The following is a 57,671-nucleotide window of genomic DNA, read 5'->3' as shown; positions in this document are numbered from 1 at the left end:
GGCCACTGGCTCAGAGAGCAGCGCGAGCAGCGCGGATGGACCGGCCGGCACCTCGCGTCGCTGGTGGGCATCACGCCCACCCAGATCAGCAACTACGAGCGAGGCAAGGACGGCATCGACGACGAACGGGCCGAAGGCATCGCCCGCGCGCTGAACATGAACATCATCGACGTACGTCGTGGGCTTGGTCTCTGGCTACCGGAAGGCACCGAGGCGACCCCACGGCCGTCGGTCGCCCCAGAGGACGCGATCCGGGCGGACGAGACTCTGACCGCCGATCAGCGGGAGCTGCTGCTGTCCATGATCGCGACACTCAGATCCCAACGGCCGGTCCGGGTAGGAGGAGCGCCAACCCCTCCATCCGCGCCGGCCACTGAACAGCCGGCCGTCCCCCTCTTCGCGCGGCCGGACTTCGACCCGGACACCTGGCACCCGGCTATGCGCGACCCGGATGGTCCTCCGCTGGAGGATTGGGAGTGATCTCCCGGTCCGTCAGCATCTTGGCGGCGGCGGTACCACAGTCGGCGTAACCGGCGGCGTAACCCCGGCGCCACGGCGACCGTGCCCGGTCCTGGGCAGCGCGCTGAGCTGCCCGAACCTTCTCGTCGAGGCCGCCGAGTGCCGGATCGGCACGCTGCCTCCGCCAGTCGGTGTCACCCGCAGCGTCCCCGTCCCCGCCTTTTTGCGTAGCCACTTAACCCCCCTTTACCTGCGTTCGTTCCGGTGTGTTGCCGCCCGGATACGGAACACCATCGGGGAGCAATCAGGATGGGGTTCCGGTAGAAAGGTCCACCTGTTGTCGGCAATCTGACCATCCGGAGAGACTTCTCCATTACGCTGCGCACCCGACGACTACGGAGCGCATAAATAGCGTCACGTAAGACTCATAAGGGAGCAATCCGGACAGACGGCGGACACTCGCCCAGTTAACACGCCCCGCAACTGTTAACTGACTTAGCGTCCGGGGTGTGTCCCCTGATCAGCGCGACGATTTCGACATCGTCGACACGGCCGACCTGATGCAGATGCTCGGCGTCGGCCGCTCTCGGGCGGACACCATCACCCGCTTCAAAGGCTTCCCCGACCCGGTCATCGACCGGCCCCGCTACCGGGCCTGGCGCCGATCCGACGTCGAGCGCTGGCTCGACACCAACCGCCCCGGATGGCGCGGCAACACCTGACCGGTCAGCGGCGCGCGGCAGCGAGCCGAGCAGGCAGCACCCGATACGCGGTCACCTCGTGCTGCTCGGCCCACCGCCGGGCCGCCGTCTCCGACCCGAACGGGCTCACCAGCTGGACCGGCACGCCCAGGCCGTCGAGCACCAGCAGACCGACCAGCAGCGGCCGGCGATCCATGGCGCCAGCGACACGCTGCCGGGCCGCATCCAAGTACAGGTGCGCGCTCATGACGGCCGGGTGAACGTCAGCAGCAGCACCCCGTCGACGACCGACGCGCCGGTGAGGACCGCAGCGATCCGGGTGTGGATGGAGAGCTTGTCGACGAACCGTCCGGCGGACACACCAAGGTCGGCCATCACGTCAACAGTCCCGTCTACGTGGCTTTCGCGGATGCGGAACCCGGGCTCGTCGGGCCGAACTGCGTGCGGGATGCCCGCGTAGGGGGCCTGGTCGTCCGCGGCCTGGGATGATGGGGTCATCGGTCGGTCCTCTCGCCAGGGTCGGCCACAGAGCCCCATCGGCGGACAGGCCGGTGGGGCTCACTCGTACCCGGCACCGTAGCGGGTCTGTGACCGAAACGAAAGATGCTCCGGCAAGTCTCTGCGGTCCCCCCAAGGATGCAGTGCCTGTGAGCAGCACCGACGGTCCTCCGCCCGAGCCCGGCGAACTGCTCGACATCGCCGACATCCGGGAGATCCTCGCGGTGAGCAAGACCCGGGCGTATGTGATCAGCCGGGATCGGAACTTCCCTGACCCGTGGATCGATCACCCACGGGTCCGCCTCTGGCGCCGGCGTGACGTCGAGGCATGGCTCGACGCGCACCGGCCGGACTGGCGAGCCAGCCCGCCGACCTGAGCTACGCGGCCTCGCCGCTCGAGTGGGGCTGAGCGAAGTCATGGGCCAGACACCACGACACGAGCTGATCAACATGCTCCGGGTTCGCGGCGCTATCGGGACTGAGCGGAGGCGCGTTGCTGGTTGCGAGCGCGGATCCGCCTGACAGATTCAGGCCCATCTGCGAGAGCTCCTCGTTCTCGGACTCCATGGCAGCGGTCAACGCCCGAAGCCAGCCCCCGAACATCGCGCCCCAGAGGTGGAACCGTTCCTGCTTGTCCCCGCTCCAGCCCGGAGCGTCCCGGCCGGCGACAACGGAGTCGGTGAGCGTGCACGCCTCCCCCGCCTTGATGTCCAGAACGGGCGTCGGGCTGGGTGTCGTCGATGGCGTCTGGCGGATAGCTGCCGTGCGCGAAGTCGCCGCCGCGGCCGGCTCGCCTTCCCCGCCGACCTGGGTTCCGCACCCCGCAGCCCCGACCGCGACCAGAAGTGCCAGCGATGCCCACCGTGTCCTCATAAAGCCCCCCTTGTGAGGGGGCCACGCTAGCGAACCGTCACACCACAGGCGACGGCAGGCAGGTCACCGCCACTGAATGTCAAGCCGCCGCGGATCCCACCGGCCACCACCCCGCATCGTCGCCGGCAACACCACCACCCGCTCGATATACGCCCGCGCCGTCGCCCGCTTCTGCGGATGCAACATGTCCGCCCAGCGCTTCCCCTGCGTCACCAGGTCCACATCCGGGCGCCGCTCCCCCAGCAGCTTCTCCGCGGCCTCCAGGCGGGCCGCAGGACCCTTCCGCGACCTGTCCCGCTCCTCCTTCGTAATCCGATCCTCGCCGTAGTCCTCGGCGATCTCAGCCAGCTTCGCCAGCGCCGCGTCCCTCGCCGCCTGCGCCGCCCGCAGCTGCATCTCCCGATCCTCACCCGGCCGCACCGCATCCGGATCGTCCAACACCTGCTCAAGCCGCTCCCCGACATGCTTATCCGCCCGCGGCGCCGAGATCGCGACCTTCCCGCACCCCCAATACGGCTCCCGCGCCCCACACTGATACGTCGGCCGGCCCTTCAACCCACCCGACATGATCCGCATCCGCTTCTCACACGAACAGACAACCAGCGCCGACAGCAGATACTCCCGCTTCGCATTCGGCGCCGCCCGCGACAACTCGGCCAGCATCCGCCCCGCCTCCGCCCACTGCGCCCGCGACACGATCGGCTCCCACGTCCCCGTCGCCGCCACCGTCCCGTGATGCATCCGCAACCCGGCATACACGCCACCCGACACGATGTCCTTGACGTGCTGCTTCGTCCAATTCGCACCCGTCGTCGTCGGCACACCCGTCATGTGCAACATCGCCGCAATCGCCGCCATCCCCTCACCGGCCAAGAACCGGCGGAAGATATCCCGGACAATCACCGCCTCCGCCAGGTCCACAACCAGGATCGCCGGGGCCGCGATCATCACCTCAGGATCATCCGGGTCGGGCATCTTCCGCCCGGTGATCTTCTGATAGCCGAACGGTCTCGGCCCACCCGCATGCGGATGCCCCGCCTCCGCGATCGCCCGGTGCGCCCGCGAGCTCTTGTCGCTGATCTCGTCCGAGTAGCGGCATGCCGCCGCCACCTCGCCGCGCAAGTAATGCCGGTCCGCGTAGTTACTTAGGTCACGCGGGGGGCCGTTCGTCGCCGCGATGATCAACCCGTGGCGCTCGCCCTTCGCGATCAACTCCTCAAGATCCCACGGCTGCCGCATCATCCGATCAATCCGCCACAGCCAGATCTTCCGACAGACCCCCGCCTCAACCCGCCGCACCGTCTCCTCCCAGTCCGGCCGCTTCACATTCCGCTTCCACGCCGACAGGCTGTCGTCCTTCCCCATCCGCACCACGCTGTCACCAGCAGCCTTCGCCGCCTCCCGGATGTCCCGGGCCTGCCTCGAGCAGTTCTCACGACGCCCATCCCGGTTCAGGCTGAGCCGCGTATACCCGTCCGCATCCATGACCCAGAACCCTACCGTCCCGATCACATGTCGTGGTACGGTTCGCCCCGGAGAGGCTCTCGATGTCCACTCGGCCAGTCTGCCGGGCGCGGCGGGCGGGGAGGAGACATCCAGCCGCCTTCCGGCGATGTCGCGTGGAACCACACCCGTCCGAGGCGCGCGACGGCATACCCTTCGGCCTACACCTGCCGTCGGCACGCGTCGGGCGCGACCGGACTCATGGGGATCCAGGGATCCGGTGGCGGGTTCGGCGGCGCGGCCGGCGCCAAGGCCCGCGGGCGGTGTGTGCCGCCAGCCGGCCGCGGCGTCCCTACACCTTTCGAGGAGTTCCACCGATGCCCATCGCCAGCCCAGACGTCTACGCCGAGATGCTCAGCCGGGCGAAGTCGAACGCCTACGCCTACCCCGCCATCAACGTGACCTCGTCGCAGACCCTCAATGCCGCGCTCCGGGGTTTCGCGGAAGCCGGCAGCGACGGAATCGTCCAGGTGTCGACCGGCGGCGCCGAGTTCCTCTCGGGAACGACCATCAAGAACATGGTGCTGGGCGCGGAAGCGCTCGCCGAATACGCGCACCACGTCGCCAAGGCATACCCGGTGAACATCGCGCTGCACACGGACCACTGCCCCGCCGACAAGCTGGACACCTACATCCGCCCGCTGATCGCCATCTCGAAGGAGCGTGTGGCGCAGGGCCGCGACCCGCTTTTCCAGTCCCACATGTGGGACGGTTCGGCGGTCGAGCTCGAGGAGAACCTCAAGATTGCCGACGAGTTGCTCGCCGACTGTCGCGCGGCGCGCATCGTGCTGGAAGTCGAAATCGGTGTCGTCGGTGGTGAGGAGGACGGCGTCGTAGGCGCCATCGACGAGAAGCTCTACACCACCCCCGGCGACATGTTCCGCACCGCCGAGGTTCTCGGCACCGGAGAAAAGGGCAGCTACATGCTGGCCGCGACGTTCGGCAACGTGCACGGCGTCTACAAGCCGGGGAACGTCAAGCTCCGACCCTCGATCCTGCGCGAGGGTCAGCAGTACGTGGCCGAGAAGCTCGGCCTGGCCGCCGACGCGAAGCCGTTCAACCTGGTCTTCCACGGCGGCAGTGGTTCGGACCTCTCCGAGATCCGCGAAACGCTCGACTACGGCGTCATCAAGATGAACGTGGACACCGACACCCAGTACGCGTTCACCCGGCCGATCGTCGACCACATGCTCCGCAACTACGACGGTGTCCTCAAGGTGGACGGTGAGGTCGGGGTCAAGAAGGCCTACGACCCGCGCACCTACGGCAAGGCCGCCGAAACCGCCATGGCCGCCCGGGTCGCCCAGGCCTGTGACGACCTGCGTTCCGCCGGCCGGTCGATCGGGGTCTGACCGGCCCCGTCCGGTTCACGGCCCGACGGTCACCTGATCCGCTCCTCTCCCTCCCGGGGACGTCTGTCCCCGGGAGTACTCCTATGCCCGGCGGAGTCCATGTGTCCCGGGCTGTGGCCCTCGGCCGCGCGCGGCACTGTTCTCCCCATGGCTCCGCTCCATGGCTCCGCTCTCCTTATGTCCCGACGCCGTGTCTCCTCATTGCTCTTCGGGCGGCCGCCGGCCGCGGCCGCGGACGGCGGCACCGGAACCCCCTGAGCGCCGCGCGCCCGGGGGACCACATTCCCGGAAACAATGAGGCACCCGTCGGGACACGCACCGTTACCCGGGACGGGGCGCCTCGCCCGGTGCCGCCCGGGAGGCCCGATGCCGCCCGATGCCGCCCGGGACGCTCAGTGCCATCCGGACACCCAATGAAACCTGGGACGCATAGTGCCCAAATAGGCACACAAAGCTATCGTGGACGCGCGGTGCCCAGCGGAGCACACGGCGCCAACTCGGAACAGAGTGTGCACCCGCTCACATCCATGCGGAAGCGCACCCATCGAAGTGGATGTGAGGCGTCGCCCGCCCGGCGAGGCCTCATGAAGATCGTGCGGGTGGTCGGCGCGACATCGGCGCCCATACCAACCCAGGGCACTCCGAAGCCCACAGCCCACCACAGGCCCCTCACGGGTTGCGGATCGGGTAAAGCCTGCTGAGACCACGCGCACGACCCATCGGAGTTCGCACCGGACGCAGTGTTCGCGTGGGCTCCTATGTGTCTCAGCGGCCCCGATGCGTCCTACCCGACACATGCCGACACATGCCGCCGCGCGCCGAACGCTGCTGCCGCGGCGACCCGAGCGCCCCCCGTGGCGTCCCGAGCGCACCCGTTCGTGCGCCCCGGCGATACCTCTCCCGGCCCGTCCCGAGACGCACACCCGTGGCCGAACCGCGCGCCACCCCGCCCGCGGGGCCGCGGGACAGCTCGGATTCCCGCCCGAACGGGGCTACTTCGGGGCACGCACAGAGGCACCAGACAGCCCACGCGATCGCCCGATCACGGGCGAGAGACACACACGGACCCATCTCAACCAAGATCGATCCGAGGGGCGAACGGGACGTACCGACCCGACCCCGAGGGGGGCCACCACCCCGCAAGCAGTCACAGAAGTACCCCAACAAGTTAACTCATAGTTACAGTTACGTTTCTCACACATCACGGCATGCGGGCATACATCAGCACGAAGATATGAATTTTCTAGCCGCTTGATGACGGCCTGGCCGGCCGCGGGTAGCCTTCTCTCATATTCGGCTCGATTGCCGACAGCACGCCCAATGGTAACGATCTTTCACCAGTGTGATCTGTCGGTACGAACCACCCTCCACGACGCGGTCGCCAAGTTAATGAGCGCGCATGCGCGCGCGATACCAGCACCACGATCAAACCTCAAGCAGCCACCGGGCGGTGTGCTCTTTTTCACCTGAGGCATTCAGTGCTTGTCATTCGACCTGACGGCGTGGTTATGGTCTTCGCCGTGCCCGGAGACAGGCCGGGCACCCGACGGGTGGCACGCCGAATCCCTGCCCCCATCCGTTGGAAACAGAAACCCGATGGCAGGAGCGGGGGAACCAATACCCGGTCGCCGATTCTGGGGACCTTGGGGTGAAGCCGCTAACGCCGACGACACGAGGAGGAATCTTGTCCTCCGTTGCCGAAGGCACAGGATTTCCGGAGTTCCTGACTTGGCGGCCGGGCTTTTTCCCTGCCCGAACCCGACAGCTCACCTCGCAGGCGTGGGGAAGGAAAACTCACGCATGTCCGACGCACGTACCAGTGGCCGACAACGCCGCAGCAGTACCCGCAGCCGGGCCCGCACTCTCGTCTCCGTCCCCGTCATCGCCGCGGCGGTCGGCGGAACACTCGCCCTGAGCCAGCCGGCCAACGCCGCCACGACCTGGGAAGGTCTGCGGCAATGCGAGTCCGGCGGTAACTACACGACGAACACCGGTAACGGCTACTATGGCGCTTACCAGTTCTCGCCAGGCACCTGGCGCAGCCTCGGCTACTCGGGGCTGCCACACACGGCTCCGCCCGCCGTGCAGGACGCAGCGGCACTGCAACTCGCACTCCGTTCCGGGTTCGGCCAGTGGCCGGTCTGCGGGAGCGGAATGGGCTCCGAGCAGCTCCTGCCCGGCGCGTCGTCATCAGGCGCCGGGGTCCAGGCGTCCAGAGCGGCCGAGCGCACCTCGCTGGTCGCCCAGCCCGCAGCCGCGGGCGTCCCAAACCTGACGCGGACATACACCGCGTCGATGGTCAACCAGGTCAGCGACGAAGTCCGCTCCTGGCAGGCCAAGATGACCTCCCTCGGCTACCCCCTCACGGTCGACGGCAGCTACGGACCACGGTCCGCGGCCGCGGCGCGTGACTTCCAGGCCGCACGCGGCCTCGTGGTGGACGGCGTCCTGGGTCCGCAGACCTGGGCGGCCACCTTCGGCTGACGCCTGCCGACCGGCGCACTCGGTCACCAGCCGGACCGTCTGACGGCCACCGCCGCACGCGGCGACCGCTCCCCCGCTGGCCTGAACCGACCCACCGCACCCTCCTGACGGCCGCCCCCACGCCGCCGCCCGGTCGCGGTGGCCCCCACGCACCGGTCGAGCCCCCTTCGCAAGGCGTCCTTCCCCCGGATGAGGCCTCCCACCCGCGCCCGTCGCGGTGAGCCATCCCTCCAAGGACTCAGGCCCTCGAACCGGACGCCGGCGAATCATCCGTGTTCCAACTCCGCCCAGCCGGTGTGTCCCCGGACATCCCGCCCGCGGCTGACCACGTGCTGTCGCAACCGCGATTCCCCCACCAGCACGAGCTCGGCACTCTGCGTCGCCCCGGTTCGTCGGCAGCGAAGACCCGCCGGCGCCAGGACCGTACGACCCGCCCGCACGGGGCAGACCCCGCCGTGCGGGCGGGGGCGGTGCGCGGATCGCCCCAACGATCCGCGCGGCACGGGAGGCGGTACGGACTCAGGCGGCAAGCCTGCGTCGAAGTCCCGATGCCGGGGGCCGTGTTCTCATCCGTGATCCACCCGATGATCGGACGAACCCTCCGGCAGCCAAGTCGCCGCGGCGCGCGACCCGCCGCCGACTCGGCTAGGTCGAGCCCGCCGCATGATCTCCTCCGGCCCAGGCCGCAGGAGGAGCCGTCCACGCCGGTGATCCCGGCAGGTGGGCGTGTCCCGCACAGGCCGGGACACGCCCACCGCGGACGGCCAGCCCGATCCCGTCGCCCGTGCAGGTCCTCCCTCCGCCCCGCCCCGTGCCCCCGGGCCCACAACTCATCAATCTCCATCTAGTCACGTTAGATATACAGAACGTAATTATCTAGGAAAAAACTACAAACGAACGACAAACGTACTTTTAGAGGAGCCGTCGAGACGCGACGGCACGCGGCCCGACCCACCCCGGCGGACAGCCGTCCGCGGCCTGGCGGTAACGTCATCTGGATCAGTGCTTCTCGTCACGATCGGCTACGTCACACGTCAATCAGCCCATTCGGGTAGCTCCGATGTGGTCCTTTCGCATCCCCCACTAGCCGCCCGAATTTGCGCCGTCTAGCTAGATCTCGCTACAGTTCCGCCCACTCGCCTCCCCGGGCGAGGCCATGCGGACGGACGCCGAGTCCTGCCCCCGTCCCCATGGCCGGAACGAGCACGGACAACATCGGGCAGGAGCGGGGGACCCACCATCCGGACGCCCCCCGGCGTCCTAGGGGTTAAGCCGGCGAAACATGCGGCCGGGAGCACACCGATCCGCGAGGACGGGCTCCGGGCCAGCGGCGCCGACCGGGCAACTTCCAGCCCGAACCCGACAGCTCACCCCGTAGGCGACGGGAAGGACTCTGATGCGATCGCATGATCGTGTTCCCGCCCGTTCCAATGGCCGTGGCGGAAGGCACCGAGCGACCCAGGGACCGTCCACCGCGACTCGGGTCCTGCGCACCACCGGCGCCGTGACGGCGCTGGTCGGCACCGGGCTCGCGGTGACCGCCGCTCCCGCGGGAGCGGCGACTGCCGACGACTTCGCGAAGCTCCGCAAGTGCGAGTCGGGCGGCAACTACGCCATCAACACCGGCAACGGCTTCTACGGTGCCTACCAGTTCGACCAGCGCACCTGGACGGGCCTGGGCTACCCCGGCCGACCCGACCAGGCTCCTCCCGCGATGCAGGACGAGGCCGCGTACAAGCTGTACGACAGCCGCGGCTGGTCACCATGGCCCGGCTGCACCAGCAAGCTCGGCCTCACGAGGAACGGCCCGGCGCCGGCGTCGTCCGGTGCCGGCGGCGACGTGATCGCCCAGGCCCTGACGCCGGCCGAGCCGCCCATGACGCTCGAGCGCGCTCGGGCTGAGGTCGGCGGCCAGTTCGGCGGCGAGGCGCTGAACGTCGGTATGGGCGACGACGTGCGCGCGGACGCCTTCATATGGCAGGCGGAGATGCGCGACCGCCGGTTCGTCCTGACCGTCGACGGCAAGTTCGGCCCGGAATCGCAGGGCATCGCCGCGCTCTACTCGTACCTCACCCGAGTGAGTGACGGTCAGCCCGGCGTGGTCGGCCAGAACCTGTGGAACGTCACCGTCAACGGCTGAGACACCATCAGCGCCGCCGGACACACAGCACCACCGGACCACCCGCCGGGCATCCCGGCAGCGCCGGGCTTCACCTGACACCACCGTCGACGGCCGACGTCGGCGGCGTCAGCGGACGTTGCCGACAGCTGACAGCGTCGACAGCTGTCCGCACGCCCTGAGACGGCCGGCAGCGCCCTCACACCGTCGACAGCACCCCCAGTGGCTGACAGCGCCGTCAGCCGGCTGGCGGCACGACCGACGGCCGGCACCCGCATCCGCTCCCAGCGGCTGACAGCGCCGTCAGCGGCTGGCGGCTGCCACGGCTCGGCACTGACGACCTGCGGTGCCACGGCGGGACGTCGCGCGGCGTCCATGCCAAGGCGCCTCGGGGCCTGGATGTCGCCGGGCCGGGCGTCGTGCGCGCCCGCCCACCCGCAGCGAGACCAGGCCGGGCGTGGGGCCGGGCCGGGCGGGACCGCGGTGCCCAGCGGAGCACAGCCCCTGACATCGCCGTCGCCACCCGCCAGGACGGCGGACGGCGCCGGACCTGCGGCGGCCACGCGTACCTCCGGATGACGGGCGCCGGGTCCTCATGACCGTCTGGCAGGTCGGGCTATGCCTCGTTGGCACGAGGTTCCACGAGGGCGCCGTGGTCCCGGGCTGGTCCCGATCTCGCCTCCGCGCCCGTGCCGTGGTCCGCCCGGCCCTCGATTGCCGTCAAGCAGAAATCTAAAAACCAACAGACAGACTACGGAAGAAATCAACCGACACAGGAGAAGTAGGGCCGGCGGCGGCACGATGCCGGTCGCGACACCGGCGGGGCGCCGACGCGATGCCGGCGGGGCCCGCGGCCGTCCGTGGCCGTTCAGTGGCCGTCCGTGGCCGTTCAGTGGCCGTCCGCGGGCGGCTCGACCCCGGAACGGCTCCGGCGTCGGGCAGGATGAGGTCATGACGACACCGCCCGCGAACCAGAACCTCCTGTCGGGCCCGCCGCCCACGCTGCTGCCCTCCGACGCGGCGGCCGCGGACGCGCTGCGGGCCGGCGACACGCCGGACACGGTCGCCGCCCGGTTCCCGGCCATCAGCCTCGGCTGGGCGGTCCTCGCCGAGGACGCGCTGCGCGCCGGGCGCCCGGTGGAGGCGTACGCCTACGCGCGGACCGGGTACCACCGGGGCCTGGACCAGCTCCGCCGGTCCGGCTGGAAGGGGCACGGGCCGGTCCCGTGGTCCCACGAGCCGAACCGCGGCTTCCTGCGCGCGCTGGCCGCGCTCTCCCGCGCCGCGGCGGAGATCAACGATGCCGAGGAGGCGGCCCGGTGCCGGCAGTTCCTCACGGACAGCGACCCGGCCGCGGCCGCGGAACTCGGTCTCGCATAGCCGCCATCCGGCCACGGAACGCCGCCGCCGGCCCGCGGGGTCTGGCGGACGGACCACGACGGGCCCATATCCCTAGTAACCTCGCCCGGTGCCCGCACTAGTCCTCATCGGCGCCCAGTGGGGCGACGAGGGAAAAGGAAAGGCGACCGACCTCCTGGGCGGCGCCGTCGACTACGTCGTCCGTTACCAGGGTGGCAACAACGCCGGACACACGGTGGTGATCGGTGCGGAGAGTTACGCCCTGCACCTGATTCCGTCCGGTGTGCTCCGCACCGACTGCGTTCCGGTGATCGGTAACGGCGTCGTGATCGACCCCGGTGTGCTGCTCTCGGAGATGGACGGCCTACAGGCCCGCGGAGTCGACGTCTCCCGTCTGCTCATCAGCGCGGACGCCCATCTGATCATGCCGCACCACCGTGCCCTGGACAGGGTCACCGAGCGGTACCTGGGCAAGGCCCGGATCGGCACGACGGGCCGGGGCATCGGCCCTGCGTACGGGGACAAGGTCGCCCGCACCGGCATCCGGGTGCAGGACCTGCTCGACCCCGGCATCTTCCGGCAGAAGCTGGAGCTGGCGCTGCGGGAGAAGAACCAGGTCCTGACCAAGGTCTACAACCGGCGGCGCATCGAGGTCGACGAGGTCGTCGAGGAGTACGCCGCCTACGCCGAGCGGCTGACCCCGCACATCGCCGACACCGGCCTGCTCCTCGACACCGCCCTGCGCGAGGGCAAAGTCGTCCTCCTCGAGGGCTCCCAGGGCACCCTCCTGGACGTCGACCACGGCACGTATCCGTTTGTGACCTCCTCGAACCCGACCGCCGGCTACGCCGCGACCGGCGCCGGCATCGGCCCCACCCGCATCAACCGGGTGATCGGGATCATCAAGGCGTACACGACCCGGGTCGGCGCCGGCCCGTTCCCGACCGAGCTCGACGACAAGGTCGGCGAGGAGCTGCGCCGCATCGGCGGAGAATTCGGGGTCACCACCGGCCGGGCCCGGCGCACCGGCTGGTTCGACGCGGTCATCGCCCGCTACGCAGTCCGGGTGAACGGCCTCACCGACCTTTTCCTCACCAAACTCGACGTACTTTCCGGCTTCGACACGGTGCCAGTCTGCGTGGGCTACGAGATCAACGGTCAGCGCACCGATGAGATGCCGATGACGCAGACGGAATTCCACCACGCGAAACCGATCTACGTCGAGTTGCCTGGGTGGCACGAGGACATCTCGGGTGTCACCCGGTTCGCCGATCTCCCCGAGGCCGCCCAGGCGTATGTGGCGACACTCGAGGAGATGGCGGGCGCCCCGGTGTCGGCGGTCGGGGTGGGCCCCGGCCGCGCCCAGACCCTGGTGATCAACGAACTGATCTGACCCGGGCACGGCCCACACAGCCGTCCACCCTGCCGTGCCCGGTCCCGAGCCGTGACCGGTCCCCCGTGCGGTGAACAGTCGCGCGGTGATCGGGTCGGGCCGGAGTTGCGCTACGGAGCGTTACGGTCGACGCTTGGCCGGTCACAGTAGGCGACGACCGGGGGTGGTGGCGATGGCGGGATACCCGTCGCAGGCCTCCTGGGACGACGAGCACGCCGACGGCGCCGACGGCGCGGGCTCCGAGATCACGAACGAGACACTCGCCACCGCGCGACCCTCGACCGAACTCGAGCCGGCGACGGCACCACGCCAGCCAGGCCCGGCACGCTGGTCACCCACCGTCCATCCTGACCATCCGCTACGCCACGGCATCGACCCCGCGACGTGGCCGGTCGGTTTCTCCCCCACCGGCGAGGCGCTGCCGGAGACCCTGACCGACGTTCTCCTTCGCGGCAGTCACGCCATCCGCAGCTCGAAGCGCGCCGAGGCCCAGCGCCTCGAGCGGGCGGCGGCGATCGCCGAGCACGTCCAGGCCCAGATCGACGACTTCCTGGGCTTCTGCGCGGCCGAGCGCCTCACCCCGCCGGTCATCGTCCGCACGAACGGCCGCCGCGCCGAACGATCCCACGACGATGTCCCCGACTGGAACGGCACGCCACGACTCCGGACGTCGACCATGGACCGCGCCGCCACACGGGCCGCCGCACGGGCCGGGGAGGACGACTCCAGACAGGACCGCCGCCGTGACGAGGACGACGCGGACCCCGACACCGCCAGTCCGCCGCCCACCGGCCGGCACGGACGTCGGTCGGGGACCACACCGGCACGCCGCCGGCTCCTTCGCCGCGAGCGGCTGCACGCCTGGCCACTCCTCTACTGGCGCTGCGAGAGTTTCCCGGCCCCGGGACGCTCCCTGCACCTGTTCGTCGAACCGGACGGACGCACCTTCGAGGGCCGCGACGCCCCCGCGCCGCTGACGGTGCTCGGCCGTGAGGTGCAGGTGTGGCCCGTCGACGCCCCGTCGATAGTCGAGGGCATGGCCGAGGTGGACGCCCGCCGTTGCGCACTTCACCTGGTGCACGGAATGGCTCACATGCTCTGGCAGGCCGGCGTGGGCCTGTAGCCCCTCCACCTTCTCAATCTATTAGCCACATCTAATTCCATCTCCACCACCGGCGCCGTTTCCGGCGCGCACAGAGAAGTGTGGCGATTGAGTGAGTCCATGCACTCATTCAGTCGCCACACTTCGTCGAAACGGGTAAAAGGACGTCGACAGCGCCGACGCGCGCCCCCGAAGCCCCGCGGCCCGAGCCGGGCGCCGGGCGGGGGCCCGGACCATGCGACACGGCGGTGGTCGGTGGAGGCGGCACGGGTCCTGTCGTGGTCTCTTCTTGCTGATGAGCAAGCGGACATTGCTGGCACCAGTCGATCCCCGGGACACTCGGGACGGCATCGCCGACAGGGCCACAAGACAAAGGATGATCAACGTGCGCGCTAACCTGGACCCCGTGACTTCCGCGGCCGCCACCCCGGCCTCCCCCGACCGGTGAAGGTCCTCGTCGTCGGATCCGGCGGGCGCGAGCACGCACTGTGCCGCGCGCTGGCCCGGGATCCCAATGTCGGCTCGCTCGTGTGCGCCCCGGGCAACGCGGGGACGGCGGAGCTGGCCGAGCCGCGTCCACTGCGGGTCGACGATCCGGATGCTGTCGCCGCCCTCGCCGAGTCGGTGCGCGCCGATCTGACGGTGATCGGCCCCGAGGTCCCGCTGGTCGCCGGCGCGGCCGACGAGATCAGGGCCCGTGGGCTGCGGGCGTTCGGCCCGTCCGCCGCGGCCGCGCGGCTGGAGGGCAGCAAGGCGTTCGCGAAGGAGATCATGCGAGCGGCGGGCGTCCCCACGGCCGATTCGCGGGACCACACCGAGATCTCCTCGGCGCTGGCCGATCTGGATACTTTCGGCCCGCCGTACGTCGTGAAGTACGACGGTCTCGCCGCGGGCAAGGGCGTCACCGTGACCACCGACCGGGACGCGGCCGTCGACGCCGTCCGGGCGAGCCTGCGTGGCCCGGACGACCGGGTGGTGCTCGAGGAGTACCTCGACGGGCCCGAGGTCTCGCTGTTCGCGATCGTCACCGAGTCCGGCTCGGTGGTGCCGCTGCTGCCCGCCCAGGACCACAAGCGGGTCGGCGACGGCGACACCGGCCCGAACACCGGCGGGATGGGGGCCTACACCCCGCTGCCGTGGGCGCCGCGGAACCTGACCGCCGAGGTGGTCCGCACGGTGATCCGGCCGACAGTGGACGAGATGGCCCGCCGGGGAACCCCGTTCACCGGTCTGTTGTACGCCGGGCTGGCGCTGACGTCCCGTGGCATTCGTGTGGTCGAGTTCAACGTTCGGTTCGGTGACCCCGAGGTACAGGCGATCCTGGCACTGCTCAACACGCCGCTGACCGACGTGCTCTCCGGGCGGCGGCCGCCGGTGTGGCGGTCGGGGGCCGCGATCACCGTGGTCGTCGCCGCCGCCGGCTACCCGGCGAACCCGCGGCTCGGTGATCCCATCCGTGGTCTGGCCGCGGCCGACGCGCTGGCGGGGGTGGACGTGCTCCACGCCGGGACCCGCCGGGACGAACAGGGGCAGGTGGTCGCGTCGGGTGGCAGGGTGCTGTCCGTCACGGCCATCGGCTCGAACCTCGAGTCCGCGCGAGGATCGGCATACGAGGCCATCAGCCGCATCTCGCTGGACGGTGCCCACTACCGCACCGACATCGGGGACCCGTCCCGGATGCGCGGCGCGGTGGGCGTCCACCGCGCCGGTTCCGGGGTGGGCGACCTTCACCAGTCGCAGGACCAGCAGGACAAGAAGGAGTGAGCGTGTCGCAGGGCAAGTCGTCACAGGGCAACGGGGCAAGGGGCGGCTCGACGGATCCGCGGGTGGCGATCGTCTACGGCTCCCCGTCGGACACCCAGACCATGAGCAAGGCCGGCGCCACCCTGGAGCGCTTCGGGGTCGCCTACGAGGAGGTCTCCCTCTCGGCGCACCGCGCCCCGCGCACGCTCGCGGAGTACGTAGGGAAGCTGCGCGCGCGGGAGATCCAGGTGGTGATCGCCGGCGCCGGGCTCGCCGCCGCGCTGCCGGGTGCCGTCGCGGCCCTGACGACCCTGCCGGTCATCGGCGTGCCGATCTCCGGTGGCGCGCTGGACGGCATGGACTCCATGCTCGCCATCGCGCAGATGCCGCCCGGCGTGCCGGTGGCCACCGTCGGGCTGAACAACTCGACGAACGCCGCGATCCTCGCGATCCAGATCCTGGCGCTGGCCGACCCGGATCTCGGCCTGAAGCTCGCGACGTTCAAGGACGAGTTCGAGCAGGCCGCGGCCGACTCTCTCGCTGACGTCGCGGCGGCGGCGACCGCGGCGGCACGCGCATGATCGGTCGCTACACACTGCCCGACATGGGTCGGGTGTGGTCCGAGGCGAACAAGTACGAGCTGTGGTGCAAGGTCGAGGTCCTGGTCCTGGAGGCGCACGCGGCGGCCGGGCGCGTTCCGGCCGACGCGGTGGGCCCGGTGCGTGCCGCGGCGGCCCCGACGCCGGAGGCCGTCGCCGAGATCGAGGCCGTCACCCAGCACGACGTGATCGCCTTCCTGACCGCCTGGGCCGACCAGACCGAGCCGCGTTCCGCCGCGGCCTACGTGCACTTCGGCATGACCTCGTCGGACCTGCTCGACACCGCGCTCGCCTGCCAGCTCGTCGAGGCCACCGACCTGCTGCTCGCCCGTGCCGACCGGCTGGTCGCCGCGCTGCGCGACCTCGGGCTGGCGCACCGCGGGACCCTGCGGGTCGGCCGCACGCACGGCATCCACGGCGAGCCGACGGTGTTCGGCCACCGCGTCGCCGACCTGGCCTTCGGGATGGCCCGCTGCCGTGACCGGCTGCGCGCGGCGCGGGCGGACGTCGGCGTCGCGAAGATCTCGGGAGCGGTCGGCACATACTCGAACATCGACACCGACGTGGAGGGCTACGTCGCGGACAAGCTCGGCCTCACCCCGGCGCCGGTCGCGACACAGGTCGTCCTGCGGGACGGGATCGCCTCCTGGGTCGCGGCCCTCGCCGGCCTGGCGACGGTCTGCGAGGCGGTCGCCCTCGAGGTGCGGCACGGGCAGCGCACAGAGGTCCGGGAGCTGTCCGAGCCGTTCGGGTCGGGCCAGAAGGGCTCGTCCGCGATGCCGCACAAGAAGAACCCGATCATGTCGGAGCGCATCGCGGGGATCGCCCGGATCGTCCGGGCCCAGTACGTGCCCGTCCTCGAAGGTGTCCCGCTGTGGCACGAGCGGGACATCTCGCACTCCTCCACCGAGCGCATCGCCCTGCCGGACGCCGCCTGCGGCGTGGACTACCTGCTGCACCTCACCACCCGGCTCGTCGACGGCCTCGTCGTCGACCGGGAACGGATGCGGGCGAACCTCGACGCCACCGGCGGGCTCGTCTACACCTCGGCGGTGCTGTTGGAGCTGGTGGAAACCGGGCTGTCGCGCGAGGACGCCTACGCCGTCACCCAGGCGGCGGCGATGGAAACCTGGCAGACGGGCGTCCCCTTCCGCGAGACGCTGCGCAAGCACGCGGGCGACCGCGGCCTGCCGCTCGACGAGGCTCGCCTGGACGAGGTCAGCCGACCGGAACGCTACGTCGAGCGGCTCACCCCCGTCTTCGACCGGCTGGCCGCGCTGAGCTAGACGAAGCGGACGTACCGGGGCCGGACAGGACGGAAGGGCCTGACCCAACCCGGTCCGGCCTGGCCCAACCCGGTCCGGTCTGGCCCAACCCGGTCCGGTCTGGCCCGGTCCTGCCCAGCCCGGTCGGGTCGGGTCGCGGGCAACGGGTGAAAGCCGAGGTCAGGTGTCGGGCCGGACGGGGTCCGGCCGAGTCGCCTCGGGCTGGGTGTCAAGGGCGCCGCGCAGCTCGTCGAGCTCCTCGGGCGCGACGAGGCCGCCCTCAGCCGCATGGTCGAGCAGGCTGGCCGCGGTGTCACGTGATCCCGACGCCAGCAGGTCGACGAGCGTGCGGGCCGCACTCGTCGCCCGCAGGCCGTGCACCTGCTCCTGCTGCTCGGCGGACATCGCGTCGTACCACAGCACGACGCCCTTGTTCCGCCGCCGCGAGGAACCGGGTGGCAGGAGCAGGTGGATCGGCTCGTCGTCCGAGCACGGCGGCAGGGTCGGGAACTCGTGCAGGCGCGCTGCCGTCAGGCCGCAGAGGGTGGCGCACGGCAGGACGAGCAGCGCCGCCTGACAGCGCCCAAGATAAGTGTCGCAGGTGGGGACGACATATCCGCCCTGGACGGGATTAAGCCAGTCCTCGTTCTGGACCAACTGATGTAGGCGATGGTCGGTAAGGCCGGCACAACGCGCCTGTACGCGCGTGAGCGCACCCTTCTGGCGGCACGCGACCGCCAGGGCCCGAGCAAGCGCGGGGTCGTGGCGACTCATGCCTTCCACGGTGCCAGGAGCAAATCCAGCCGTGCGCCGATATCCAGCCCTCGATCGATGACCTGGCTGAAAATTCTTCGATAGCCAACCGTCGGGCGCACTAAAGATATAAGCACGAATACGATTTCCCAATATTTTTGTCTTCCGGGTTCAGAGGTAGGGATCCCGGGTAGGCGCCGGCGGGACGAAGGGCCGGGGGCAGCCCCGGAGGTCTCGACCCCGGGCCTCGTACACCCGGCGACCTCTGGGGCCCGGCTGCCCGGGGGCCCGGCTGCCTCTGTGCTCGGGGGCCGGGGAACCTCGGAACCCGGAGCCGGCAGCATCTGGACCTGGGGGCCAGGGGCCCGGAGATCGGAGATCACGGGTCGACCCCGCACACCCCGGTAGCCTGCTCGCCCTTTGACATCCTTCTCACTCTTTCAGGCAGGGTTCCACCGGAAAAGCCACCCGAAACGGCGAGAAAGAAACGAAAAGGCGAGTAGCCGAGCGCCAGAATCGGTCCGGACCAGCCCGGACCGACCCGGACCGGACCCCAGCCACCCGCCCCCCACATCACACCTTCACGGATGCCCGAATACCGGCCGCGCCTGGCGGTTGCCGGCTACTTCTGGGCAATGGTCAGTGGATGGCGACCTCCAGGCCGATCAGAACGATGCCGAGTAGGGCGATTCCCGCGGTGTAGCCGGCGAGTCGCCAGCGGCGTAGGCCTCCCGCGCGCCCGGAGAACAGGCCCCACGCGCAGAGCAGCAGCAGCGAGGTCCACAGTGCCGCCTCCTGCGCGTCGCTGACGCTCGCGCCGGCCGCACGGGCGACTGCCAGCACGGCGAGCGGCAGGAACGAGGCCCGGACCATCGGCCAGTTCTCGACCAGCGCGCGCCGGGCGCCAGACCAGCCGAAGCCGGCGTCGGCGCCGGCGCCGGCGCCGGCTCGGCGATCGGCTACGCGCCCGATGCCGTCACCGGTGTCGCGCCGGACGCGGTGGCCGATGGCGTGGGCGTAGCCGTGTGCCAGCCAGAAGACGACCATTGTCGTGGCGACCGCGGCGATGATCTCGGCGGCCGAGTCCTGATCAGGGTCCTGGGCGGCGATCAGGCCGGCGGCCAGCACCGTCCCGTAGACGGCGTGCCGGGGATGACCGGTTGACGGGAAGAGGATGGCCCGGGCCGCGGCGCGGAAGGCGCCGTCGGCCGTTGAACCGCCCGCGGTGTCCCCGGCGCTCGCCACAAGGCGACATGCTGCCGGCGGCCGCCGGCATCCGCATCCCGACCAGGACCCCGGGCCGGTCGCCCCGGCCCGGGGTCCGCCGCCGGGCAACCGAGCGGGGGCATCACGAAGAGGCACGTTGAGCGGGCGTCCCGGGCAGGAGGCTACCGGTACGGTCGGACCATGCCGCTGACACATGAGGAGTTCGCCGGGCTGACGCATCTCGGCTCGGGGAAGGTGCGTGAGCTGTTCGCGGTCGGGGATGACGCGGTGCTGCTCGTGGCGAGCGACCGGATCTCAGCCTTCGACGTCGTGCTGCCCACGGAGATCCCCGACAAGGGCGCGGTGCTCACCGGGCTCAGCCTGTGGTGGTTCGACCAGCTCGGTGATCTCGTCCCGAGCCATGTGATCAGTTCGAGTGTGGACGAGTACCCGGCGGAGCTCGCGCCCTACGCCGAGCAGCTGCGCGGGCGTTCGATGCTGTGCCGCCGGCTGGACATGGTGCAGATCGAGTGTGTCGCCCGCGGCTACCTGACCGGCAGCGGGCTGAAGGACTACCAGCGCTCCGGCACCGTCAGCGGCCATCCGCTCCCCGCCGGCCTGGAGGATGGCAGCAGGCTGCCGAACCCGATCTACACGCCGTCGACGAAGGCGCCGATCGGGGAGCACGACGAGAACATCAGCCGGGACGACGCGGCCGGGCGGGTCGGCGCGGAGCTGGCGGCCGAGCTCGAGCGGCTCACCCTGCAGATCTTCGGGCGGGCCAGCGACCTGGCCGCCGAGCGCGGGATCCTGCTGGCCGACACCAAGTTCGAGTTCGGCCACGACACCGACGGCGTGCTGCGGCTCGCCGACGAGGTGCTCACCCCCGACTCGTCCCGGTTCTGGCCGGCGGACGCCTGGACTCCGGGCGGCACCCAGCCGTCCTATGACAAGCAGTTCATCCGCGACTACCTGGTCAGCACGGGGTGGGACCGCAACCCGCCGGCACCGGAGCTGCCCGACGACATCGTCGAGTCGACGCGCGCCCGCTATGTCGAGGCCTACGAGCGGCTGACCGGGATCTCGTTCAAGGATTACCTGTCCACCGCGTGACCATCCCGCCGGCCGGGGGTTAGCCCCACCTGGGGCCGCGAGCGAACCCCACCGGGCACCGGAGGATTTCGGCACCTCAAACCTGGTAGCTCTCCGCAGTGACCAGGAACGGCCGGAACGAGATCGTCGTTCCATGCGCACGAGACCTCCGACAGCATCGACGCCGCGCCGCTCACCCGCCCCGTCGGGGTCCGGCGCCTCGGACGGGCCGGCCGACCGCGGCCCACGCCATGCTCACCGGGCCGCGCCGACCGGCGCGTCCCCCGACGGCCCCACGCCCACACGCACGCACGCCACCCACCTGGCCGCCCGCGCGGCCCGGTGGAGCGTGCGGCACCGCCGCCTCGCCATCGGCGGCTGGATCCTCGGCGTCGTGCTCGTCACGCTGCTGGGGAGCCTGATCGGGACCAGCACCCTCGGTGACGACGATTACAGCGTCGGTGAGGACGGGCGGGCCCAGAGCACCCTGGACGCGCACGGGTTCACCTCCCCCGCCAACGAGAACGTGCTGATCCAGCGGCCGGCGCAGGCGGCCAGCCCCGAGGAGCTGCTCGCCGACCCCGAGCTGCGGGCCGCCCTCGCGGACGTCGCCGCGCGGCTCGACGGCACCGGTGAGGTGACCAACCTGCGGGCGCCGATCGCGCTGCCCGGGGTGGAGGCGAACCCCGGGCTGGTGTCCACCGACCGTCGTTCGGTCATGGTGACCTTCGAGATGCGCGGTGACGAGGACACCGCCACCGACCGGATCGACCCGGTGCTGGCCGCCGTCGCGGCCGCGGCCGACGAGCATCCGGGGCTGCTCGTCGAGGAGGTCGGCGAGGCGAGTGCCGACAAGGCGCTCGGCGACACGATCGGCAAGGACTTCAAGCGGGCCGAGCTGCTCGCCATCCCGCTCACCCTCGGCATTCTGCTGGCCGTCTTCGGCGCGGTCGTCGCCGCGCTGGTGCCGGTCGCGCTCGCGCTGACCGCGTTCGTCGGGGCGCTGGGTGTCGTCGCCTTCACCAGCCGGCTGCTGCCCACGGACGAGACCGCGACCTCGGTCATGCTGCTCATCGGCCTGGCGGTCGGCGTCGACTACGCCCTGTTCTACATCCGCCGCGAGCGTGAGGAGCGGGCCGCCGGGCACAGCCCGCAACGCGCGCTGGAGATCGCCGCGGACACTTCGGGTCACGCCGTTCTGGTGTCCGGGCTGACGGTCGCCGTCTCGATGGCGGGTCTGCTGCTGACCGGGCTGAGCGTGTTCAGCGGAATCGCCGGCGGCACGGTCATCGTGGTGCTGATCGCGGTGCTCGGCTCGCTCACAGTGCTGCCGGCGGTGCTGTCCTGGCTGGGTGACCGGGTCGAGCTCCTGCGGCTGCCCTGGCACCGCCGCGCCGCCACCCGCGCCGACGCCGCGGCGGTGGCCGCGACCGGAGTGAACACGGCGGGCACCACGACCCCCGCGGGCGCGGATCTGACCCGGCCCGGCCTGATGGGACGGCTGCTGCGCCGCCCCGGCATCGTCGCGGTGGTCACCGGCGGGCTGCTGATCCTGCTGGCGGTGCCCGCCCTGGGGCTGCGGACCGTCGAGCCGGGCATGGACGACATCCCCGACGATCTTCCGATCATGCAGACCTACGATCGGGTCCAGGCGGCCTTCCCGGGCGAGCAGACGGCCGCGGTCGTCGTGGTCTCGGCCGCCGACATGCGGGCGCCGCAGGCGGTGGGCGCCATCGACGCGCTGCGCGAGCGGGCGCTGGCCAGCGGCATGATGTACGAACCGATCACCACCGAGATCAGCGCGGACGGCCAGGTCGCCAAGATCTCGATCCCGATCGCGGGCGGGGGCACCGACGACGCTTCGCTGCGGGTGCTCGACACGCTGCGCGGGGAGATCATCCCCAGCACGATCGACCCGGTCTCCGGGATGTCGGCGGACGTCACCGGGTGGACGGCCGGTTCGGCCGACTTCAACGCCCAGCTCAACGGGCGCACCCCGCTGGTGATCGGGTTCGTGCTGGTCCTGGCCTTCCTGCTGCTGCTGGCCGCGTTCCGCAGCGCCATCGTCGCCGCGGCGGCCGTCGCGCTGAACCTGCTGTCGGTGGCCGCGGCGTACGGCCTGCTCGTGGTGGTGTTCCAGCATCACTGGGCGGACGGCCTGCTCGGCTACACCTCGACCGGGGCCATCACCAACTGGCTGCCGCTGATGCTCTTCGTGATCCTGTTCGGCCTGTCCATGGACTACCAGGTGTTCGTGCTCAGCCGGGTCCGGGAGGCCTACGACTCGGGCCTGCCGATGCGCGACGCGGTGCTGGTCGGGGTCCGGCGTAGCGCCGGGGTGGTGACCAGCGCGGCCGTGATCATGGTGGCGGTGTTCAGCATCTTCGCCACCCTGTCGCAGGTGAGCATGAAGCAGCTCGGCGTGGGGCTCGGCGCGGCGATCCTGCTGGACGCGACCGTGATCAGGGTGATCCTGATGCCAGCCGTCCTGACGCTGATCGGCGAGCGGGCGTGGCGCCGCCGGCCCGCAGCCGTCGCCGACGACGACCGGGGGACGGTCGTCCCGGTGCCGGCGGGTGACCGCCGGCCGCAGCTCCCGGCGCAGGCCCCCGCGCCCGCCGCGCCCCCCGCACCCGCCGGCCACGGCCCGTTCTCCGGCATGGGCGACTTCCCCCGTCACCGCCAGGACTGACCGCGCAGGTCCAGTCACCGATTCCGTCCAGTCACCGCCCCCGGTCGCGCCGTAGCGGCCGGGGGCGGTGTGTCTTCTCGGGTCTCCGGCCGCGGCGCGAGCCGGCCCGATGCCGTCCCGGCCAGGCTTGCGCGGTGAAAGACGGCCCGGTCACAGACCGGGCCGAGGGAGGTTGCATGCGGGTTACAGTGTCCGGCGACGTCCGGTACCCCATCCGAGGACTGGAACGGACAGATGCCTGTTCACATGCCTGCCCAATCGCCCGCCCGCCCGATTTCCGGGCCGGCCGCACCGACCTCGCTGCCCTCGCCGGCTGCACCGACCTCGCCATCGGCGTCAGCCGGGCCGGGGGGCGGGACCACCGCCTCCGGACCACCGGCCCGAACGGGCCGGCCCGCCGTCGCCCGCACCCGCGCCGAGCTCGCCGCCCTGCTGAGCGAACCCGGCGCGTCCCCCGTCGGGGACGGCCCCGCGCGGGGGGTGCGCGCCGTCGTGATGACGATGGGCGCCCTGCACCGCGGGCACGCCGAGCTGATCAGAGCGGCCCGGCGCCGGGCCGACCAGGTGGTGGTCACAATCTTTGTGAACCCGCTGCAGTTCGGGCCGGGTGAGGATCTCGACCGCTACCCCCGCACCTTCGAGGCCGACCTCGATCTCTGCGCGCGCGAGGGCGTCGACGCCGTCTACGCCCCGGCCCAGGTCCATGATCCCGCACCGCTGGTCACCCTGAGTGCCGGCCCGCTCGGCGACGTCCTCGAGGGGGCGTCCCGGCCGGGCCACTTCGACGGGATGCTCACCCTGGTCGGCACGATGCTGCACCTCGTGCGCCCTGATGTGGCCTTCTTCGGCCGCAAGGACGCCCAGCAGCTCGTCTGCATCCGCCGGATGGTCGCCGACCTGGCGTTCCCGGTGGAGATCGTCGGAGTACCGACGGTGCGGGACACCGACGGTCTCGCCCTGTCGAGCCGAAACGCCTACCTTGGGCCGGAGCAGCGGCGCAGCGCGCTGGCGCTCTCCCGGGCACTGTCCGCCGGCACCGGGCAGGCTGGAGCGGGCGCGGCGGCCGTACTGTCCGCGGCCCGGTCGGTGCTGGCCGCCGAGCCGGGCGTGGACGTCGACTACCTGACGCTGGCCAACCCGTCCGATCTCGGGCCGGTCGAGGTCGGGCCGGCGCTGCTGCTGGTCGCCGCCCGGGTCGGGAACACCCGGCTGATCGACAACGTCGAACTCATCCTGACGGGGGCCGGGCCGGCCCCCGCCGACGACGAAGCCCGCGGCAAAGACCACAACGAGGCTCGCAACGACGCCGGCAAGGGCAAGGAGGTCTGACCGGTGTTCCGGACCATGCTCAACTCGAAGATCCACCGGGCGACGGTCACCCAGGCCGACCTGCACTACGTGGGCTCGGTGACGATCGACGCCGACCTGATGGCGGCCGCCGACCTGCTGCCTGGCGAGCAGGTGACGATCGTCGACATCAACAACGGCGCCCGGTTGGAGACCTACGCGATCAGCGGCCCGGCCGGCAGCGGAATCATCGGGATCAACGGGGCGGCCGCCCGGCTGGTCCACCCCGGCGACCTCGTCATCATCATCTCCTACGGGATCATGGATGACGCCGAGGCACGCCGGCACGTCCCGAAGGTCCTGTTCGTCGACGCGGAGAACCGGATCATCGGGCAGGGCGGTGATCCGGCGGCGGCGCTGCCGGGCGATCCGTCCAGCCTGCGGGGCGACGTCCTGGACCCGGCCGGCGCTCGCGGCCTGGGCGGGGGGGCGTAGCGAGGTGCCTGTTCTTCCGCACCGACTCGGCGCGCCCCGTCCGGGCTGGACCAGGCACGCCGACATCGTGGTCATCGGGTCCGGGATCGCCGGGCTCACCACCGTGCTGCACGCGCGCGCGGCGAGCCCGGACAGCCGCGTCCTGCTGGTCACCAAGGCCCTGCTGGACGCCGGATCGACCCGCTGGGCCCAGGGCGGCATCGCCGCGGCCCTGGGCGTCGGGGACTCCCCGGCCGAGCACCACCGCGACACCCTCGTGGCCGGGGTCGGCCTGTGCGACCCGGTGGCGGTCGACATCCTGGTCACCGAGGGTCCCGCCCGGGTGCGGGAGCTCGCGGCACTCGGCGCCCGGTTCGACCGGGAGCCCGACGGGGCGCTCTCACTCACCCGCGAGGGCGGCCACCTGCGCAATCGCATCGCGCACGCCGGTGGCGACGCCACCGGGCTGGAGGTGGAGCGCGCACTGATCGCCGCCGTGCGCGCCGACCCGTCCATCGAGGTGCTCGAGCACGCGCTCGTCCTCGACCTGCTCACGGACCGAGGCGGGCGGGCGGTCGGAGCCACGCTGCACGTGCTCGGCGAGGGCAGCCGGGACGGCGTCGGCGCCGTGACGGCACGCGCGATCGTCCTGGCCACCGGTGGCATGGGGCAGATCTTCGCGTCGACGACCAATCCGGCGGTCTCCACCGGCGACGGGGTGGCGCTCGCCCTGCGTGCCGGGGCGGTCGTGACCGACCTGGAGTTCGTCCAGTTCCATCCGACGGCGCTGTGGCTGCCTGAGCACGAGTCGGGCCAGCAGCCGCTGGTCAGCGAGGCGATGCGCGGCGAGGGCGCGCTGCTGGTGGACGCGGCCGGCCGGCGGGTGATGGCCGGCGTCCACCCGCTGGCCGACCTGGCGCCCCGGGATGTCGTCGCGAAGCGGATGTCGCGGGTGATGGCCGAGCAGGGGGTGCGCCACCTGTTCCTCGATGCCCGCCACCTGGGCACCGAGACGCTCCTGCGCCGGTTTCCGACCATCACCGCCCGGTGCCGGGCCGCGGGCATCGACCCGGTGACCATGCCGATCCCGGTGGCCCCGGCGGCGCACTACGCCAGTGGCGGGGTCCGCACCGACGTGTGGGGGCGCACGAGCGTCCCCGGGCTGTACGCGTGCGGGGAGGTCGCCTGCACGGGGGTGCACGGGGCGAACCGGCTGGCGTCCAACAGCCTGCTGGAGGGGCTGGTGTTCGCGGCGCGAATCGCCGAGCACATCGCCGGGCTGCCCGGGGTCCGCCCGGTGGACGGACCCGGCGGCACGCCGCCCACCGGGGAGCCGACGGGCGCGCGGGGATCGGGCCTGACCGATCCGACCGAGCGCGGTGACCTTGCCCGGGTGATGACCGACGGGGCGGGCGTCCTGCGCAGCGCCGAGAGCCTGCGGGCGACGTCCAAGATGCTTGCCGGCCTCGGTGACCTGCGGGTCAGCGGGGCGACCGTGCAGGCCGGGCCGGCGGCCTGGGAGATGACGAACCTGCGCACGGTGGCGACCGCGCTGGTCGCGGCGGCGGAGCTGCGCACCGAGACCCGCGGCTGCCACTGGCGCGAGGACTTCGGCGCCCGCGACGACGAGCACTGGCGCGGGCATGTGCTGACCAGGCTGGATCAGGAGGGGAAGCTGATCGTGACCTACGAGGCACCGCCGGCCGAGGAACGGTCGAACGGGGCACGCGCGGCGCAGGGCCCGTCGGCCCGGTCGCAGGCCCCGTCAGCCCCGTCGGGCCCGTCGGGCCGGTCAGCGGCGTCCCAGGCGCGGTCGGCGTGAGTGGCGAGCGGCTGGGCCCGCCGCTCGGCCCCGACCAGCTTTCGGCCGCCGTCCTCGCGGGGCTGAAGTCCGCGGGGCTGGAGGCGGCGGCGGTCCTCGACGTGATCGGTCGGGCCCTCGCCGAGGATCTTCCCGTGGCCACGTCCCCGCAGGCCAGCGGGGCACCCCGGCCGGCGGACGAGGCAGCCCTGCCAGATGGTGAGGCGGCCCCGCAGGTGGGCGAGCCGGCCTGGGCGGTCGACGCGACGTCCGCGGCGACCGTGGACGCGGCGCTGACCAGTACCGGTTCCGTGGTCTCCCGGGCGGACGGCGTGGTGGCGGGCGTGCCGGTCGCCGCGGCCGTGTTCGAGGTGCTGCTCGGCGCCGCGGTCACCGTGACGCCGAGGCTCGCCGACGGCGACCGGGTCGTTCCGGGCACGGAGGTGCTCCGGGTGCGTGGTCCCGTCCGTGGGCTTCTCACCGCCGAGCGGACCGCGCTCAACCTGCTCTGCCACCTCTCCGGGGTGGCCAGTGTGACCCGGCTGTGGGCCGACGCGGTCGCCGGCACCGGCGCGGCCGTCCGCGACACCCGCAAGACCCTGCCCGGGCTGCGCGCGCTGGAGAAGTACGCGGTGCGCTGCGGCGGCGGGCGCAACCACCGGATGTCGCTGGCCGACGCCGCGCTGGTCAAGGACAACCACGTGATCGCGGCCGGCGGCGTGGCGGCGGCGTTCACCGCGGTGCGCGCCCGGTACCCGGACCTGCCCGTCGAGGTCGAGTGCGACACCGTCGAGCAGGTCGTCGAGGCGGTCGGCGCCGGAGCCGACCTGATCCTCTGTGACAACATGTCCCTGGACGAGCTGCGCGCGTCGGTCGCCGTCGCCCGGCCGGCCGGGGTCCTGTTGGAGGCGAGCGGCGGGCTCACCCTCGACGTGGCCGCCGCGGTGGCCGCCACCGGGGTCGACTTCCTCGCCGTCGGCGGGCTCACCCACTCGGCGCCCGCGCTGGACCTCGGCTTCGACCTCGCGGTGCCGGCTCCCCGCTGACGCCCGCGCACCGCGCGCACCCCACCCCCCGAGCGGACAGACCCTGGACGGCCGAAACATGCTGCTGACGATCGACGTAGGCAACACGAACACCGTGCTGGGTGTTTTCGACGGCGATCAACTCGCCAACTCGTGGCGGGTCCGCACCGACCCGAGAGCGACCGCCGACGAGCTGGGCTGGCTCTACCGCGGCCTCCTCGGCGACCACCCGATCGGCGGTGTCTCGGTGTGTTCCACCGTGCCGGCCGCCCTCCGGGAGATCCGCCGGATGGTCAGCCGGACGTTCCCGGCGATGCCGACCGTCGTCGTCGAGCCCGGCACCCGCACCGGGGTGCCGATCCTCATCGACAACCCGAAGGAGGCCGGCGCCGACCGGATCATGAACACGCTGGCCGCCCACCACCTCTACGGCGGCCCGGCGATCGTGGTCGACTTCGGCACGGCCACGAACATCGACGTGGTGTCCGCGCGGGGCGAGTTCCTCGGCGGGGCGTTCGCGCCGGGCATCGAGGTCGCGCTGGACGCGTTGGCCTCCCGTGCCGCGCAGCTGCGCAACGTCGAGCTGACCACCCCCCGTTCGGTGATCGGCAAGAGCACCGTCGAGGCACTGCAGTCCGGGATGATCTACGGCGTCGTCGGCCAGGTGGACGCGCTGGTCCGCCGCATCCGGGCCGAGCTGGGCACACCGGCCACCACGATCGCCACCGGCGGCCTGGCCCCGCTGGTGATCAAGGAGAGCGAAACCCTCGACAATCACGAGCCGCACCTGACCCTGATCGGGCTGCGGCTTGTCTTCGAGAAGAACACCGAACCGCGCTGAGGTGAAGTCCGGGAAGACCCGGTCCGCGCCGTCTCTATCGGATTTCCGACAACCATCCGGGCGCCGTCGGACGGAACAGCCGGACTCCGCGGTAATCCGGTGACGCGCCGCCAGCTACATCCCCGTTCCGGGCAGGAAACCATCCGGCATCGGCGTGCCCGGGTTAGCCTTTCCCTCATGCGGCACAGCACGGGGGCGACCTCACGATTCGGCGGCCCGCACGGCCGGCACGGCTGGACGGCCCCGTCCATCCGAACAGCGACGTTCAACCGAACAACGCCGTTCACCTGGACGGTACTGTTCGTCTCGGCCGCACTGTTCGTTCTCGTCGGGGCACCTGTGGGGATGGCCGGCGGGGCCACCGCGGCACCGGGAACGCTGACCGTGGCCGCACTGGGCGACTCATACTCCTCCGGTGAGGGAACGCCCCCGTTCGAAGCGGCCTTCGCGAGCTGCCGCCGCAGCGCCGGGGCGTGGCCACGGCTGCTCGCCACCCTCGACCCGCCGGCCACCACCGTCCTGCACGCGGCGTGCGGGGGTGCGACGACGGAGGCCATGACCGAGCCCCAGCGGGGCTCCTCGCCCCAGCTCGACCAGCTGCGCGCCCTGCCGACCCCGCCCGACGTGGTGACGCTGACCATCGGCGGCAACGACGCCGGGTTCAGCCAGGTCATGTTCAGCTGTGTCGCATGGAAGTGCTTCTGGGACGGCGACGACCGCCGCCGGCGGGACTACGTCGAGGACGTGCTTCCCGACGTCCTGGTCGCCACCTACAAAGAGGTGAAGGCCGCGGCGCCGCACTCCCGGATCGTGGTCGTCGGGTATCCCACCATCGTTCCGCGGTCCCAGAGCGACAACACCTGCCGATGGCTCGACAAGAGTGAGCGCCGCCAGCTCGCCAGCCTGAACAACGCGCTCAACCGGACTATCCACAGGGCGGCGTCCGAGGCCGGTGTCGAGTACGTATCGACCGATCGGTCCCTGCGCGGTCATGAAATGTGCACCAAGGACTCCTGGGTGAATCCGATCGGCCTTTTCGGCGCGAGCCGGAGTCTCAGCGCCCATCCGAGCCGGGCCGGCCAGGAGGCCCTGGCGAAAACCGTCCACAAGGCCCTCTTCGACGACCGCTGACGGCTGGCGTCAGCCCGCGGCGGACCGGAGCTCGGCGAGCACCCGCCGGGTGTCGGCCGTCTCCCAGCCGCCGGCGGCCAGGCCGGGATCGCGCGCCGTCCAGCGGTCGAGCAGCCGCACGCCGGCGCCGCGCAGCGTGCGGCACGACGCCGCGAAGGCCGGATGGGCCGCCTGCGGCTCCGCCAGGCAGGGCGCCGCGACGACCGGGAGACCGAGGCCGAGCGCCTCGGTGAGCAGCCCCAGCACGAGGGTGTCCGCGATGCCGGCCGCCCACTTGTTGATCGTGTTGAAGGTCGCCGGGACCACCACGAAGGCGGCCGGCGGCGGGAGGACGTCGGGCTGGCCCGGAAACTTGTAGTCGGTGCGCACGGGATGCCCCGTGGCCGCGGCGAGGGCAGGCAGGTCCAGCCAGGCGGCGGCCCGCGGCGTCGTCACGACGCACACGTCCCAGCCGTCCCGGCGGGCCTCGGTGGCGAAGTCCGCGGCGGCCAGCGCGGGCAGCGCCGCGCACACGACGTGGTAGAGCACTCGCGGTGAGGTCGTCATGGCTGCCAAGTCTCGGTGGCCGCGCCGTCTCGTCCATCGGACTTGCCGAATCGGCACCGCGAGCGCGTCGACTGCGGGAAGAATGTCTCGTCCGTGCCACTATGAACGACCGGGGCCGCGGGATCCTCCGGTCGACGACGGGGAGGCGCATGTCCGCCGCAGTGGTCGCGTTCTTCAACAACAAGGGCGGCGTGGGCAAGACGTCCCTCGTCTACCACCTGGCGAACATGTACGCCGACCTCGGCCGGCGCGTCCTCGCGGCGGATCTCGACCCACAGGCGAACCTGACCGCCTCCTTCCTGGACGAGGACACGCTCGAACGCCTGTGGCACCCCGAGGCCCGGCGGTCCGCCGCACCGGCGCGAACCATCCACGGGATGCTGCGCCCGCTGATCGAGGGCACCGGCGACATCGCGCCCGCGCCCGGCCAGCTGGTCGGCGACAACCTCGTCCTGCTCCCCGGCGACCTGGAGCTCTCCGGCTTCGAGGACGAGCTCTCGCAGGCCTGGCCACGTTGCCTCGAGGGGCCCGGCAACCCCCGGGCCTTCCGCGTCATGAGCGCGCTGGGCCGGCTGGTGCGCGCGGTGGCCGACCTGCACGACGTCGAGATCGTGGTGATCGACGTCGGCCCGAATCTCGGCGTGATCAACCGGGCCGCCCTGGTGGCCAGCGACCATGTCGTCGTCCCGCTCGCCCCGGACCTGTTCAGCATGCAGGGTCTGCGCAACCTCGGCCCGGCCCTGCGGGCGTGGCGCGACGGCTGGGCTGACCGGCTGGCCCGGGCCCCGCGTGACGTCGCAGGCCTGCCAGGTGGTGGTATGCGCCCCCTCGGTTACGTCATGCTGACACCGCACGGGCGCTCCGACCGGCCGTCGCGCGCGCACAGCCGCTGGATCTCCCGCATGCCGACGGTCTACGCCCAGGAGGTCCTCGGCGTCGCTCCCCGGGTGCCGGTCGACATCGCCGTCGATCAGCACTGCCTGGCCCAGGTGCAGCACTACCGCAGCCTCATGCCGCTCGCGCAGCTCGCCCGGCGGCCGGTCTTCGCGCTGCGCCCGTCGGACGGCATCGTCGGAAGCCACCTGCAGACCACACAGCGCGCCTACCGCGACTTCTCCACGCTGGCCGTCCGGATCGCGCGCCGGATGGCCGAGGCCGAGCGGCGGCCCGGTCCCCGGGAGCTGGAGCCGGCGCCTCGGGTGGATCACCGCCCCGTGGGTGGACGGCCGCCGGGCACGAGCCCCACGGCAGGTCCGGCGGCAGGTCCCATGGCAGGTTCCACTGCAGGCCTCACGGTAGGTCTCGGGGCGGTAGGCGGTCCGCGCCCGGCCCTCGGCCCCGACGCCGAGGTGGCCCTGAGCCGGGTTCCTCTCGCCCGGAGCGAGACCGCTCCGCGCGCGGCGATCGCCGACGGCCCGGCCGCGCGCGTCGCCACCAGCCCGGTCGCGGGTCGGCCCGGAGGGCCGGCGGCAGGCCTACCAGCCGGGCCGGTCGCGGGTGCGCTCAGCGCGCCGGTCATAGCCGGCGCCTCCGTCGCCCCCGAGGCGAGCGTCGCCACCAGCCCGGACTCCGTCGGCCCGGTCTCGATGGCCGCTCCCCTGCCGCCGGGGCTGCCACCCACCGTCGCCATGCCCCGGGTGCGTCCCGACCGCCCCCGCCCCGGCCGCGCCGGCTGACTCGGCTGACTCCGGATCAGGGAACCGTGGCGCAGGTCGGGTCGGCGCCACCCCGGCCTCCCACCGTGATGAGCCGGACCGCCGAGGGCGCGGGGTATAAGGTCAACCTCACTTGCTGATCTCGTGGACGCGGCTCCGGGTCGGGTCAGTCTCGGGTCAGGCGCGTCACAGGTCAGTCGGGTCGCAGGTCAGATCGGTCACAGGTCGCATCGGTCACAGGTCGCATCGGTCACAGGTCGCTGAGTTGCCCAGTCGCGTAGGTCGGCCACGGCGAATCCGTCCGCGGTCGGTTCAGTGGTCCTGCGCGCGGGGCAGGCAAAGAAGATAGAAGGTGGCGCCCGGCGGGCCCGTCCACCGAGCCGTCGGCGGACGGGCCGGGTCCACCAGGGTGGACACGGCTGGGTAGTGGACGTTTCCGGGTGAACCCGGACATCACGCGCGCCAAACCTTCGGCGGACTGTGACGAATCCATCTTGCCGACCGGCGAGCCCGGGACCAGCCGCGATGCTCTCGGCGCAGTGGCGGGTGGGCGACGCCGAGTTGACGGAGACGGTCAAGTTAGGCTTACCTAACACTATGTCTTCCGCAACGCCTCTCCGGTCGCACCCCGGGCCAGCGGCGGCCTTCCCGGTGGCAGTCCTCCCGGCGAGGACCCTGTCCGCGACGCCGTGCCCGGCCCGCCCGCCCAGCGTGACGATGGCGGCGCGATCGACTGCCGGACCACGCAGATGATTCCGGCCCAGAACTGCGCGACCCGGCCCGTCGGCCTGGCGGGTTTCGGCTCCACCCTGCGAGCGGTGGCCCCGGCCCTCGACCACCGCCACGCGATCGCCGGATCGCCCGAGCCGGCCGACGGCTGGATCGACGCCACCGACCTGCACAGCCCCGCGGGGCTGGACGCGGCGCTCGGCGTCATCCGCGATCATCACCAGGCCAGCGCCGAGGTCGCCGTCAGCTACCTAACCGCCTGGTATGCGGCGACCGTCGTCGGGCCGGCCGTCACCGCATTCGTCCTCACCCGCCGGGTCCCCGACCTCGACCCGGCCGGGATCTCGGTGCACTGTCGCGAAGGCGGCTGGTTCGACGCCACCGCGTTCCGAACGCGGCGGATGACGATCATGTACTCGGATCCCGTCCTGACGGCGCCGGTGCCGGCGCGGATCGCATCAGAACTGATCACCCAGGCCGGCGGCCCCGTCACCGAACGGGTACTCCCGGCCGGCACCTACGATCGCTACCCGGACAGCGTCGGCTACCCCGAGGGCATCACAGCGGACGATCCGATCGAGGTCGTGGAGGCCGTGGCCGACGTCGAGACGCTGCGCGCGCGACTGGTGAGCCAGATCGTCGGCCACCTCGAGCCCGTGCTCGCCGACCTGCGCCCGCGGGCCCGTCTCGGCCACGCGGCGCTGTGGGGCGCCGTCGCCGCGCAGTGCGGCCGTGCCTTTCTTCTCACCGAACGGGTGAGTGGTGATCCCCACGCCGGCCGCCTGGAAGCGGACGCCTTCTTCGCGAGCGCGTCACCGCCGCTGCGGGCGAGACCGACCTGGCAGCAGTTCGTCCATCGCGGCCGGCCGTACACGGGCATGCGGCGCGGCTCGTGCTGCCTGGCGCACCGGGTCACCGCCGAGTTCTGCACGGCGTGTCCGTTCGTGGCCGCCGAGGAGCGCGAGAACCGGCTCCGGGAGTGGATCGACACCCAGGGTCCCGGCGGTCTGGCGGTGTGAGCCGACATCCACGGGGCAGGCTTGAACGAGGCCGGACGTGGTCTGGCCGGACGTGGTCTGGCCGGGCGCGCTCTGGTCGGATCTGGGCCTGGGCGCACGCAACCTGGTCAGACGTGGTCTCAACGTGGCCTGAATCACACCGAAGGGCCACCTGAGTATCGGTTACCGTCGGTAGTGCTGGATTCGGGTCCAGCCGGTGGCCAGGGTCCCAGACACCCGTTCCCGCCACCGTTCCCGGAGCATCGCGGCTCCGGTTACAAGTTCTGATCATCTGCCCGTCGAGCCCCGGCCACGAACTGTCGGGGTCACCATGTCGTTCCGCTCTTGGCGGAACCACGTGACGGAATCATGCCTGGTCGGCCACGGTTGCGATGAACGTCTCCGCTGGTCGGCCGGCAATCCGGCCGCGACGCCGTCCCCGACGAGGGGGACGGTTCCGGCGGGTAGGTTTCTGTTCGATGCGTGAGGACATGCCTCGGCGGAGCTAGCATGCGGATACCGGCTGTCGTGTGGTCGGTCGCAGCTCGAAGGAGCGCACATGTTCGAGAGGTTCACCGACCGGGCACGTCGGGTCGTCGTCCTGGCCCAAGAAGAGGCCAGGATGCTCAACCACAACTACATCGGGACCGAGCACATCCTGCTCGGCCTGATCCACGAGGGCGAGGGCGTCGCCGCTAAGGCCCTCGAGTCGCTCGGGATCTCGCTCGAGGGTGTGCGGTCACAGGTCGAGGAGATCATCGGGCAGGGTCAGCAGGCGCCGAGCGGGCACATCCCGTTCACGCCCCGGGCCAAGAAGGTCCTCGAGCTCTCCCTGCGTGAGGCTCTCCAGCTCGGCCACAACTACATCGGCACCGAGCACATCCTGCTCGGCCTGATCCGCGAGGGCGAGGGCGTCGCCGCCCAGGTGCTGGTCAAGCTCGGCGCGGACCTCAACCGGGTCCGTCAGCAGGTCATCCAGCTCCTGTCCGGCTACCAGGGCAAGGGCGACCCGGCGACCGCCGGCGCCCCGGCCGAGGGAACGCCGTCGACCTCGCTGGTCCTCGACCAGTTCGGCCGCAACCTCACCGCGGCCGCTCGTGAGTCCAAGCTCGACCCGGTCATCGGGCGCGAGAAGGAGATCGAGCGCGTCATGCAGGTGCTGTCGCGCCGGACGAAGAACAACCCCGTCCTGATCGGCGAGCCCGGCGTCGGCAAGACCGCCGTCGTCGAGGGGCTCGCGCAGGCGATCGTCAAGGGCGAGGTCCCCGAGACCCTGAAGGACAAGCAGCTCTACACCCTCGACCTCGGCGCGCTCGTCGCCGGGTCCCGCTACCGCGGTGACTTCGAGGAGCGACTGAAGAAGGTCCTCAAGGAGATCCGCACCCGCGGCGACATCATCCTGTTCATCGACGAGCTCCACACGCTCGTCGGTGCGGGTGCCGCCGAGGGCGCGATCGACGCCGCCTCCATCCTCAAGCCCATGCTGGCGCGCGGGGAGCTGCAGACGATCGGCGCGACCACGCTGGACGAGTACCGCAAGCACCTGGAGAAGGACGCCGCTCTCGAGCGGCGGTTCCAGCCGATCCAGGTCGCGGAGCCGTCGGTGGCGCACACCATCGAGATCCTCAAGGGCCTGCGCGACCGGTACGAGGCGCACCACCGCGTCTCGATCACCGACGCCGCCCTGGTGGCCGCGGCCTCCCTGGCCGACCGCTACATCTCCGACCGGTTCCTGCCGGACAAGGCCATCGACCTGATCGACGAGGCCGGCTCCCGGATGCGCATCCGCCGGATGACCGCTCCGCCGGACCTGCGGGAGTTCGACGAGCGCATCGCGAACGTCCGCCGGGACAAGGAGTCCGCGATCGACGCGCAGGACTTCGAGAAGGCCGCGTCGCTGCGCGACAAGGAGAAGACCCTGCTGGCCGAGAAGGCCAAGCGGGAGAAGGAGTGGAAGGCCGGCGACATGGACGTCGTCGCCGAGGTCGGCGACGAGGAGATCGCGGAGGTCCTCGCGATCTGGACCGGCATCCCGGTCTTCAAGCTCACCGAGGAGGAGACCGCGCGTCTGCTCCGCATGGAGGACGAGCTCCACCGCCGGGTCATCGGCCAGGAGCAGGCCATCAAGGCCGTCTCCCAGGCGATCCGGCGCACCCGCGCCGGCCTGAAGGACCCGAAGCGCCCCGGCGGCTCGTTCATCTTCGCCGGCCCGTCCGGTGTCGGTAAGACGGAGCTGTCGAAGACGCTGGCGGAGTTCCTCTTCGGCGACGAGGACTCGCTCATCCAGCTCGACATGTCCGAGTACATGGAGAAGCACACCGTCTCGCGGCTGGTGGGCTCCCCGCCTGGCTACGTCGGGTACGAGGAGGGCGGCCAGCTCACCGAGCGGGTGCGGCGCAAGCCGTTCTCCGTGGTCCTCTTCGACGAGGTCGAGAAGGCCCACCCGGACGTCTTCAACACGCTCCTGCAGATCCTGGAGGACGGTCGCCTGACCGACTCCCAGGGCCGGCTGGTCGACTTCAAGAACACCGTCCTGATCATGACGTCGAACCTGGGCACCCGGGACATCTCCAAGGGCCCCGGCATCGGGTTCGCCACCGGCCAGGGCGCGGTCGACTACGAGCGGATGAAGGCGAAGGTCCAGGACGAGCTCAAGCAGCACTTCCGGCCTGAGTTCCTCAACCGGATCGACGACATCATCGTCTTCCACCAGCTCTCCGAGAACGAGATCATCCAGATCGTGGATCTCATGCTCGCCCGGGTCGACAGCCAGCTGAAGAACAAGGACATGGCGCTGGAGCTCACGCCGGCCGCCAAGGCCCTGCTCGCCAAGCGTGGCTACGACCCGGTGCTCGGCGCCCGGCCACTGCGCCGGACGATCCAGCGGGAGATCGAGGACATCCTGTCCGAGAAGATCCTGTACGGGACGCTGCGTCCCGGCGAGATCGTGGTCGGCGACGTCGAGGGTGAGGGCGAGGAGGCGAAGTTCGTCTTCCGCGGCGAGCCGAAGCCGAACTCGGTGCCGGACTCCCCGCCGATCGACCTCGCCAAGTCCAGCGAGTGACATCGGGCCGCAGGACGCCCAGCGCGTGAGGTGACGGCCGGTTCCGCCTTGGAGCGGGGCCGTCGCCCACCCGGGCCAGACCTATCCGAAGGGCGGTTGCGCGCCAGCGCAGCCGCCCTTCGGCGTGAGCGGCCATCAGCACCAGCCGTAGCCGTTCGCAGCCAGCCCCGTAGCCAGCCGTAGCCACCGGAAGTCATGCCTCACAGCCTTCGCGGTCCACGACGTTCCCGGTCACGATCCTCCGAGTCGCCGGCCTCCGCACCACGAGACGCCACACCACGAGACGCCGCACCACACGACGCCCCGCCGCGGCCCGGCGGAGGGCCGTCGCACGCCGAGCACGGGGTGCACCTCGCCTTCGGCGCGGATCCGGCGACGTCGATGGTGGTCTCCTGGATCACCCGGGAGCCCGTCGTCCGGCCACTGGCCCGGGTGGTCACGGGCACCGCCGAGGCAGCCCGCGAGGTCGAGGCCGGCACCAGGTCGTACACGGACGCGGCCACCGGGTGGGAGATCTACGCGCACCACGCGCTGCTGGACGAGCTGGCGCCGGACACCGAGTACACCTACGAGATCACGTACCAGACCACGGCGGCCGGAGTCGTCCGCGAGGTGGGCCGGGCGTCGTTCCGGACGGCCCCCCGCGGCCGGGCCGCCTTCACCTTCGCCTGCTTCGGCGATCACGGCACCGACGCGTCCGACGACCCGTTCGGCACGCCGGCCTCCGGCGCGCTCGTCGCCGGCGTCGAGCGGGTGGACCCGCTGTTCACCCTGGTCGACGGCGATCTGGCCTATTCGAACGTCAGCGACGTCCCGCCGCGGGCCTGGGCGGACTGGTTCGCGATGATCAGCACCTCGGCCGCGCGCCGCCCGTGGATGCCGAGTGTCGGCAATCACGAGACCGAGCGGGGAAACGGAGCGCTGGGCCTCGCCGCCTACCAGACCTACTTCCAGCCGCCGGACAACGGCGAGGAGCCGTACCTGGCCGGCCTCTGGTACGCATTCACAGTGGGTGGCGTACGGTTCGTCGTGCTCAGCGGCGACGACGTCTGCTACCAGGACGCCGGCCGCGTCTACCTGCACGGCTACAGCTCGGGTCGGCAGACCGCCTGGCTCGAGCGGCAGTTGGCCGAGGCCCGGGCGGACCAGGCGGTCGACTGGATCATCGTGGCCCTGCACCAAACAGCAGTCTCCACAGCAGAGTTCCACAACGGCGCGGACCTCGGCCTGCGCGAGGCCTGGCTGCCGTTGTTCGACCAGTACGGCGTCGACCTGGTGATCTCCGGGCACGAACACCACTACGAGCGCACACACCCGCTACGGGGGGTTGTGGACGGCAGCACGACGCTGACCCCGCGGCCGGTCCCGGGCTCGGTGTCCGTCGCGGGGGGCGACGGGGGCGATACTGCCACGCTCGACACGTCCGCCGGGACGGTGCACATGCTGATCGGCACCGGCGGCTCGTCCACGCCGTCGGCCGGGCAGCTGTTCGACCCGCCGGCCTGCCGGGTGGTCGTCGGGGTGCGGGAGCGGAAGCCCGGGCAGCGGCAGCGCTCCTCGATCCGTGCGGTCGAGCCGGCCCCGTGGCTGGCGGCCCGCTTCCCCGAGCATCCGTACGCGTTCGCCGCGCTCACGGTCGATCCGGGCGAGCCGGGCGGGACGACCCGCATCCAGGTCACCGTCTACGACTCGGCGGACGCCGTGCCCGTGCCCTTCGACACCTTCACCCTCGCCCGCCCGCGCGCCGACGCGGCCTGATCCGCCGCGCGCCAGGCGACCTCCCCGTACCCGCCCGCCGACGCGGCCTCATCCGTCGCGCCCGCTCGGCGCCACATCCCGACCCGTTTTCGGGATCGACAGGCCCTTCCGGTGACGCCGCACTTCCGGCGATACTGACCTTTGGGTGATACGGACGGGAACCCGACACCTGCTGCCGGTGACCGGCAGGCCTCTGACACGGCACCGGTGGAATCAGCCGCTTTCTGTCGCAGTCCTGACACCGGCCCGGTCTTCGCCGAGTTGTTGCCTTTGGTTATGTATGGAGACGGCTGCCGACACGTCCTATAGCGTGATCGGGTTGTCGTGGCGGGGACGGAGGCCATGGGTAGCTCACTGGTACCGATCATGCTCATCGTGGTGCTTCTGGTGGGCGCGGTGGTTTTCGTCGTCCTGTCCAGTCGCGCACCACGCACCGGCTACGGATCGGGGCGCAAGCGCTCGCTGGAGACGAGACGCTCGCGGCCCGGCAGCATCCCGCTGCGCGACGCCCCGGAGCCGTCGGCTCCGGCCGCGCCGGACCCGCGCGCGCCGGACCCGCAGTCACCAGACGGCGTCGTGCCCGGCTTCACCGAGCCCGCGAGCGCTCCCGCCGCGGTGGAGGTGGCGCAGGCCGCGGACGGCACGAGCCGCGGCACCGGCGGCGCGGCCGATCCGGGCCCGGACACCGGCTCCGCCTGGAGTGACGGTTCCGCCTGGGGCGACAGCGGGTGGGGCGACGCCGACGCCACCCGCATCGACAGTCTGCGCGATCCCGGCCACGGGCCTCCCGGCACGGCGGGAAGTACAGCGAATGACACCGACACGGTCGCGTCCGCTACGGAAAGCGGCGGGACCGGCGGTCACAATATCGGTGGCGCGTACACGTCACGCGCCGATACCGGCGCGGCCCCGGCGGATCCATCCCATGCGGGGGCGTACTTCGCCGGAGCCGCACAGCCCGGCGGGCCCCACGCCGGTGCCCACGGCACGGGGGGTATCGACGTGAGTGGACTCGACTCAGGCGGCAGGGACACCTACATGAACGACAGCCGAGACCCGGACGCCACCGGGTGGACTCCGCCCCCCAGCGGGCGCCCGCACCATGGCGAGACGGACGACGCCGCCTACCGGCTCGCGGTCGACGACCGCGACCCGCTCGCCGGTGGCTTCCCGCACCAGGGGTCGTCGGGGTACTCCGGACCGGCCTCCTACCCCGACCCGACGGCCGGCGAGACGATGCGGATCGGCTCGACCGCGCCGACCGGGCCCGGCGCCGGCGGGTACGGGGCGGCCCCGGTGGGTGGCGAGACGGTCTGGGGCGCGCCACCCGCGGCGGCCTCACCTGAGACGACCGCGCCGACCGTGCCCACCCCCGACCCCTCCGCGCCCGGCCTGGTCGCGGCCGAGCCGGCCCAGACCACGGCTCCCGCCCTGCGGCTGGCCGCGGCCGGTCGCACCCGGCGCGGCAAGCGCGGCGGCCCCAACGAGGACGCCTACGTCGTGTCCGACGGCCTGCTCGCCGTCGCCGACGGCGTGGGCGGGGAGGCCGCCGGCCAGATCGCCTCGACGCTGACGGTCACGACGGTGGCCGGGTTCCGTCCTCAGTACGCCGAGAACCCGGCCGACGGGCTGCGCCAGGCGGTCGCCCGGGCGAACCAGGTCGTGCGGGAGAAGCCCCGGCAGGAGCCGTCCTGGCGAGGCATGGCCTGCACCCTCGACGTGGTCATCCTCGGCCGCCAGCAGTCGACGGGCGAGACGCTGTTCATCGCCCACGTCGGCGACAGCTCCGTCTGGCTGCAGCCGCAGAAGGGCCGACCGCGCCAGGTCACGACGCCGCACGCCATCAAGAACGGCCCGCTGCTCAACGCCATCGGCCTGGCCGACCGGATCGAGGCCGACATCCTGCGCGAGGCGGTGCGGACCGGTGACCGGGTGATCCTCGCCAGTGACGGCATCACGAAGGTGATGACCCCTGAGCAGCTGCTGGGGCTGATGACCGAGCTCGGCCCGGAACCACCGGAGCGGGCCGCGGACGCCCTGGTCGAGGCGGCGCTGCTGGCCGGCGCCCGCGACGACACGACCATCGTCGTCGCCGACCTGGTCCCGGAGCCGTCGGCGCGATGACGGCTCACCGCCCGGAGTGATCGCCGGTGGTTCCCGAGGTCCGTCGGGCGGTCCGGGTCCTCCCGGTCCGCCCGGCAGACCGGGCCGGTTAGGCCGGCTCGCCCGGGTACTGGACCCGCGCCACCTGCTGGGAGGGGTGGTGGCGCGGGCGGCGCGGCTCTACGCGACGCTGCTGTTCGGCCGGATGGGGCGGATCGGCCGATGGCTGCGCCGCCACCTGCTCGGCACGTTCCTCGTGCTCGGGCTGATCGCCCTCGTGCTGAGCCTCATCGGCTCGTACCAGCACTTCTCCGCGGAGCCCGAGACGTTCACCTGGGCGAACGTGATCTTCTTCGCCTCGACGCTCTTCCTCGCCGACGGCACGATGTTCGAGAACGGCGGGCAGTTCCCCCCGGCGCTGGAGATCGCCCGTTTCCTCGCCCCGCTGGCGACGGCCGTCGGTGTCGCCGACGCCGCCAGCACCCTGTTCGCGCACCGGTTCGAACGGTTCCGCGCCCGGCACGCGCACCGGCACGTCATCGTCTGCGGCACCGGGCCGACCGCCTCCGCGCTCGTGGACAAGCTCGTCGGGAACAGCCGGGTCGTGCTCGTCGCCGAGGACGCCGAGCGGGAGTATCCCGACGCGGAGCGGCCCCCGAACCTGCTGCGGGTCATCGGTGACCCGGTGGAGCGGCTCGTCCTGGCCAGTGCGGGGATCATGCGGGCCGACGTCGTCTACAGCTGCCTGGACGACACCGCCTCCAACCTCGCCGTCGCGCTCACCGCCCGTGGCGTCGTGCGGACCAGCCGGGCCGGCAGCCGCCGGATCTCCTCCGCCCGGCTGGACAATCCGCTGCGCTGCCTGGCCCAGGTGGGCGACCTCTCGCTGCTGCCACACCTGCGGGCCCGCCGCATCGGCCTGGAGAACGACCCTGGCTTCCGCCTCGACTTCTTCGCGGTGGAGGTGCTCGGCGCGCACGCCATGCTGAACGGCAACGCGCCCGCCTGGGCCCGGCCGGACGAGTTTCCCGACCTGCGGGCGCGCCCGGCGCCGGTCGTCGTTCTCGGGATGTCCGACCTGGGCCAGGCCGTGGTGATGGAGCTGGCGCGGCGCTGGCGCGACTACAGCTCGCCCGGCTCGCCACCGCTGCGGATCGTCCTGTCGGGGCGGAACGCGACCGTCGAGGCCGCGGCCATGCGCTCGCGGGAGCCGGCGCTGGCCCGGGTCGAGCTGTTGGCCAACGACAGTCCGTCCGGGGAGCTGCCCGTGGCGGTCCTCGAGCTCGACGACCCGGTCGAGGGCGCCCGGACCGTCCCGCCGGAGTTCGTCTACGTCTGCCACGGCGACGAGGAGGAGGCGCTGCTGCGCGGGCTGGAGGTGGCGCGCACGCTGGGTGCCACCAGCCTCGGCGAGCATGGCACCCGGGTCGTCGTGCGCACCGGCCGGCAGCGCAGCTTCGAGGACGTCTTCGGCCCGCGCGAGGCGCCCGACCCGGACGGCCCCGACGACGACCCGGACGCGCCCGTCCCGCCACCGCCCGGACCGGGGCGGCGTGGCGGCGGTGCGCTGCTGGACGACGTCCAGGGCGGGTTGCGGTTCTTCGCGGTCAACGACGAGGCGCTGCCCCTCGATCCCGGGGCGAACGACCTCATCGAGCGCTTCGCGCGGATCATCCACGAGAAGTACCTGTTCAAGGAGATGACCGGCGGCGCGGTCCTGCGTTCGCGGCGGAGCCTGCGCCCCTGGGACGAGCTGGACGACGATCTGCGGGCCGCCAACCTGGCGCAGGCGATCGGGTACAGCGACGTCCTGCGCCGGCGGAACTGGATGCTGATGCCGGCCGGGGAGCACGACCCGGAGTTCGTCTTCACGCCGGAGGAGCTGGAGGAGCTCGCCCAGGCGGAGCATGCCCGCTGGCGGCGCGAGCGGGAGAGCCGCGGGGTGCGGTACGGGCCGGTGGAGCGGGGCGGCTCCGATCCGCGTCACCCGTCCCTCGTCGACTGGGAGCAGCTCTCCCCGGCGGACCAGGACCGCGACCGCGACGTGGTGCGCAACATGCCCCAGGTGCTGGCCACAGCCGGCCTGCGCATCGTGCGGATGACACCTCGCCCACCCGACTGACCGCCCACCCGACTGACCCGCCCACCCGGCTGACCCGCCCACCCGGCTGACCCGCTCGCCTGGCTGGACCCGCTGCGTCAGTGCAGGCGGTGGTCGGCCGGGCAGTCGAGGGCGCTGGCTCGGGTCAGGCCGTCCACGGAGAGCCGGGCGGACAGGCGCACGGCGCCGGCCGACTGGGTGAGGATGCCCGTCCAGCCCCCAGCGGCCCGGAACACGCAGGCGTCACCCTCAGTCAGTTGCCAGTACGGCGTGTAGTGCACCAGGACCGTGGCGACCCCCGGGCTGGCGAACGACACCGCGACGGAGCTGACGCCCAGCTCGGTGAGGGTCGCCGGGCCCCGCACGAGGCCGGACGAATCCCGGACCAGCCAGACCTTCCAGTCGGCGTTCTGCCAGGCCAGCTCCAGGTAGGGCAGGCCGGACCGGAGCAGCTTGGCCTCGGCGACCGCGGACGGGTCGAGGTCGACGTTGGGCAGCGCGACATACGTGACGCCGCGGGCCAGCAGCCACTCGTGGTAGGTCTCGGCGGTGAGCGTCCCGTCGTAGAACAGGGCGTTGTACTTGCTGTCGAGCTGGCGAAGCCAGCCCCGGGCCATGGGCAGCTTCGGGGCGACGTACCGGGCCTCCCAGTGCGCCTGGGTGAAGGGGATCTCGACCCGCCCAGCCGGTACCGGCCCGCCGTTGTCAAGGTAGCCCAGCAGGTCGGTGTAGTACCCGGGAGCGGCGGACGGATCACCATGAGTCACGAACGCGCCGTGGATGGGCCCGATCTGCCATCCGATCAACGGGATGGCGACCAGCGCGAGCGCCCGCGGCCGGGTGGCCAGGAACACCGCGGCGGCGGGACCGGCGAGAAGCGTCGCCGGACGGGTGATGTTCCCCCCGACCTGGGTGGGCACGAAGAAGAACACGATCGCCGCGCCCGCCCACAGCAACAGCCCGTTGCGGACCGCCCGGTGCTCCTTCGGAACAAGGAGCAGCCCGCCACCGATCAGGGCGAGCAACGACAGGAAGGTCACAGCCGGGAAGGGCTGGTAGCCCTCCTCCGGGAAGGCGAGGGCGACGACGATCCCGGCTCCGGCCCCGCCGAAGGCGAGGATCACGCGGCGCGGCAGCGACCCGGTCAGCGCCAGAGCCAGCCCCACCATGAGCACGAACCCGGCGGCCAACGGCGAGGCCAGCGAGGACAGCACCGCCCCGGCCCACACCAGCCACACCCGGCGCTCGCGCGCCCCGACCAGCGCGACCGCGCCGAAGGCCATCCCGAGCGCGAAGGGCATCCGGCCGACCACCAGATTGGCCACGGTGGCCACCGCGAACCACAGCAGCGGCAGGTCCTGACCACGACGCACCCCCGGCCCGCGCAACAGCCTGGCGACGGCGACGGTCGACGCTACGCACGCGAGCGCCCCCACCGCCTGCACGCCCAGGAGGGCGCCCAGTGGGGGGAACAGGACGCTGTAGCCCGGTATCGTATGGCCGCCGTACCAGCCGTCGTCCCACAGCACCGCGCCGCCGTGCTCGAACAGCCACACCCGATACTCCTGGGCAGGGGTGTCGGGGCCGGTCACATCGAGGCACACGCAGATCAGGCACAGGACGGCGGTCAGCAGCCAGGGGCGCCGCCGCACCGCCGTACCCAGAGTCACGGCCCCCTCGACCAGCCTGTTGCGGCGACGGGGTCCCACGGCGAGGCAGGAGGTCTGTGCGAGTGAGTCGTGGCGACGCCCGGTTCCGCCCGGCCGGGGGATCCCCGACGCGGCCGGGGCGTCCACGGTGGTTCCGACCGGTGGTTCGGGCGTCGCGAGCAGACCCACCCGCCACCTCCCCACCTTCCGCCGCCGGTCCGTCCGGCGCCGTGACCACCCAGGGCGACCCACGGGCCGCCCGTCGGGGCGCGGCCGTTCGGGCGGACGGCCCCGCCGAGCTCGTGGGACCATCCCATCCCGAGCGGCACGGCCGCGTCGACCGAGGGGCCGGCGACCGGCCCGCGTGGCGGCTGATCCTGGCCGGCGCGATCGCCGCCGCGCTCGCCATGATCAGTGAGGCTCGGCTCGGGCCGCGAGATCCTGAAGTGGCCGACCCGTCGTCCTGGTGGGGAATTCTCCCATCCGGACAGCCCGCGGACACGGCCAGGGGCGTGCTTGCCGCCACAGCCGGGCTGGCTGTGATCGGGCTCTGTCTGAGCTGGCTGCTCCTGCTGGCACGCGCGCGCCACGGGACGATCTCGCCGCGGGCGGCCGGCGCCGCCGCGCTCGCGTGGGCCGTCCCGTTCGCGGTGGGACCGCCGCTGTTCAGCCGGGACGTCTACGCCTACGCCGCCCAGGGCGAGCTCGCCCGGCACGGTCTCGACCCGGCGACGCACGGCATCAACAGCCTGCTCTCGCGGGAGGCGAGCGGGGATCTGTTCATCGCCGCGGTCGATCCGCGGTGGCGCGACACACACGCCCCCTACGGGGGGTTGGGGGTGGGTGTCGAACGCGCGTGCGCGGCACTCGGTGACCTGCTCGGGACCGGCGCGGCCGGGACGGTCGCCGCGCTGCGGGTGGTCGCCCTGATCTCGACCGTGCTCCTGGTCGCCCTGGCCCTGAGGCTGCCCGGCGGCCCGCGCAGAGCGGACCAGGGTGGCCGTTCTGGTCGGTGCCGTTCTGGTCGGACGGTGGCGATCGTGCTCGCGCTGCTGGCGGCGAACCCGTTCGTGATCATTCATCTGGTCGGCGGCGCGCACCTGGACGCCCTCGCCGCCGCGCTGCTCGTCGCGGCGCTGGTGATCGACCGTGGCCGGGTGGCCGATCACGGCCGGGGGACCGGTCGCGCTCCCAGCTGGGCTCTCGGCGCCACCGCGGTGGCCTTCGCGTGTCTTGCCGGCAGCGTGAAGGCCACCGCGTTCCTCGGCGCCGGCTGGCTGGTCTTCGTCCACGTCCGCGATGCCTGGCACTCCGGACCGGCCGCGGCCGCCGGGCGGCCCGGCCGGCGCGCGGCGATCGGGACGGCGCTCGCCGCGGACACCGTGGCGGCGGCCCTGGCGCTGCTGGCCGGGATGGCCGCAGGCGGATTCGGGCCGACCTGGATAGGCGCGTTGGCCACCTCGGGCAAGCTCGAGACCGGCATCGCGCCCGCCTCGGTCTTCGCGACCCTCGTCGACCTGGCGCCGCGGATCGTCGGCCTCGAGTGGCCCGGAGACTCCGACGCCGTGCTCGGCGCCACCCGCGCCCTCATGCTGGCCGCTGTCGGCCTGACCGTCGCCTGGCTCGCGCTGCGGACCTGGCCGGCACGAGCGACGGCGCGAGCGACGGCGCGGCTGGCGGCACGACCGGCGGCGCAGGCCACCCGGCCGATCACGCCCGACGCCGTCAGGCCGACCGGGCCGAAGCCCGGCCGCCGGGACGACCTGGTTGTCGTGGGCTTCGGGGGGATGGCCCTGGTGCTCGGCTCCCCCGTGGTCTACCCGTGGTATCTCGCTCTGAGCGTGCCGTTCCTGGCCGCGCTGGTCGCGCTCGCCCCGTCCCCGCCCGGACGGCAGACCCGCGCGGCCGTCGGGCTGATCGCCGTCACGTCGGTCTGGCTGTGCCTCGCGACGCTGTCGCCGCTCGCCGCCACCTGGCGACTGCTCGGCCGGGCCGACCCGCTGCTCGGCGCTGCCCTGGTGGTGGTGTTGGCGGCAGTGGTGTCGGCGGCGACTGTGCCGGCGGTCCGTCGCCGGACGACTGTCCGTCGCCGGACGACTGTCCGTCGCCGGACGATTCCCGCGCCGCGGCCCGAAGCGCGTACCAGGCCGCGGTGACGAGCACGGCGTTGCGCGCGACCAGCAGCAGCCCGCCGACGACCCGCCCCTGCACGACGTCGTTGTAGCGCCACGGGTAGACGACCTGCGACAGCACGGCGCAGACGGCGAGCAGCCCCGCCGCGTCGACCTTCCGCCCACGCCACCCGGACCACCCGAGCCGGCCGCCTGCGCTCCCGGAGTGGTCCGATGACTCGGCCCGCACACGCTCGGCGCCGGCGGTGGACGGGCGGACGGCGGCGGCGGCGAGGACGAGCAGCCAGACCAGGTACTGCGGGCTGAGCACCCGCGAGGTGATCACAATCAGCAGGACCAGCGCGAGGCCACGCCCGGCAAGCGACGATGTGCCCTCCGCGTCGATCGAACCGTCCCCGCCCGGCCGGGGGGAGGCGTCCACGGCCCGACCAGGGGACCGCCGCGCCCACCACCACAGGACCGCGGCGGCGATCACGATCACCTCGGCGAGCGAGCAGGCCGTCGCCACCGCCCTGGCGAGCCCGCCGTCGAACTGGAGTGACCCGTAGGAGTACTCCGGGGCGGAGCCGATCCCGAGCATCCGCGCCACGACGAACGGGGTGGCCGGCACCGCCTCGATCTGCAGGCCGCGGGCGCTCTGCGCGTCCAGGAACCCCAGCGCGCCCCGCCACCAACCGGCGAGCACGAGGACGGCGGCCAGGACGGCGGCCGTCACACCCGCGCCCGCCACGATCCGCGCCACCCGGCCCAGCACCGGCGAGCCCGGGCGCGTCAGCCCGCGTCGTCCCAGGGCCACCAGGAGCAACCCGGGCCACACCTTCACCGCCACGCCCAGCGCCACCCAGCCACCGAAACGACCGAGTGAACCAAGCGCACCGAAAGAACCGAACGGGCGGAGGCGCCGCGAGTGCCCCGGCCGACCAGCGCCGTCAGGAGGCTCAGCGTCACCGGAGCCCTGGGCGCCACCGGGCGCGGAGCCGTCCAGGGCGAGGACCGCGGCCAGCGCCGCGGCCGCCGGCACCAGGTCGAACCGGGTCAGCATCACCGGGCCGAGGGCGAGCGTGGCCAGCAGCCAGTACCGGGCCGCCGCGGGTGAGCGGCGGGCCAGCGCCCGGGTGAGCACCGCGTCCACGACGAGCATCAGCAGGTAGAAGGACACCTCATACGGGACGCCGGCCAGCTCGCGCGGCACCGCGGGCAGCGCCAGGACGACCGCCGCGCCCGGCGGGTACTGCCATTTCTCGTCCCCGGGCACCGTCCCGTCACCGACGAGCGTGTGGCCCCACTCCCGGTAGAGATCGACATCACCGAGAACGCTCTGCTGCGCGCCGAACACCTGGCCGGCCAGCGCCAGGGTGAGCAGCAGGGCCCGGCTGACGACCCACCGGACGACCAGCGGCCGTCCTCGCAGGGCCGCGTACCAGCGTGCCGGGCCGCGCGCCCGTCCTGCCGGACCTGCTACTCCCGCGCTGTTCACGATCCCCGGAAGGTACCGGTCGCGGCGGCGGGCGCGGTACCGACGTGGGACAGTCGTAGCCATGCGAGTACGCTGCGCAACCTAGCGTCACACGAGCGGTTACGTGCCTCGAGCCCACGTACCTGCTACCGACAGCAGGAGTCACTCCACGGTGCGCATTTGCGCCCGTGAGCGCGGAGCCCGACGGCGCGCTCCGCGCGTTACGGGTGGCCGGACGCGCCGCGGAGGTGTTCTGTGATCCTCGGGACCGGCTCCGCCTGGGACACGGCGTGCGTGCAGCTCGCCGACGCGGCCCAGCACCTGGGTCTCGACGACGGCATGCACGACCTGCTGCGCACGCCGCGGCGGTCGATCACCGTCTCCGTCCCGCTGCTGCGGGACGACGGGCAGCTGCTCGTCCTGTCCGGCTACCGCGTTCAGCACAACCTCGCCCGCGGACCGGCCAAGGGCGGGCTGCGCTACCACCCGGCCTGCGACCTGGACGAGATCAAGGCGCTGGCCATGTGGATGACGTGGAAGTGCGCGCTGATGGGAATCCCCTACGGCGGCGCGAAGGGCGGCATCGCGGTCGAGCCCGGGCTGCTCTCCCGGCAGGAGCGGGAGCGGATGACCCGCCGGTACGCCGCCGAGCTCGTCCCCCTGATCGGGCCGGACAAGGACATCCCGGCCCCGGACGTCGGCACCGACGAGCAGACCATGGCCTGGATCATGGACACCTACTCGACGCACACCGGCCACACCGCCCCGGGAGTCGTCACGGGCAAGCCGCTGTCCATCGGGGGGTCCGCCGGGCGTGCCGGGGCGACCAGCCGCGGGGTCCAGCTCGCCGCGTTCGCCGCGCTGCGCGAGCTCGGCCGGGACCCTCGGGAGACCACGGTCGCCGTCCAGGGGTTCGGCAAGGTGGGCGCCCTGGCCGCCCAGTACCTGCACGACGCCGGCTGCCGGCTGGTCGCGGTGTCGGACGTGAAGGGCGGCATCCACAACCGGGCGGGGCTGAACCCGTCCGCGCTGATCCGCCACCTGGCCCGCGGGGCCGACACCGTCGTCGGCTACCCGGGCACCGACACGATCACCAACACCGAGCTGCTCGAGCTGAACGTCGACATGCTCGTCCCCGCCGCCATGGAGGGGGTCATCAACATCGGCAACGCGGACCGCGTCCAGGCACCGCTGATCGTCGAGGGCGCGAACGGGCCGGTCACCGCCGAGGCGGACCACGTCCTGACGGGCAAGGGGACGGTGATCGTCCCCGACATCCTCGCCAACGGCGGCGGGGTCGCCGTCTCCTACTTCGAGTGGGTGCAGGACATCCAGGCGTACTTCTGGACCGAGGACCAGGTCAACGACCGGCTGCGCGCTCTCATGCAGCGGTCCTACCAGGAGGTGTCGGCGCTGGCCCGCGAACGGCGGGTGAGCCTGCGGACGGCCGCCCACATCATCGGGGTCGCCCGCGTCGCCGAGGCGCACCGGACCCGCGGCCTGTACCCCTGACGGCCGCCCCACCTCTGAGGCCGGCGTCGCCCGGGCCCCGCAGGCTCACCTCGTCCGCGACCCGGGCGGCCAGCGCGAACAGCGCGGACTCGGCGTCGGCGGGCGAGGTCCGGTTGCGCCGCAGGTGCCCGCAGCTCTCGCAGCGGTGGGTCAGGACGGTCTCGCGCGCGCGCATCTCCACCCCGACGGGACGCATCAACCCGCGGCACGGCGCCGCGCGGTCGCCGGGGTTGACGTCGACATGGCGCGACCAGAGGCAGGCCGGGCAGTGGTTCGTGTACCCGTCGCCGCGCACGGTGGCGCCGCACACCAGGCACGCGAAGTCCTCCGGCGTCCGGGCGAACCGGCGGCCGTCGTCGGCGCCCCGGGCGGCACCGGGCCCGTCCTGAGGCGGTTGCACAGTTCAACGGTAGGGCAGGGCGCGCCCGGGCCGCCCCGCCCGGGCGCCACCGGACGGCTCCGTGCCACCGAACGGGTCCGTGCGGGGGGAGCGTGACCGACGCGCCAGGGTGTGTCCCGGGAACGAACGGGGATGTCGGACGCACAGGGTGAAATAGTGGGCGGCGACCACGCGACCGTGGTGCGTGTACGCCCGCTTGAGCGCCTCCGTAGCGAGGCGGCCCACAAGGAGGTCCCAGCGTGGACGCCGCCCATGCCGAGGCCCGGCGCCGAAGTGTCCCGGGCCCGGCCTCGTCGCCGCGCCCGGGGCGGAGCGGCTCCGCGGACACGGGCCCCGGCGGCCGAACCGGCCACACCGGCCCAGGCGGCTCCGGCCCCGCCGGCTCCAGGCCCGCGGATCCAGGGCCCACAGGTTCCAGGCCCGCGGGTTCCAGGCCAACCGGCTCAGGGCCGGAAAACTCCGGGCCCAGCCAGGCGGCGGCAGGCGGCGCGGCGGGCGGGAGCGCGACCGGCGGCGGCGAGGGTGGCTCCGGCGGTAACGGGCGCGGCGCCAACGGGCTGACGGAACGGGAGGCCCGGGTCCTCGCCTTCGAAAGCCAGTGGTGGCGCTATCCCGGCGCCAAGGAGGCCGCCATCCGGGCGGAGTTCGGCCTGTCGTCAACCCGTTACTACCAGATCCTGAACGTTCTGATCGACTCGCCGGCCGCGCTGGCCGCCGACCCGATGCTCGTCCGCCGACTGCGGCGGTTGCGCGAGCAACGCCGGCGCGCCCGCGCCGGTCATGTGGACGACGCCGGTGAGCCCGGCGACGACGGTTCCGACGACGCCTGAGGAGAGCCCGTGCCCAGAGGCTCCCACGACTTCTCCCGGCACCCGGGTGGTGACCGCCTGCGCATGGCAGGTGCCGCCCTGGTGGCCGTGCTGGCCGTACTGGCCGGAATTCTGCTGGTGAACCTGTTCAACGGGTCCGGCGACTCCGACGACGGCGCCGCCCCGGCGGTGACCGGCGAGCCCGCCGCGCCCTCGGGCGAGCCGGCGCAGGGCGCAGACCGCCCCGAGGACTCCTCCAGCCCGACGCCGTCGGAGCGGGCGACCCCGAGCCGGTCGCCCAGCCCGACACCCGGCCCGCGGCCGTCACCGACGCCGCAATCCGCCCCGGCGCAGCCACCCGCGGCCCCGGGCACCGGGGCGCCGAAGGTCTTCGCGCCTGTCGTCGTGCTGAACAACTCCCGGATCGCGGGTCTCGCGGACAGCGCCGCCAACCGGGTGGAGGCGGCCGGCTTCCGGGTCGAACGGGTCGGCAACTACCTGGGCCAGTACAACGTGCCGGTTTCGACCGTCTTCTACGATCCCGAGGACGCCGACGCCGCGCGCACCCTGCTCGAGACGGTTCCCGGCGTCGAGCGCATGGTGCCCCGCGCAGAAACGAGGATCATCGAGACCGACACCCTGATCCTGGTCGTCACCCGTGACTTCCCGACCGACGACCAGCCCTGACAACGGCCCACCAGCAGCCACCATCCCTCACAAACGACGTGACCGGGAAGGGATCGTGACCGACTCCTCCGCGCCCTCGCCGCCCGCTCCCGCGGGTGCCCACGCCACCGCCGAGCCTGCCCCCGCCCCGCGCACCCTGGCCGGCGGCGCCGGCCTGGCCGCCCTGCTGACAACGCCGGACAAGGCGCTCGTCGCCCTCGACTACGACGGCACCCTCGCCCCGATCGTCTCCCGGCCCTCCGACGCGGTGCCCGCGCCCGGCGCGATGGCCGCGCTGGGGCGGATCTCCCGCCGCGTCGGCACCGTCGCGATCATCACCGGCCGGCCGGTGGACGCCGTCCTCGAGCTCACCGGGGCGGAGCGGTTCACCGATCTCGGGCACCTGCTCGTCCTCGGCCAGTACGGGCTGCAGCGGTGGGACGCCGAGACCCGGCAGACCACCGCCCCGGAACCACTGCCCGGGGTGGAGGCGCTGCGCTCGGCACTGCCGGACGCACTGCACGACGCGCCGGCCGGAACGTCGGTCGAGGACAAGCGGCACGCGCTGGTCGTCCACGTGCGGCGGACCGCCGACCCCGACGCCGCGCTGGCGGCGCTCACCCCGGCGCTGACCAGGCTCGCCGAGGAGTACGGGCTCGAGGCGGCGCCGGGCAAGCGGGTCCTGGAGCTACGCCCGCCCGGTCACGACAAGGGCCGTGCCCTGCGCGGGCTCGTCGCCGAGCGGGCGGCCCGGTCCGTCCTCGTCGCCGGCGACGACTACGGGGATCTCCCCGCCTTCGAGGCGGTCGACGAGCTGCGGGCCGGCGGCCTGGGCGCGATCACCGTGTGCAGCGACAGCCCGGAGGTGCCCGACGTGCTGCGCGAGCGGGCGGATCTGGTCGTCAGCGGCCCGACCGGCATGGTCACCCTGCTGGAGGTACTCGCCGACCGCCTCGGCGCCTGACCCGCGACGTCGACTCGAGGCGTGACCCGGGACGACCGCTCGGGGCCTGACCCGGGGAACCGGATCAGCCGGCGCGGTCCGGTTCCGCCGGCGCGTGGCCGCGGATCTCGTCCAGCTGCGCCTGGAACCAGGCCCGCGGCGGCAGCTCACCGGCGACGGCGGCCAGCCGCCGGGCCCGCTCGCGCCGCTCGGCCGCCGGCATGACCAGCGCGGTGTGCATCGCCTCCGCGGTGGCCGTCACGTCGAACGGGTTCACCACGACCGCGTCGGCGCCCATCTGTGAGCACGCCCCCGCCTCCCGGGAGAGGACGAGGACCCCGCCGTCGGCCGAGACCACCATCCCCTCCTTGGCGACGAGGTTCATCCCGTCCCGGATCGGGTTCACCACGAGGACGTCCGCGAGCGTCATGGCGGCCAGCGAGCGCGGGAAGTCGTCGTTGATCTCCAGGTGCACCGGCAGCCAGGTGTCCGTCCCGAACTCGTCCTCGATCTCGGCGGCGAGGCGCTGGACGGCCGCCGTGTACTCGCGGTACTCGGGCAGGTCGTGGCGGGACGGGTAGGCGCACACCAGGTGCATGACCCGGCCGTGCCACTCCGGGTGCGAGCGGAGCAGCTCGCGGTAGGCCTCCAGGCCGCGGACGATGTTCTTGGACAGCTCGGTGCGGTCGACCCGGACCACCAGGCGGCAGCCCCCCGCCAGCTCGCGCAGCTCGGCCGCGCGGGCACGGACGTCGGGGCGGGCGGCACGGTCCCGCAGCTCGGCGGCGTCCACTCCGAGGGGGTACAGGCTGGTGCGCACGGTGCGCCCGCCGGCGGTGACGGTGTCGCCCACCACCTCGGCGCCGAGGATCTCGGCGCAGCAGTCGCGGAAGGCCGCCGCCCACGCCGGGGCGAGGAAGCCGAGCCGGTCCGCCCCGAGCATGCCGTGCAGGATCGCCGCGGACACGTCGTCGGGCAGCATCCGGAAGTACTCCGGCGGGGACCACGGCGTATGGCTGAAATGGGCTATCCGCAGGTCCGGCCGCATCTGGCGCAGCCGGGCGGGGACCAGCGTCAGGTGGTAGTCCTGGACAAGCACGCACGCCCCCGGCGCCGCCAGCTCGGCCAGCGCGTCCGCGAACGCCGCGTTGTACGCCTCGTAGGCGGCCCAGTCCTTGCGGAAGGACGCGCCGAAGCTCGGCTCCGTCGCCGGCGCGTGCAACAGGTGCAGGACGAACCAGAGCGTCCGGTTGGCGACCGCGTTGTAGGCGCGGTCGAACAGCACGCGGTCGAGGTCCAGCATCCGCACCGAGGCGCCGCCGGTGTCGTAGCCGCTGCGGTCGATGCGGCCGCCCGGAGCGGAGCGGGCGGCCCGCCGGTCGGCGTCGCTGAGGGCCGCGCAGACCCAGACGATCTCCCGGCCGTCCTCGGGCGTGTCCTGGACGACCTGGGCCAGGCCGCTGACCAGACCGCCGCCGCCGCGCCGGGGATGCAGCAGGCCGTCGTCGCCGACGACGAACGACACCGGACCCCGGTTCGACGCGATCAGCAGATCGGCCTGGGCCGGGTACTCGCTCCCGGGCGCCGTGAACTCCCCGATGCCCGGCATGTGACGCACACAGCGGAGCGTAGGCCATCGGGTGCCCTGTCGGGGCGCCACCCGCAAGCACCGCGGGTGCGCGCCGCCGGAATGCCGCCCGGCAGTGCCGCCGCGACGGGGCCCGCGGTCAGCCGGCGCCGAGCGCGGCGCGCACCGCGGTGGCCCAACCTGCGCCGAGCGGGCCGTCCTCGACCACCACGTTGTCGTAGGCCGGGAGCAGCGCGGCGATGTCCGGGTGGCGCACCGCGTTGGCCACCAGGTGCATCCGCCCCACCGAACGGGCCATCGCGAGATCACTGGCGGAGTCGCCGATGGCGATCGCCTCGGCCGGGTCCACCCCGCGCCGCCTGAGGTCGTGCGCGACGGCGTCGCCCTTGCTGACGCCGTCCGGCACCAGGTGGTAGACGTGCGGGTGCACGCCGAGATCGGGCATGTGCGCCGGTGAGATGAGCCCGTTGTCGCGCATGCTCAGCCAGCCGAAACCGGACTCGGCCAGCCAGCCGTCCACCTCGGCGACGTCGATCCGGCCACGCAGCATGACGTCCACCTCGCGGCCGGTGTGCCAGGGGGTGTGCAGCTCCAGGCGGCCGGGGTGCAGCTTGATCAGCTCGTCGAGCAGACTCTCCGGCACCCGCTCGAACGAGTCGGGCATCGCGCCGCGCAGGATCTCGGTGTCGAGCCCGGTGTTCCATCCGATGATCGCGCCCAGCTCGCCGATGAACCCGTCGGCGCCGAAGATCCCGGCGGCCTCCACGAGCTGCGGCCTCGTCCGCCCGGAGACCAGCACCAGCGCGATGTCCGCGTCGTGCAGGTCGACGAGTGCGCGGGCGGGGTCAAGGGTGGTGTCGCCGCCCTCGGCCCGGAAGAAGCAGCCCCGCGGGCCGACCATCGTTCCGTCGAGATCGGTGTAGACCACACGAACGCTCACGCTTCGGGCTCCCTGGTGTCGGTCCGGCGAGATCGCGGCCGGCGGCAAGCGGCCCAGGTGACGCGGGCACACGGCCCCTCGACCCGACCGCAGCCCACCTCAGGACGTGTCATCGAAGCACCTGTGGCACACGGCAAACCGCTGGAACTCCGGTGCACGCCTGTCCGCACGCGGTCTACAGTACGGACAGACAACTTCATCTGGCTCATCCAGAGGGGCAGAGGGAACGGCCCAGCGAAGCCCCGGCAACCACCGTCGCATCCATGCGCGGCAGGTGCTAATTCCGACCCGGGACGCAGCCGGCTCCCGGGAAAGATGAGGAGTTCCGCATGACTCTCGCGCCCGAGCGCGCCACTCTCCCGAGCCCGGACGCCGCCAACCCCGCCGTCTCGCTGTCCTGTCGTCACTGCGGTGCCACCTACCCGCTGTCGGCCACCCACGTCTGCGTCGAGTGTTTCGCGCCGCTCGAGATCGCCTACGACGAGGACCGGCTGCGCAAGGTCACCCGGGCGTCGATCGAGGCCGGGCCGTCCAACCTGTGGCGGTACGTCGGCCTGCTGCCCGCCGGGCACGTCGCCGAACGGCGCGTCTCGCTCGACGCCGGCTGGACCCCGCTGCGACCCGCCCAGCGCCTCGCCGCCGAGCTCGGCATGCGCACCCTGTGGGTCAAGGACGACAGCGCGAACCCGACCCACTCGTTCAAGGACCGGGTCGTCTCGGTGGCCCTCACCGCCGCCCGCGAGCTCGGCTTCCACACCGTCGCCTGCGCGTCCACCGGGAACCTCGCCCAGTCCGTCGCCGCCCACGCCGCGTCCGCCGGCCTGCGCTCGGTCGTGCTCGTCCCGCACGACCTGGAAGCCGGCAAGACCGTGTCGACGGCCGTGTACGGCGGCACCCTCGTCGCGATCAAGGGCAACTACGACGACGTCAACCGGCTGTGCAGCGAGCTGGCCGGCGAGTACGAGTGGGCGTTCGTCAACGTCAACGTCCGGCCGTTCTACGCGGAGGGCTCGAAGACCCTCGGCTACGAGGTCGCCGAGCAGCTCGGCTGGCGCATCCCCGGCCAGGTCGTGGTGCCGATCGCCTCCGGCTCCCTGCTGACCAAGGTCGACAAGGCGTTCGGCGAGCTCGGCCGCCTCGGGCTCGTCGAGCCAACCCCGTACAAGGTCTTCGGCGCCCAGGCCGCCGGCTGCAACCCCGTCGCCGCCGCCTACGCCCGCGGCGCCGACACGGTCGCCCCGGTGAAGCCGTCGACGATCGCCAAGTCCCTCTCGATCGGCAATCCGGCGGACGGCCCCTACGCCCTCGACGTCGCCCGCCGCACCGGCGGCGCCATCACCGACGTCACCGACGACGAGATCGTGGACGGCATCCGCCTCCTGGCCCGCACCGAGGGGATCTTCGGGGAGACCGCCGGCGGCGTCACCGTCGCCTGCCTGCGCCGCCTACTGAACGAGGGCCTCCTCGACCCGGACGTCGAGACGGTGATCTACAACACCGGCGACGGGCTGAAGACCCTCGACCCGCTGGTCTCCACAGGTGGCCCCACCGCCACGATCCCGCCTTCGCTCTCCGCGTTCGAGGCCGCCGGCCTCGGCGACGACTAGCCTCCCGCTCTCCCCGACGAAGCGTCGGCCCCGGCCCCGGCCCCGGCCAATCTCCACCATTCGGGCACTCGAGAAAACCGTGGCGGGTGAGTGAGTCCATGGACTCACTCACCCGCCACACATCTGCGCGGGCCAGGCAGCCGGTCCGGTGGGCCCGAGGCCGGTGGGCCCGAGGCCGGAGTTGGGCACCGTTCTGGGCCGAGAGCAGTGGTGGGCCGCCCGGGGCCGGAGACGAACTGGGCCGTAGCCGGACGGTGGGCCGTCCCGAGTCGTCCGGGGAGGAGTCCCGAGTCGTCCGGGAGGAACGGAGCGGGGTGGGACGAACCTGGTCCGGCTGGCGGGTGGGGTCGGGGGCGTTGTGCGCGTAGCAGGGTGGGGGTTGTACGCGGGTGGTCCGGCGGGTGGTCCGGATGGGGCTGTTCGGCACCGGTTCCGCCTGGGGTCACGCCGATTTCCTGCCAGCGTCACCGCAGGCGGGAAGGCCTTCGGGGCCCGCCGCCACGCCGGTGGGACACGGGGGGCGAGCTTGCACTCACCCATACCGAGTGCTAAACAGGAGTTGGCACTCTCCCCATGGGAGTGCCAAGGGCTGAAACGACGAGGCTTCCTGGTCATCCTTCCGTTCGCACGGGGGCCGGGTCGGAGCCGTCCGTCGCGGGCGTCGTTGTGGCCAGGCCATCGAACTGCCATCCCCCTGGGAGGACCCAGACACCATGCCGAAGATCATTGCCTTCGACGAGGAGGCACGGCGCGGCCTGGAGCGCGGCATGAACCAGCTGGCCGACGCGGTCAAGGTCACGCTCGGCCCCAAGGGTCGCAACGTCGTGCTGGAGAAGAAGTGGGGCGTCCCCACGATCACCAACGACGGCGTCAGCATCGCCAAGGAGATCGAGCTCGAGGACCCGTACGAGAAGATCGGCGCGGAGCTCGTCAAGGAAGTCGCGAAGAAGACCAACGACGTCGCGGGTGACGGCACCACCACCGCCACGATCCTCGCCCAGGCTCTGGTGCGCGAGGGCCTGCGCAACGTCGCCGCCGGTGCGAACCCGATGGGCCTGAAGAAGGGCATCGAGGCCGCCGTCGAGCGTGTCTCCGAGGAGCTCTCCAGCGTCGCCAAGGACGTGGAGACCAAGGAGCAGATCGCCTCCACCGCCTCCATCTCCGCCGGTGACCCGGCCATCGGCAGCATGATCGCCGAGGCGATGGACAAGGTCGGCAAGGAAGGCGTCATCACCGTCGAGGAGAGCAACACCTTCGGGCTCG

At 72.4% G+C, this 57,671-nt stretch carries 44 protein-coding genes and 2 riboswitches (1 of these 46 running past the window's edge); of the genes, 33 read left to right on the top strand and 11 right to left on the bottom strand.

Translation table 11 applies throughout. The annotated features are described in order from the left end of the window. Positions 1–480, top strand: the 3' portion of a protein-coding gene (locus tag MXD62_RS22970) for a helix-turn-helix transcriptional regulator (RefSeq protein ID WP_248831538.1). It extends 54 nt beyond the left edge of the window; only the last 480 of its 534 coding nucleotides appear in the window; its start codon lies off the left edge, out of view; it ends in the stop codon at positions 478–480. A 488-nt stretch (positions 481–968) separates the two neighbouring features. Next, the gene (locus MXD62_RS22965; protein ID WP_248831537.1) at positions 969–1,181 is read left to right on the top strand and encodes a hypothetical protein; all 213 of its coding nucleotides are present in this window, start codon (positions 969–971) and stop codon (positions 1,179–1,181) included. Between the two features lie 4 nt (positions 1,182–1,185). Here the strand turns inward: MXD62_RS22965 and MXD62_RS22960 are convergent, their stop codons facing one another. Beyond that, the gene (locus MXD62_RS22960) at positions 1,186–1,407 is read right to left on the bottom strand and encodes a hypothetical protein (protein WP_248831536.1); all 222 of its coding nucleotides are present in this window, start codon (positions 1,405–1,407) and stop codon (positions 1,186–1,188) included. Then, positions 1,404–1,658 (bottom strand): hypothetical protein, encoded by a 255-nt coding sequence (locus MXD62_RS22955; RefSeq protein ID WP_248831535.1) that lies wholly within the window; start codon positions 1,656–1,658, stop codon positions 1,404–1,406. The genes MXD62_RS22960 and MXD62_RS22955 overlap by 4 nt, the downstream gene beginning before the upstream one ends. Positions 1,659–1,807: 149 nt before the next feature. Between MXD62_RS22955 and MXD62_RS22950 the strand changes: the two genes are divergently transcribed. Further along, the gene (locus MXD62_RS22950) at positions 1,808–2,035 is read left to right on the top strand and encodes an AlpA family transcriptional regulator (RefSeq protein ID WP_248831534.1); all 228 of its coding nucleotides are present in this window, start codon (positions 1,808–1,810) and stop codon (positions 2,033–2,035) included. 1 nt (position 2,036) lies between these two features. Here the strand turns inward: MXD62_RS22950 and MXD62_RS22945 are convergent, their stop codons facing one another. Together MXD62_RS22945 and MXD62_RS22940 are read right to left on the bottom strand one after the other, a co-directional pair. After that, positions 2,037–2,531, bottom strand: a complete 495-nt coding sequence (locus MXD62_RS22945) for a hypothetical protein (protein WP_248831533.1) — start codon at positions 2,529–2,531, stop codon at positions 2,037–2,039. 63 nt (positions 2,532–2,594) lie between these two features. Further along, on the bottom strand, positions 2,595–4,016 hold the full coding sequence (locus MXD62_RS22940; RefSeq protein ID WP_248831532.1) for a recombinase family protein: 1,422 nt from the start codon (positions 4,014–4,016) through the stop codon (positions 2,595–2,597). A 335-nt stretch (positions 4,017–4,351) separates the two neighbouring features. Here MXD62_RS22940 and fbaA point away from each other — a divergent pair, with 335 nt between their 5' ends. From fbaA to purB, 9 genes are all read left to right on the top strand, one after another. Then, entirely contained in the window at positions 4,352–5,386 is a 1,035-nt protein-coding gene (fbaA, locus tag MXD62_RS22935; RefSeq protein ID WP_248831531.1) for a class II fructose-bisphosphate aldolase, read from the top strand. A 1,546-nt stretch (positions 5,387–6,932) separates the two neighbouring features. Then, a riboswitch (cyclic di-AMP (ydaO/yuaA leader) is annotated at positions 6,933–7,180 on the top strand. A gap of 6 nt (positions 7,181–7,186) precedes the next feature. Then, positions 7,187–7,870 (top strand): transglycosylase family protein, encoded by a 684-nt coding sequence (locus MXD62_RS22930; protein ID WP_112104739.1) that lies wholly within the window; start codon positions 7,187–7,189, stop codon positions 7,868–7,870. Positions 7,871–9,266: 1,396 nt separating this feature from the next. After that, on the top strand, positions 9,267–10,010 hold the full coding sequence (locus MXD62_RS22925) for a transglycosylase family protein (RefSeq protein ID WP_248831530.1): 744 nt from the start codon (positions 9,267–9,269) through the stop codon (positions 10,008–10,010). A 930-nt stretch (positions 10,011–10,940) separates the two neighbouring features. Then, positions 10,941–11,369, top strand: a complete 429-nt coding sequence (locus MXD62_RS22920; RefSeq protein WP_248831529.1) for a DUF3151 domain-containing protein — start codon at positions 10,941–10,943, stop codon at positions 11,367–11,369. Between the two features lie 88 nt (positions 11,370–11,457). After that, positions 11,458–12,741 (top strand): adenylosuccinate synthase, encoded by a 1,284-nt coding sequence (locus MXD62_RS22915; protein ID WP_012157655.1) that lies wholly within the window; start codon positions 11,458–11,460, stop codon positions 12,739–12,741. 172 nt (positions 12,742–12,913) lie between these two features. Next, a complete protein-coding gene (locus MXD62_RS22910) occupies positions 12,914–13,864 on the top strand; it encodes a hypothetical protein (protein ID WP_248831528.1) in 951 nt (316 codons plus the stop codon). A 423-nt stretch (positions 13,865–14,287) separates the two neighbouring features. Next, positions 14,288–15,607 carry a phosphoribosylamine--glycine ligase gene (gene purD, locus MXD62_RS22905; protein ID WP_248831527.1) on the top strand — a complete coding sequence of 440 codons (1,320 nt, stop codon included), beginning with the start codon at positions 14,288–14,290 and terminating at the stop codon, positions 15,605–15,607. Beyond that, entirely contained in the window at positions 15,604–16,167 is a 564-nt protein-coding gene (gene purE / locus MXD62_RS22900) for a 5-(carboxyamino)imidazole ribonucleotide mutase (RefSeq protein ID WP_248831526.1), read from the top strand. Before purD ends, purE begins: the two co-directional genes overlap by 4 nt. Next, positions 16,164–17,471: an adenylosuccinate lyase gene (gene purB, locus MXD62_RS22895; protein WP_248831525.1), complete on the top strand. Its 1,308-nt coding sequence runs from the start codon at positions 16,164–16,166 to the stop codon at positions 17,469–17,471. Before purE ends, purB begins: the two co-directional genes overlap by 4 nt. Positions 17,472–17,630: 159 nt before the next feature. Here the strand turns inward: purB and MXD62_RS22890 are convergent, their stop codons facing one another. Together MXD62_RS22890 and MXD62_RS22885 are read right to left on the bottom strand one after the other, a co-directional pair. Then, positions 17,631–18,107, bottom strand: a complete 477-nt coding sequence (locus tag MXD62_RS22890) for a hypothetical protein (protein ID WP_248831524.1) — start codon at positions 18,105–18,107, stop codon at positions 17,631–17,633. 735 nt (positions 18,108–18,842) lie between these two features. Further along, complete coding sequence (locus MXD62_RS22885; protein WP_248831523.1) at positions 18,843–19,448, bottom strand: hypothetical protein; 606 nt, start codon at positions 19,446–19,448, stop codon at positions 18,843–18,845. A gap of 162 nt (positions 19,449–19,610) precedes the next feature. Here MXD62_RS22885 and MXD62_RS22880 point away from each other — a divergent pair, with 162 nt between their 5' ends. The 8 genes from MXD62_RS22880 (at position 19,611) to MXD62_RS22845 (ending at position 29,752) form a co-directional block, all read left to right on the top strand. Further along, positions 19,611–20,522 carry a phosphoribosylaminoimidazolesuccinocarboxamide synthase gene (locus MXD62_RS22880; protein ID WP_248831522.1) on the top strand — a complete coding sequence of 304 codons (912 nt, stop codon included), beginning with the start codon at positions 19,611–19,613 and terminating at the stop codon, positions 20,520–20,522. A 133-nt stretch (positions 20,523–20,655) separates the two neighbouring features. After that, entirely contained in the window at positions 20,656–23,193 is a 2,538-nt protein-coding gene (locus MXD62_RS22875) for an MMPL family transporter (RefSeq protein WP_248831521.1), read from the top strand. 246 nt (positions 23,194–23,439) lie between these two features. After that, positions 23,440–24,522, top strand: coding sequence for a pantoate--beta-alanine ligase (gene panC, locus MXD62_RS22870; protein ID WP_248831520.1), 1,083 nt, complete (start codon positions 23,440–23,442; stop codon positions 24,520–24,522). Between the two features lie 3 nt (positions 24,523–24,525). Then, positions 24,526–24,975, top strand: coding sequence for an aspartate 1-decarboxylase (gene panD / locus MXD62_RS22865; RefSeq protein WP_071060811.1), 450 nt, complete (start codon positions 24,526–24,528; stop codon positions 24,973–24,975). Between the two features lie 4 nt (positions 24,976–24,979). Beyond that, positions 24,980–26,776 (top strand): L-aspartate oxidase, encoded by a 1,797-nt coding sequence (locus tag MXD62_RS22860; RefSeq protein WP_248831519.1) that lies wholly within the window; start codon positions 24,980–24,982, stop codon positions 26,774–26,776. Beyond that, positions 26,773–27,801 carry a carboxylating nicotinate-nucleotide diphosphorylase gene (gene nadC, locus MXD62_RS22855; protein WP_248831518.1) on the top strand — a complete coding sequence of 343 codons (1,029 nt, stop codon included), beginning with the start codon at positions 26,773–26,775 and terminating at the stop codon, positions 27,799–27,801. The genes MXD62_RS22860 and nadC overlap by 4 nt, the downstream gene beginning before the upstream one ends. 58 nt (positions 27,802–27,859) lie before the next feature. Next, the gene (locus MXD62_RS22850) at positions 27,860–28,621 is read left to right on the top strand and encodes a type III pantothenate kinase (protein ID WP_012157640.1); all 762 of its coding nucleotides are present in this window, start codon (positions 27,860–27,862) and stop codon (positions 28,619–28,621) included. Positions 28,622–28,798: 177 nt separating this feature from the next. Continuing rightward, a complete protein-coding gene (locus MXD62_RS22845) occupies positions 28,799–29,752 on the top strand; it encodes an SGNH/GDSL hydrolase family protein (RefSeq protein ID WP_248831517.1) in 954 nt (317 codons plus the stop codon). Between the two features lie 9 nt (positions 29,753–29,761). Here MXD62_RS22845 and MXD62_RS22840 read toward each other — a convergent pair whose 3' ends face one another. Beyond that, positions 29,762–30,298, bottom strand: a complete 537-nt coding sequence (locus MXD62_RS22840; protein WP_071060805.1) for a flavoprotein — start codon at positions 30,296–30,298, stop codon at positions 29,762–29,764. A gap of 149 nt (positions 30,299–30,447) precedes the next feature. Here MXD62_RS22840 and MXD62_RS22835 point away from each other — a divergent pair, with 149 nt between their 5' ends. From MXD62_RS22835 to MXD62_RS22810, 6 genes are all read left to right on the top strand, one after another. Next, positions 30,448–31,974 carry an AAA family ATPase gene (locus MXD62_RS22835; protein ID WP_248831516.1) on the top strand — a complete coding sequence of 509 codons (1,527 nt, stop codon included), beginning with the start codon at positions 30,448–30,450 and terminating at the stop codon, positions 31,972–31,974. 728 nt (positions 31,975–32,702) lie between these two features. Continuing rightward, positions 32,703–33,701: a Fe-S oxidoreductase gene (locus tag MXD62_RS22830; protein WP_248831515.1), complete on the top strand. Its 999-nt coding sequence runs from the start codon at positions 32,703–32,705 to the stop codon at positions 33,699–33,701. Positions 33,702–34,239: 538 nt separating this feature from the next. Further along, on the top strand, positions 34,240–36,744 hold the full coding sequence (locus MXD62_RS22825) for an ATP-dependent Clp protease ATP-binding subunit (RefSeq protein WP_012157634.1): 2,505 nt from the start codon (positions 34,240–34,242) through the stop codon (positions 36,742–36,744). 345 nt (positions 36,745–37,089) lie between these two features. After that, a complete protein-coding gene (locus MXD62_RS22820; protein ID WP_248831514.1) occupies positions 37,090–38,502 on the top strand; it encodes a metallophosphoesterase family protein in 1,413 nt (470 codons plus the stop codon). Between the two features lie 342 nt (positions 38,503–38,844). Beyond that, complete coding sequence (locus MXD62_RS22815; RefSeq protein WP_248831513.1) at positions 38,845–40,626, top strand: PP2C family serine/threonine-protein phosphatase; 1,782 nt, start codon at positions 38,845–38,847, stop codon at positions 40,624–40,626. 184 nt (positions 40,627–40,810) lie between these two features. Further along, positions 40,811–42,727, top strand: coding sequence for an NAD-binding protein (locus tag MXD62_RS22810; RefSeq protein ID WP_248831553.1), 1,917 nt, complete (start codon positions 40,811–40,813; stop codon positions 42,725–42,727). Positions 42,728–42,804: 77 nt separating this feature from the next. On the opposite strand, the gene MXD62_RS22805 is transcribed toward MXD62_RS22810, so the two are convergent. Then, entirely contained in the window at positions 42,805–44,544 is a 1,740-nt protein-coding gene (locus MXD62_RS22805; protein WP_248831512.1) for a DUF2079 domain-containing protein, read from the bottom strand. Between the two features lie 41 nt (positions 44,545–44,585). On the opposite strand from MXD62_RS22805, the gene mptB reads away from it, so the two are divergent. After that, positions 44,586–46,511, top strand: a complete 1,926-nt coding sequence (mptB, locus tag MXD62_RS22800; RefSeq protein WP_248831511.1) for a polyprenol phosphomannose-dependent alpha 1,6 mannosyltransferase MptB — start codon at positions 44,586–44,588, stop codon at positions 46,509–46,511. Positions 46,512–48,198: 1,687 nt separating this feature from the next. Beyond that, positions 48,199–49,455 carry a Glu/Leu/Phe/Val dehydrogenase gene (locus tag MXD62_RS22795; RefSeq protein ID WP_248831510.1) on the top strand — a complete coding sequence of 419 codons (1,257 nt, stop codon included), beginning with the start codon at positions 48,199–48,201 and terminating at the stop codon, positions 49,453–49,455. Here the strand turns inward: MXD62_RS22795 and MXD62_RS22790 are convergent. After that, complete coding sequence (locus MXD62_RS22790) at positions 49,400–49,855, bottom strand: RNHCP domain-containing protein (protein WP_248831509.1); 456 nt, start codon at positions 49,853–49,855, stop codon at positions 49,400–49,402. The genes MXD62_RS22795 and MXD62_RS22790 overlap by 56 nt on opposite strands. A 239-nt stretch (positions 49,856–50,094) precedes the next feature. On the opposite strand from MXD62_RS22790, the gene MXD62_RS40840 reads away from it, so the two are divergent. Genes MXD62_RS40840 through otsB form a run of 3 tightly spaced genes read left to right on the top strand, consistent with a single transcriptional unit; the run spans position 50,095 to position 52,294 of the window. Beyond that, positions 50,095–50,685: a DUF3263 domain-containing protein gene (locus MXD62_RS40840; RefSeq protein ID WP_368862437.1), complete on the top strand. Its 591-nt coding sequence runs from the start codon at positions 50,095–50,097 to the stop codon at positions 50,683–50,685. Positions 50,686–50,694: 9 nt separating this feature from the next. Next, positions 50,695–51,351: a LytR C-terminal domain-containing protein gene (locus MXD62_RS22780; protein ID WP_248831508.1), complete on the top strand. Its 657-nt coding sequence runs from the start codon at positions 50,695–50,697 to the stop codon at positions 51,349–51,351. 55 nt (positions 51,352–51,406) lie between these two features. Then, complete coding sequence (gene otsB, locus MXD62_RS22775) at positions 51,407–52,294, top strand: trehalose-phosphatase (RefSeq protein ID WP_012157623.1); 888 nt, start codon at positions 51,407–51,409, stop codon at positions 52,292–52,294. 64 nt (positions 52,295–52,358) lie between these two features. Here otsB and MXD62_RS22770 read toward each other — a convergent pair whose 3' ends face one another. Continuing rightward, complete coding sequence (locus MXD62_RS22770) at positions 52,359–53,882, bottom strand: trehalose-6-phosphate synthase (protein WP_248831552.1); 1,524 nt, start codon at positions 53,880–53,882, stop codon at positions 52,359–52,361. A gap of 118 nt (positions 53,883–54,000) precedes the next feature. Then, positions 54,001–54,801, bottom strand: a complete 801-nt coding sequence (locus MXD62_RS22765; protein WP_248831507.1) for an HAD hydrolase family protein — start codon at positions 54,799–54,801, stop codon at positions 54,001–54,003. A 202-nt stretch (positions 54,802–55,003) separates the two neighbouring features. Further along, positions 55,004–55,123: riboswitch (SAM riboswitch) on the top strand. A 7-nt stretch (positions 55,124–55,130) separates the two neighbouring features. Between MXD62_RS22765 and thrC the strand changes: the two genes are divergently transcribed. Together thrC and MXD62_RS22755 are read left to right on the top strand one after the other, a co-directional pair. Further along, positions 55,131–56,408 carry a threonine synthase gene (gene thrC, locus MXD62_RS22760; RefSeq protein WP_012157620.1) on the top strand — a complete coding sequence of 426 codons (1,278 nt, stop codon included), beginning with the start codon at positions 55,131–55,133 and terminating at the stop codon, positions 56,406–56,408. Between the two features lie 713 nt (positions 56,409–57,121). Further along, on the top strand, positions 57,122–57,671 hold a 550-nt coding region (locus MXD62_RS22755), incomplete at its 3' end, for a TCP-1/cpn60 chaperonin family protein (RefSeq protein ID WP_285224148.1).

Origin of the sequence: Frankia sp. Mgl5, assembly GCF_023242985.1 — a bacterium.
GTDB lineage: Bacteria > Actinomycetota > Actinomycetes > Frankiales > Frankiaceae > Parafrankia > Parafrankia soli.
The sequence above is the reverse complement of the archived record's forward strand: the minus strand, read 5'-3'. Positions and strand labels throughout refer to the sequence as shown.

Excerpts from the sequence above, each read along its gene's own strand:
- MXD62_RS22840 (WP_071060805.1), bottom strand. The coding sequence starts at position 30,298 with ATGACGACCTCACCGCGAGTGCTCTACCACGTCGTGTGCGCGGCGCTG.
- MXD62_RS22910 (WP_248831528.1), top strand. The coding sequence starts at position 12,914 with ATGGCGGGATACCCGTCGCAGGCCTCCTGGGACGACGAGCACGCCGAC.
- MXD62_RS22930 (WP_112104739.1), top strand. The coding sequence starts at position 7,187 with ATGTCCGACGCACGTACCAGTGGCCGACAACGCCGCAGCAGTACCCGC.
- MXD62_RS22850 (WP_012157640.1), top strand. The coding sequence starts at position 27,860 with ATGCTGCTGACGATCGACGTAGGCAACACGAACACCGTGCTGGGTGTT.
- fbaA (WP_248831531.1), top strand. The coding sequence starts at position 4,352 with ATGCCCATCGCCAGCCCAGACGTCTACGCCGAGATGCTCAGCCGGGCG.
- MXD62_RS22875 (WP_248831521.1), top strand. The coding sequence starts at position 20,656 with ATGCGCACGAGACCTCCGACAGCATCGACGCCGCGCCGCTCACCCGCC.
- MXD62_RS22815 (WP_248831513.1), top strand. The coding sequence starts at position 38,845 with ATGGGTAGCTCACTGGTACCGATCATGCTCATCGTGGTGCTTCTGGTG.
- MXD62_RS22845 (WP_248831517.1), top strand. The coding sequence starts at position 28,799 with ATGCGGCACAGCACGGGGGCGACCTCACGATTCGGCGGCCCGCACGGC.
- purB (WP_248831525.1), top strand. The coding sequence starts at position 16,164 with ATGATCGGTCGCTACACACTGCCCGACATGGGTCGGGTGTGGTCCGAG.
- MXD62_RS22940 (WP_248831532.1), bottom strand. The coding sequence starts at position 4,016 with ATGGATGCGGACGGGTATACGCGGCTCAGCCTGAACCGGGATGGGCGT.
- MXD62_RS22835 (WP_248831516.1), top strand. The coding sequence starts at position 30,448 with ATGTCCGCCGCAGTGGTCGCGTTCTTCAACAACAAGGGCGGCGTGGGC.
- panC (WP_248831520.1), top strand. The coding sequence starts at position 23,440 with ATGCCTGCCCAATCGCCCGCCCGCCCGATTTCCGGGCCGGCCGCACCG.
- MXD62_RS22770 (WP_248831552.1), bottom strand. The coding sequence starts at position 53,882 with ATGCCGGGCATCGGGGAGTTCACGGCGCCCGGGAGCGAGTACCCGGCC.
- MXD62_RS22880 (WP_248831522.1), top strand. The coding sequence starts at position 19,611 with ATGCCGCTGACACATGAGGAGTTCGCCGGGCTGACGCATCTCGGCTCG.
- thrC (WP_012157620.1), top strand. The coding sequence starts at position 55,131 with ATGACTCTCGCGCCCGAGCGCGCCACTCTCCCGAGCCCGGACGCCGCC.
- MXD62_RS22960 (WP_248831536.1), bottom strand. The coding sequence starts at position 1,407 with ATGAGCGCGCACCTGTACTTGGATGCGGCCCGGCAGCGTGTCGCTGGC.
- MXD62_RS22955 (WP_248831535.1), bottom strand. The coding sequence starts at position 1,658 with ATGACCCCATCATCCCAGGCCGCGGACGACCAGGCCCCCTACGCGGGC.
- MXD62_RS22810 (WP_248831553.1), top strand. The coding sequence starts at position 40,811 with ATGGGGCGGATCGGCCGATGGCTGCGCCGCCACCTGCTCGGCACGTTC.
- MXD62_RS22925 (WP_248831530.1), top strand. The coding sequence starts at position 9,267 with ATGCGATCGCATGATCGTGTTCCCGCCCGTTCCAATGGCCGTGGCGGA.
- MXD62_RS22830 (WP_248831515.1), top strand. The coding sequence starts at position 32,703 with ATGATTCCGGCCCAGAACTGCGCGACCCGGCCCGTCGGCCTGGCGGGT.
- MXD62_RS22945 (WP_248831533.1), bottom strand. The coding sequence starts at position 2,531 with ATGAGGACACGGTGGGCATCGCTGGCACTTCTGGTCGCGGTCGGGGCT.
- MXD62_RS22825 (WP_012157634.1), top strand. The coding sequence starts at position 34,240 with ATGTTCGAGAGGTTCACCGACCGGGCACGTCGGGTCGTCGTCCTGGCC.
- MXD62_RS22920 (WP_248831529.1), top strand. The coding sequence starts at position 10,941 with ATGACGACACCGCCCGCGAACCAGAACCTCCTGTCGGGCCCGCCGCCC.